This window comes from Sphingomonas sp. DMC6, from assembly GCF_056314225.1.
Genome location: NZ_JBQUYT010000004.1, coordinates 1 through 55,139, shown reverse-complemented (window position 1 = coordinate 55,139; position 55,139 = coordinate 1). Strand labels below are relative to the sequence as shown.

General features: G+C 66.4%; 61 protein-coding genes (1 of these 61 running past the window's edge). 13 read left to right on the top strand and 48 right to left on the bottom strand.

Translation table 11 applies throughout. The annotated features are described in order from the left end of the window. The 10 genes in view from ACT53M_RS10890 to ccoN are tightly spaced (at most 12 nt apart) and all read right to left on the bottom strand, a layout consistent with a single transcriptional unit that may run on beyond the window. Positions 1-138, bottom strand: the 5' portion of a protein-coding gene (locus tag ACT53M_RS10890) for a hypothetical protein (RefSeq protein WP_476233330.1). The gene continues 96 nt to the left of window position 1, outside the view; the window shows 138 of its 234 coding nt (coding positions 1-138); it begins with the start codon at positions 136-138; the stop codon falls past the left edge of the window. After that, positions 128-1,450: an oxygen-independent coproporphyrinogen III oxidase gene (hemN, locus tag ACT53M_RS10885; protein WP_476233835.1), complete on the bottom strand. Its 1,323-nt coding sequence runs from the start codon at positions 1,448-1,450 to the stop codon at positions 128-130. The genes ACT53M_RS10890 and hemN overlap by 11 nt, the downstream gene beginning before the upstream one ends. Before the next feature lie 5 nt (positions 1,451-1,455). Further along, on the bottom strand, positions 1,456-1,620 hold the full coding sequence (gene ccoS, locus ACT53M_RS10880; RefSeq protein WP_476233329.1) for a cbb3-type cytochrome oxidase assembly protein CcoS: 165 nt from the start codon (positions 1,618-1,620) through the stop codon (positions 1,456-1,458). After that, complete coding sequence (locus ACT53M_RS10875; protein ID WP_476233328.1) at positions 1,617-3,761, bottom strand: heavy metal translocating P-type ATPase; 2,145 nt, start codon at positions 3,759-3,761, stop codon at positions 1,617-1,619. Before ACT53M_RS10875 ends, ccoS begins: the two co-directional genes overlap by 4 nt. Further along, the gene (locus ACT53M_RS10870; protein WP_476233327.1) at positions 3,758-4,216 is read right to left on the bottom strand and encodes a FixH family protein; all 459 of its coding nucleotides are present in this window, start codon (positions 4,214-4,216) and stop codon (positions 3,758-3,760) included. Before ACT53M_RS10870 ends, ACT53M_RS10875 begins: the two co-directional genes overlap by 4 nt. Beyond that, complete coding sequence (gene ccoG / locus ACT53M_RS10865; protein WP_476233325.1) at positions 4,213-5,724, bottom strand: cytochrome c oxidase accessory protein CcoG; 1,512 nt, start codon at positions 5,722-5,724, stop codon at positions 4,213-4,215. The genes ACT53M_RS10870 and ccoG overlap by 4 nt, the downstream gene beginning before the upstream one ends. Continuing rightward, on the bottom strand, positions 5,711-6,643 hold the full coding sequence (gene ccoP, locus ACT53M_RS10860; RefSeq protein ID WP_476233324.1) for a cytochrome-c oxidase, cbb3-type subunit III: 933 nt from the start codon (positions 6,641-6,643) through the stop codon (positions 5,711-5,713). The genes ccoG and ccoP overlap by 14 nt, the downstream gene beginning before the upstream one ends. Continuing rightward, entirely contained in the window at positions 6,636-6,800 is a 165-nt protein-coding gene (locus tag ACT53M_RS10855) for a cbb3-type cytochrome oxidase subunit 3 (RefSeq protein ID WP_476228819.1), read from the bottom strand. The genes ccoP and ACT53M_RS10855 overlap by 8 nt, the downstream gene beginning before the upstream one ends. Then, on the bottom strand, positions 6,797-7,531 hold the full coding sequence (gene ccoO / locus ACT53M_RS10850; RefSeq protein WP_476233323.1) for a cytochrome-c oxidase, cbb3-type subunit II: 735 nt from the start codon (positions 7,529-7,531) through the stop codon (positions 6,797-6,799). Before ccoO ends, ACT53M_RS10855 begins: the two co-directional genes overlap by 4 nt. A 12-nt stretch (positions 7,532-7,543) precedes the next feature. After that, entirely contained in the window at positions 7,544-9,205 is a 1,662-nt protein-coding gene (ccoN, locus tag ACT53M_RS10845) for a cytochrome-c oxidase, cbb3-type subunit I (RefSeq protein ID WP_476233322.1), read from the bottom strand. A 273-nt stretch (positions 9,206-9,478) separates the two neighbouring features. Here ccoN and ACT53M_RS10840 point away from each other — a divergent pair, with 273 nt between their 5' ends. From ACT53M_RS10840 to ACT53M_RS10825, 4 genes are read left to right on the top strand one after another with little or no spacing between them, the layout of a single operon-like run. Continuing rightward, positions 9,479-10,975, top strand: coding sequence for a DUF4153 domain-containing protein (locus ACT53M_RS10840; RefSeq protein WP_476233320.1), 1,497 nt, complete (start codon positions 9,479-9,481; stop codon positions 10,973-10,975). A gap of 11 nt (positions 10,976-10,986) precedes the next feature. After that, positions 10,987-11,679: a response regulator transcription factor gene (locus tag ACT53M_RS10835; RefSeq protein ID WP_476233318.1), complete on the top strand. Its 693-nt coding sequence runs from the start codon at positions 10,987-10,989 to the stop codon at positions 11,677-11,679. Further along, complete coding sequence (locus ACT53M_RS10830) at positions 11,676-13,226, top strand: sensor histidine kinase (protein WP_476233317.1); 1,551 nt, start codon at positions 11,676-11,678, stop codon at positions 13,224-13,226. Before ACT53M_RS10835 ends, ACT53M_RS10830 begins: the two co-directional genes overlap by 4 nt. A gap of 27 nt (positions 13,227-13,253) precedes the next feature. Then, entirely contained in the window at positions 13,254-13,505 is a 252-nt protein-coding gene (locus ACT53M_RS10825; protein WP_476228813.1) for a hypothetical protein, read from the top strand. 69 nt (positions 13,506-13,574) lie between these two features. Here ACT53M_RS10825 and ACT53M_RS10820 read toward each other — a convergent pair whose 3' ends face one another. Next, positions 13,575-16,547: a TonB-dependent receptor domain-containing protein gene (locus ACT53M_RS10820; RefSeq protein WP_476233316.1), complete on the bottom strand. Its 2,973-nt coding sequence runs from the start codon at positions 16,545-16,547 to the stop codon at positions 13,575-13,577. A 297-nt stretch (positions 16,548-16,844) separates the two neighbouring features. Between ACT53M_RS10820 and paoA the strand changes: the two genes are divergently transcribed. The 3 genes from paoA to paoC are packed head-to-tail and all read left to right on the top strand — an operon-like array spanning position 16,845 to position 20,647. Continuing rightward, positions 16,845-17,489 carry an aldehyde dehydrogenase iron-sulfur subunit PaoA gene (gene paoA, locus ACT53M_RS10815; RefSeq protein WP_476233315.1) on the top strand — a complete coding sequence of 215 codons (645 nt, stop codon included), beginning with the start codon at positions 16,845-16,847 and terminating at the stop codon, positions 17,487-17,489. Beyond that, entirely contained in the window at positions 17,486-18,436 is a 951-nt protein-coding gene (locus tag ACT53M_RS10810; protein WP_476233314.1) for an FAD binding domain-containing protein, read from the top strand. Before paoA ends, ACT53M_RS10810 begins: the two co-directional genes overlap by 4 nt. 3 nt (positions 18,437-18,439) lie before the next feature. Continuing rightward, positions 18,440-20,647: an aldehyde oxidoreductase molybdenum-binding subunit PaoC gene (gene paoC, locus ACT53M_RS10805; protein ID WP_476233312.1), complete on the top strand. Its 2,208-nt coding sequence runs from the start codon at positions 18,440-18,442 to the stop codon at positions 20,645-20,647. A 144-nt stretch (positions 20,648-20,791) separates the two neighbouring features. Here the strand turns inward: paoC and ACT53M_RS10800 are convergent, their stop codons facing one another. The 29 genes from ACT53M_RS10800 to ACT53M_RS10660 all read right to left on the bottom strand — a co-directional run bounded on the left by ACT53M_RS10800 (position 20,792) and on the right by ACT53M_RS10660 (position 37,958). Continuing rightward, positions 20,792-21,172: a VOC family protein gene (locus ACT53M_RS10800; protein ID WP_476233311.1), complete on the bottom strand. Its 381-nt coding sequence runs from the start codon at positions 21,170-21,172 to the stop codon at positions 20,792-20,794. 256 nt (positions 21,173-21,428) lie between these two features. Further along, entirely contained in the window at positions 21,429-21,806 is a 378-nt protein-coding gene (locus tag ACT53M_RS10795) for a hypothetical protein (protein ID WP_476233310.1), read from the bottom strand. Between the two features lie 441 nt (positions 21,807-22,247). Next, positions 22,248-23,804, bottom strand: a complete 1,557-nt coding sequence (locus ACT53M_RS10790) for a DUF935 domain-containing protein (protein ID WP_476233308.1) — start codon at positions 23,802-23,804, stop codon at positions 22,248-22,250. A 151-nt stretch (positions 23,805-23,955) separates the two neighbouring features. Continuing rightward, entirely contained in the window at positions 23,956-25,743 is a 1,788-nt protein-coding gene (locus ACT53M_RS10785; RefSeq protein WP_476233307.1) for a hypothetical protein, read from the bottom strand. Continuing rightward, a complete protein-coding gene (locus ACT53M_RS10780) occupies positions 25,740-26,333 on the bottom strand; it encodes a phage protein Gp27 family protein (protein WP_476233306.1) in 594 nt (197 codons plus the stop codon). Before ACT53M_RS10780 ends, ACT53M_RS10785 begins: the two co-directional genes overlap by 4 nt. 3 nt (positions 26,334-26,336) lie before the next feature. Continuing rightward, the gene (locus tag ACT53M_RS10775) at positions 26,337-26,633 is read right to left on the bottom strand and encodes a VpaChn25_0724 family phage protein (protein WP_476233305.1); all 297 of its coding nucleotides are present in this window, start codon (positions 26,631-26,633) and stop codon (positions 26,337-26,339) included. Next, on the bottom strand, positions 26,630-26,956 hold the full coding sequence (locus ACT53M_RS10770) for a DUF2730 family protein (protein WP_476233304.1): 327 nt from the start codon (positions 26,954-26,956) through the stop codon (positions 26,630-26,632). The genes ACT53M_RS10775 and ACT53M_RS10770 overlap by 4 nt, the downstream gene beginning before the upstream one ends. Next, the gene (locus tag ACT53M_RS10765; protein ID WP_476233303.1) at positions 26,953-27,171 is read right to left on the bottom strand and encodes a TraR/DksA C4-type zinc finger protein; all 219 of its coding nucleotides are present in this window, start codon (positions 27,169-27,171) and stop codon (positions 26,953-26,955) included. The genes ACT53M_RS10770 and ACT53M_RS10765 overlap by 4 nt, the downstream gene beginning before the upstream one ends. A 9-nt stretch (positions 27,172-27,180) precedes the next feature. Further along, entirely contained in the window at positions 27,181-27,360 is a 180-nt protein-coding gene (locus ACT53M_RS10760) for a hypothetical protein (RefSeq protein ID WP_476233302.1), read from the bottom strand. Positions 27,361-27,451: 91 nt separating this feature from the next. After that, the gene (locus tag ACT53M_RS10755; protein ID WP_476233301.1) at positions 27,452-27,796 is read right to left on the bottom strand and encodes a hypothetical protein; all 345 of its coding nucleotides are present in this window, start codon (positions 27,794-27,796) and stop codon (positions 27,452-27,454) included. Further along, positions 27,793-28,059: a hypothetical protein gene (locus tag ACT53M_RS10750; protein ID WP_476233300.1), complete on the bottom strand. Its 267-nt coding sequence runs from the start codon at positions 28,057-28,059 to the stop codon at positions 27,793-27,795. Before ACT53M_RS10750 ends, ACT53M_RS10755 begins: the two co-directional genes overlap by 4 nt. Beyond that, positions 28,056-28,673, bottom strand: coding sequence for a glycoside hydrolase family 19 protein (locus ACT53M_RS10745; RefSeq protein WP_476233299.1), 618 nt, complete (start codon positions 28,671-28,673; stop codon positions 28,056-28,058). Before ACT53M_RS10745 ends, ACT53M_RS10750 begins: the two co-directional genes overlap by 4 nt. A 121-nt stretch (positions 28,674-28,794) precedes the next feature. Beyond that, positions 28,795-29,151, bottom strand: coding sequence for a hypothetical protein (locus ACT53M_RS10740; RefSeq protein ID WP_476233298.1), 357 nt, complete (start codon positions 29,149-29,151; stop codon positions 28,795-28,797). Next, the gene (locus ACT53M_RS10735) at positions 29,148-29,417 is read right to left on the bottom strand and encodes a hypothetical protein (RefSeq protein WP_476233297.1); all 270 of its coding nucleotides are present in this window, start codon (positions 29,415-29,417) and stop codon (positions 29,148-29,150) included. Before ACT53M_RS10735 ends, ACT53M_RS10740 begins: the two co-directional genes overlap by 4 nt. Continuing rightward, positions 29,414-30,082, bottom strand: a complete 669-nt coding sequence (locus tag ACT53M_RS10730) for a DUF2786 domain-containing protein (RefSeq protein ID WP_476233296.1) — start codon at positions 30,080-30,082, stop codon at positions 29,414-29,416. Before ACT53M_RS10730 ends, ACT53M_RS10735 begins: the two co-directional genes overlap by 4 nt. Continuing rightward, positions 30,079-30,282, bottom strand: coding sequence for a hypothetical protein (locus ACT53M_RS10725; protein ID WP_476233295.1), 204 nt, complete (start codon positions 30,280-30,282; stop codon positions 30,079-30,081). Before ACT53M_RS10725 ends, ACT53M_RS10730 begins: the two co-directional genes overlap by 4 nt. Then, positions 30,282-31,034: a gp16 family protein gene (locus tag ACT53M_RS10720; protein ID WP_476233294.1), complete on the bottom strand. Its 753-nt coding sequence runs from the start codon at positions 31,032-31,034 to the stop codon at positions 30,282-30,284. Before ACT53M_RS10720 ends, ACT53M_RS10725 begins: the two co-directional genes overlap by 1 nt. Continuing rightward, positions 31,031-31,429 carry a hypothetical protein gene (locus tag ACT53M_RS10715; protein WP_476233293.1) on the bottom strand — a complete coding sequence of 133 codons (399 nt, stop codon included), beginning with the start codon at positions 31,427-31,429 and terminating at the stop codon, positions 31,031-31,033. The genes ACT53M_RS10720 and ACT53M_RS10715 overlap by 4 nt, the downstream gene beginning before the upstream one ends. Continuing rightward, entirely contained in the window at positions 31,426-32,397 is a 972-nt protein-coding gene (locus ACT53M_RS10710) for an AAA family ATPase (protein ID WP_476233292.1), read from the bottom strand. The genes ACT53M_RS10715 and ACT53M_RS10710 overlap by 4 nt, the downstream gene beginning before the upstream one ends. An 86-nt stretch (positions 32,398-32,483) precedes the next feature. Next, positions 32,484-34,460: a transposase domain-containing protein gene (locus tag ACT53M_RS10705; RefSeq protein ID WP_476233290.1), complete on the bottom strand. Its 1,977-nt coding sequence runs from the start codon at positions 34,458-34,460 to the stop codon at positions 32,484-32,486. Positions 34,461-34,462: 2 nt separating this feature from the next. Continuing rightward, positions 34,463-34,924, bottom strand: coding sequence for a hypothetical protein (locus ACT53M_RS10700; protein WP_476233288.1), 462 nt, complete (start codon positions 34,922-34,924; stop codon positions 34,463-34,465). Further along, positions 34,924-35,121, bottom strand: a complete 198-nt coding sequence (locus tag ACT53M_RS10695) for a hypothetical protein (protein ID WP_476233287.1) — start codon at positions 35,119-35,121, stop codon at positions 34,924-34,926. Before ACT53M_RS10695 ends, ACT53M_RS10700 begins: the two co-directional genes overlap by 1 nt. Beyond that, complete coding sequence (locus ACT53M_RS10690; protein WP_476233285.1) at positions 35,118-35,396, bottom strand: hypothetical protein; 279 nt, start codon at positions 35,394-35,396, stop codon at positions 35,118-35,120. Before ACT53M_RS10690 ends, ACT53M_RS10695 begins: the two co-directional genes overlap by 4 nt. Further along, positions 35,393-35,728, bottom strand: coding sequence for a hypothetical protein (locus ACT53M_RS10685; protein ID WP_476233284.1), 336 nt, complete (start codon positions 35,726-35,728; stop codon positions 35,393-35,395). The genes ACT53M_RS10690 and ACT53M_RS10685 overlap by 4 nt, the downstream gene beginning before the upstream one ends. Next, entirely contained in the window at positions 35,692-36,138 is a 447-nt protein-coding gene (locus ACT53M_RS10680; RefSeq protein WP_476233283.1) for a hypothetical protein, read from the bottom strand. Before ACT53M_RS10680 ends, ACT53M_RS10685 begins: the two co-directional genes overlap by 37 nt. Next, positions 36,135-36,653 carry a LexA family protein gene (locus ACT53M_RS10675; RefSeq protein ID WP_476233282.1) on the bottom strand — a complete coding sequence of 173 codons (519 nt, stop codon included), beginning with the start codon at positions 36,651-36,653 and terminating at the stop codon, positions 36,135-36,137. The genes ACT53M_RS10680 and ACT53M_RS10675 overlap by 4 nt, the downstream gene beginning before the upstream one ends. Further along, entirely contained in the window at positions 36,650-36,772 is a 123-nt protein-coding gene (locus ACT53M_RS10670; protein ID WP_476233280.1) for a hypothetical protein, read from the bottom strand. The genes ACT53M_RS10675 and ACT53M_RS10670 overlap by 4 nt, the downstream gene beginning before the upstream one ends. Beyond that, on the bottom strand, positions 36,769-37,707 hold the full coding sequence (locus ACT53M_RS10665) for a ParB/RepB/Spo0J family partition protein (RefSeq protein ID WP_476233279.1): 939 nt from the start codon (positions 37,705-37,707) through the stop codon (positions 36,769-36,771). The genes ACT53M_RS10670 and ACT53M_RS10665 overlap by 4 nt, the downstream gene beginning before the upstream one ends. A gap of 5 nt (positions 37,708-37,712) precedes the next feature. Next, positions 37,713-37,958, bottom strand: coding sequence for a helix-turn-helix domain-containing protein (locus ACT53M_RS10660; protein WP_476233278.1), 246 nt, complete (start codon positions 37,956-37,958; stop codon positions 37,713-37,715). Positions 37,959-38,032: 74 nt separating this feature from the next. On the opposite strand from ACT53M_RS10660, the gene ACT53M_RS10655 reads away from it, so the two are divergent. Together ACT53M_RS10655 and ACT53M_RS10650 are read left to right on the top strand one after the other, a co-directional pair. Then, the gene (locus tag ACT53M_RS10655; protein ID WP_476233276.1) at positions 38,033-38,746 is read left to right on the top strand and encodes an XRE family transcriptional regulator; all 714 of its coding nucleotides are present in this window, start codon (positions 38,033-38,035) and stop codon (positions 38,744-38,746) included. An 11-nt stretch (positions 38,747-38,757) separates the two neighbouring features. Next, positions 38,758-39,249: a hypothetical protein gene (locus ACT53M_RS10650; RefSeq protein ID WP_476233274.1), complete on the top strand. Its 492-nt coding sequence runs from the start codon at positions 38,758-38,760 to the stop codon at positions 39,247-39,249. 811 nt (positions 39,250-40,060) lie between these two features. On the opposite strand, the gene argF is transcribed toward ACT53M_RS10650, so the two are convergent. The 4 genes from argF to ACT53M_RS10630 all read right to left on the bottom strand — a co-directional run bounded on the left by argF (position 40,061) and on the right by ACT53M_RS10630 (position 44,877). Further along, complete coding sequence (gene argF, locus ACT53M_RS10645; RefSeq protein ID WP_476233834.1) at positions 40,061-40,978, bottom strand: ornithine carbamoyltransferase; 918 nt, start codon at positions 40,976-40,978, stop codon at positions 40,061-40,063. A 204-nt stretch (positions 40,979-41,182) separates the two neighbouring features. Then, entirely contained in the window at positions 41,183-42,379 is a 1,197-nt protein-coding gene (locus tag ACT53M_RS10640) for an acetylornithine transaminase (protein ID WP_476233272.1), read from the bottom strand. A 112-nt stretch (positions 42,380-42,491) separates the two neighbouring features. Then, positions 42,492-43,898: a patatin-like phospholipase family protein gene (locus ACT53M_RS10635; protein WP_476233270.1), complete on the bottom strand. Its 1,407-nt coding sequence runs from the start codon at positions 43,896-43,898 to the stop codon at positions 42,492-42,494. A gap of 139 nt (positions 43,899-44,037) precedes the next feature. After that, complete coding sequence (locus ACT53M_RS10630; RefSeq protein WP_476228803.1) at positions 44,038-44,877, bottom strand: ABC transporter permease; 840 nt, start codon at positions 44,875-44,877, stop codon at positions 44,038-44,040. 52 nt (positions 44,878-44,929) lie between these two features. Between ACT53M_RS10630 and ACT53M_RS10625 the strand changes: the two genes are divergently transcribed. Beyond that, the gene (locus ACT53M_RS10625) at positions 44,930-45,616 is read left to right on the top strand and encodes a GcrA family cell cycle regulator (protein WP_476233269.1); all 687 of its coding nucleotides are present in this window, start codon (positions 44,930-44,932) and stop codon (positions 45,614-45,616) included. Between the two features lie 42 nt (positions 45,617-45,658). Here the strand turns inward: ACT53M_RS10625 and ACT53M_RS10620 are convergent, their stop codons facing one another. Beyond that, positions 45,659-47,347, bottom strand: a complete 1,689-nt coding sequence (locus ACT53M_RS10620) for an SPASM domain-containing protein (protein ID WP_476233267.1) — start codon at positions 47,345-47,347, stop codon at positions 45,659-45,661. Positions 47,348-47,481: 134 nt separating this feature from the next. On the opposite strand from ACT53M_RS10620, the gene parE reads away from it, so the two are divergent. Then, positions 47,482-49,461: a DNA topoisomerase IV subunit B gene (parE, locus tag ACT53M_RS10615; RefSeq protein ID WP_476233266.1), complete on the top strand. Its 1,980-nt coding sequence runs from the start codon at positions 47,482-47,484 to the stop codon at positions 49,459-49,461. Positions 49,462-49,506: 45 nt separating this feature from the next. On the opposite strand, the gene ACT53M_RS10610 is transcribed toward parE, so the two are convergent. Next, positions 49,507-49,887 (bottom strand): hypothetical protein, encoded by a 381-nt coding sequence (locus tag ACT53M_RS10610; protein ID WP_476233265.1) that lies wholly within the window; start codon positions 49,885-49,887, stop codon positions 49,507-49,509. Between the two features lie 121 nt (positions 49,888-50,008). Here ACT53M_RS10610 and ACT53M_RS10605 point away from each other — a divergent pair, with 121 nt between their 5' ends. Both ACT53M_RS10605 and ACT53M_RS10600 read left to right on the top strand, forming a co-directional pair. Further along, positions 50,009-50,263, top strand: coding sequence for a hypothetical protein (locus ACT53M_RS10605; protein WP_476233262.1), 255 nt, complete (start codon positions 50,009-50,011; stop codon positions 50,261-50,263). Further along, positions 50,263-52,059 (top strand): hypothetical protein, encoded by a 1,797-nt coding sequence (locus tag ACT53M_RS10600; RefSeq protein ID WP_476233260.1) that lies wholly within the window; start codon positions 50,263-50,265, stop codon positions 52,057-52,059. The genes ACT53M_RS10605 and ACT53M_RS10600 overlap by 1 nt, the downstream gene beginning before the upstream one ends. On the opposite strand, the gene ACT53M_RS10595 is transcribed toward ACT53M_RS10600, so the two are convergent. Together ACT53M_RS10595 and ACT53M_RS10590 are read right to left on the bottom strand one after the other, a co-directional pair. Beyond that, positions 52,049-54,190 carry a TonB-dependent receptor gene (locus tag ACT53M_RS10595; protein WP_476233258.1) on the bottom strand — a complete coding sequence of 714 codons (2,142 nt, stop codon included), beginning with the start codon at positions 54,188-54,190 and terminating at the stop codon, positions 52,049-52,051. The genes ACT53M_RS10600 and ACT53M_RS10595 overlap by 11 nt on opposite strands. Positions 54,191-54,377: 187 nt before the next feature. Beyond that, positions 54,378-55,010: a PEPxxWA-CTERM sorting domain-containing protein gene (locus tag ACT53M_RS10590; RefSeq protein ID WP_476233257.1), complete on the bottom strand. Its 633-nt coding sequence runs from the start codon at positions 55,008-55,010 to the stop codon at positions 54,378-54,380. Positions 55,011-55,139: the final 129 nt, after the last annotated feature.

Here is a 55,139-nt window from a genome sequence, read left to right as displayed (position 1 = left end):
GGGGATCGGCACCTCCCCCGGGGCGCCGCCCAAGCCGCAATAGCCGAGGCGCAGCCCAGGCTCTGTCGGCGCCGCCAGCACCGGCGCGGCCGCGAGCATCAGCACCGCAGCGGCGGCAAAGGCGGCGTCAAACCGCATTGCTGAACCGCGCGGCTTCCGGACCGCGATAGGCATCAAGCGCACTGGCGATCACCCGCGCATACGGTAGCGCGCCCTCTCCCAGCACCAGCGCGGTGCCCTCCCAGCGGATCAACCCCAGCGCCTGGAACCGCGCAAGCCGCGCGATGATCGCGGGTCGGCCCGAAATCGCCGACAGATCGGCGCGCCCCTGGCAGAGCAATGCCTCGATCGCAGCAGCGCGGCGCTGATCTTCTGCGCTGCGGTGCAGGCCGCGCGCAGCGGAGAAGCGCCCCGCCCCCACCGCCAGATGCCAGCGGCCGCTATTCTTCTCGTTCTGGATGAGCCGGTCGGGAAAGGCGCTGATCGCCGTCGCGCCGAGCCCGATCAGAATATCGGCCGGATCTTCGGTGAAGCCCTGAAAATTGCGCCGCAGCCTGCCCTCGCGGGTGGCAATGGCAATAGCATCACCGGGCCGCGCGAAATGGTCGAAGCCCACCGGCGTATAGCCCGCCGCAATCAGCGTAGAATGCGCCAGCGCCGCCTGGGCGAAGCGTGCGGCGGCATCGGGCAAGGCGCTGGCGTCGATCCGGCGCTGGCGGGGGATCAGGTGCGGCACATGCGCATAGCCGAACACCGCAAGGCGATCGGCTCCCATCGCCACGCTTTCGTCCAGCGACGCCAGCAGGCTTTCGGTTGTCTGACCCGGAAGGCCATACATCAGGTCGAAATTGATAGAATCCACGCCAGCGCCACGCAACAACGCCACCGTCTCGGCGATGCTCTCGCGCGGCTGCACCCGGCCGATCGCCGCCTGGATCGCGGGATCGAAGGTCTGGACGCCCAGGCTCACGCGGGAAACGCCCGTACGCCCCAGCGCGTCGGCCCAGGCGCTATCGAACCCGCGCGGATCGACTTCGACCGACAATACTGGCGCTCCTGCCCCGAAGGCGGTGCGGCAATGCGCGGCAAGTCCCTCAAACGCTTCGGGAGTGATCGCGTTGGGACTACCGCCACCAAACGCAATCCGTCCGACCCGTCCGCGCCCGCCCAACCGCCGCGCAACCAGTGCGATCTCCTCGTGCAGCCGGTCGAGATAGGCGTTGAGCCGCGTTACCTTGTTCGCCGCGCCGGTGTTGCAGCCGCAATACCAGCAAATCTCGTGGCAGAAGGGGATGTGCAGATAGAGCGACAGCGGCGCATCTTCGTCCACCGCATCCAGCGCCTCGGCCATGTCGTCATGGCCGATCGCGTCGCCGAACTCTGCCGCAGTCGGATAGCTGGTGTAGCGCGGCACCGGCGTCGCCAGCAGATCGGGATGGTAGGTCCACATCGCCATCACCCCTGCTTCGGCCCCGGCGCATCTTCATCGTCGATGAGGATGCGCAGCGCGGCGCCGTCGAGATCGTCGAACTGGCCCGACCGGATCGACCAGAAAAAGGCTCCGAGCCCGGCAAGGCCGAGCGAAAGGGCGGCGGGGATCAGGAAGGCAAGTCCGTTCATCGTGCCGCACGTCTTAGCCGCAGCGCATTGGCCACCACCATGAGGGAAGACCCGGACATGGCAAGCGCGGCCACCAGCGGCGTCACCAGCCCGGCAATCGCCAGCGGCACCGCGAGAAGGTTGTAGCCGATCGCCATCGCGAAATTCTGCCGCACCACGCGCATCGTCCGGCGTGCCGCCACCACGACCGTCGGCACCGGCGTCAGCGAGTCGCCCAGAAACACCAGATCGGCGGCCGTCTGGCCGACATCGCTGGCCGAGGCCGGGGCAATCGACACATAGGCCGCCTTGAGCGCGGGCCCGTCGTTCAGCCCGTCGCCGACCATCAGCACGCGGTGCCCCTGACGCTGCAGCGCCTCGATCCGCTCGAGCTTGTCACCCGGGCGCATATTGCCGATCCCCGGCACGCCCAAGGCCAGCGACACAGCACGCACCGCCGGCATCCGGTCCCCCGACACGATCATCGGATCGATGCCGAGCGCCTTGATCCGCGCCAATACCCGCCCGGCATCGGCGCGCAGCGCGTCGCGGAAGTGGAGGAGGTGCGCCGGGCGATCCCCCACCGCCAGCGCCACCGCCAGCCCGTCGGCCGCGGCAACCTCCACCCCCAGCCAGGCGGGGCGCCCCAGTCGCACCGTCTGCCCCAGCCATTCGCCCACAACACCGTCGCCGGGCCGCTCCGCAATCGCTGTCACTTCGGCAGGCGCGATACCCGCGCCCTCCAGCGCACCCGCCAGCGCACGCGACAGCGGGTGGCGGCTGGCACGCGCCAGGGCCAGCGCGACGCCCTGCTCGTCTTCGCTTAGTATCTCGACGCCGCCTTCGAGCTGCGGGCGACCGAGCGTGAGCGTGCCGGTCTTGTCGAACAGCGCGACATCTGCCTCGGCCAGCCGCTCGAGCGCCGCACCGTCCTTGATCAGTACGCCTGCGCGCATCAGCGCCCCTGCCGCGACGACCTGCGCCACCGGCACCGCCAGCCCCAGCGCGCACGGACAGGTGATGATCAGCACCGCCACCGCGATCAGGATCGACTGGTGCAGCCCTGCCCCGGCCAGCATCCAGCCGGCAAAGCTGAGCGCCGCAAGCGTATGAACCGACGGCGCATAGAGCCGCGCCGCGCGATCGGCGATGCGAACATAGCGCGACTTGCTGCCGCCCGCCGCCTCCATCATCCGGGCGATGTCGGCAATCACTGTCCGGTCGCCCGCCGCCGTCACCTTGACTGTCAGCGACGCTCCAAGGTTGATCGTACCGGCGAGCACGGCCCCGCCCGGCGACACCGGTTCGGGGGCGCTTTCACCGGTGACGAGCGCGCGATCGATCGTGCTGGTGCCTGTCTCGACCACACCGTCCGCGGCGAAGCGCTCGCCAGCCGCGACCAACATGCGCATGTTCGGCGCCAGTTCCCCCGCCGCCCGCCACTGCGTCGTGCCGTCGGGCCGCAGCACCAGCGCGCCGGGCGCAGTCTGGCGCAGCAGCGCGGCGACGCCGTCCTCGGCCCGCGCGCGCATCACGCTGTCGAGAAAGCGTCCCGCGAGCAGGAAGAACAACAGCATGATCGCGCCGTCGAAATAGGCATGCGGGCCGCCAATGGCGGTTTCATACAGGCTGGTTGCGCAGGCGAGGACTACGCCGATCGAAATCGGCACGTCCATGTTGGTGCGGCCATGGCGCAGTGCCGCCCAGGCGCTTTTGAAGAAGGGCCGGCCGGCATAGGCGACTGCCGGCAGTGCAATCAGCGCCGACAGCCAGTGGAATAGCGCCCGCGTCGCGCCCTCGGCCCCGGACCAGACCGAGACCGACAACAGCATCACGTTCATCGCCGCGAAGCCGGCCACCGCCAGCGCCTTTACCAGCATGCGGCTTTCAGCATGGACGCGGGCGTCGGTCTCGCCAACAAAGGGATAGGATTCGAAACCAATCGCCGCGATCGCCGCCTGCAGATCGGCATCTCCCAATGCGGCCACATGCGCGATCCGCACCCGCTTCTGGCCAAAATTCACGCGCGCCTGCACCACGCCCGGCACCGCCGCCAGCCCATTCTCCAGCTTGGCAATGCACCCCGCGCAATGCAGCGCAGGCACGTTGAACAGGCTTTCGGCGCAAACTTCGCCTTCGCTCGGGTGCAGGCTTGCGTTCACCGACTGATCTCGTCCTCGAACCGCGCTTCATGGCTGCCGCGCCGGACACGAATGTGGAGCAGCCAGCGGCCGGCCGGCAGGTCGTCGCGGGACAGGAACTTGCCGTGGCCCATGGGCGCGAAGCGGACCAGATGGTCAGGCGCGCGACCCAGCGGATGGCTGGCAATGGCCGTCACCTCTGCCCCGTCCAGCGGCCCCTCGGGCGCATCGGCCTGGATGGCGATGGCGCGTTCGGCCGTCAGCGTCGCGTCCGCTTTCCAGCCGAGTGCTTTCTGTTCCCGCGCCGCTTCCAGCCAGCCATTGTAGCGCTGGCTGGCAACATAGCTGTTTTCGACGACCACGCCGCCGAAGGTGCGCACGGCATAATTTGCCATAGCCACGTTGACGGCGATGATCACTCCGAACATCGCGACGAAGATGCCGGCCATGTGCCAACCAGTGAAACGACGGATCATTGGCCCTCTCCCGGACGTTCGAAGAAGCTGCGGTCGGTGGCGCTGCCCCCTTCGGCATCGAGTGCGCGCACGGTGAACACGAGGTCGCTGCGCTGGGCCCCCTGTGCCGGGGCGGCGACGAACATCTGCACCTTGGCCACCTGATCGGGAGCTACCGGCACAATCACGCTGCGCGCGGCACCGGCCCGCTCGCCGCTATCGCCGTTCCACAGCACGGCCCCCGGCACGCCGTCGATCGACACTTCGAACCGGCGCGACCGGCCCTCCATGTTGCGCAGCTTGACGATGTAATTGTTGCGCACCGCGCCGTCGGACAGGCGGACATAAAGCGGATTGCGGTTCTGCAGCACGCTAAGGCCAAGATGTGTGCGCGTCCCCAGTGCGAACAACATGCCGCAGCCTACGCCGGCCCAGAGCAGGAAATAGATGAGGGTGCGCGGCCGGAACAACCGCTTCATCACCGGCACCTCGGGTTCGCCGCGCTTGGCGCGGGCCTCGTCGGCAAGCGTCGAATAGCCGATCAGCCGGATCGGCCGGTCGATCTTCGTCATGATTTCGTCGCAGGCGTCGATACACAGGCCGCAGGTGATGCAGCCGATCTGCGGCCCTTCGCGAATGTCCACCCCGGTCGGGCACACCGCTACACAGGCCGAACAGTCGATACAATCACCGAAACTGGGTGCCTCCTCGCCATTCGCCAGCGCGACCAGCGACGGCGTGCCGGCATCGGCATGATGGGCGGCGCTGCGCTTCAGGCCGCGGCTGCGGGGTTCGCCACGCCAATATTTGTAGGTGACGACCAGCGAAGTCTCGTCCTGCATCGCCGCCTGGATGCGTGGCCAGGGGCACATATAGATGCAGACCTGCTCGCGCATCAGTCCGCCCAGCGAATAGGTGGTGAAGGTGAGAATGCCGATCGTTGCATAGGCGGCCATCGGTGCCTGGCCCGTCACGACCTGACGGAACAGGGTGGGCGCATCGGCGAAATAGAAGATCCAGGCCCCGCCGGTCACCACACCGATGGCCAGCCAAATCGTGTGCTTGGCGACGCGCTTGGCGATCTTCTTCGGCCCCCAGGGCGCGCGGAGCAGCCGCATCTGGGCATTGCGGTCGCCGTCGATCCAGCGCTCGACATGGACGAACAGGTCGGTCCACACCGTCTGCGGGCAGGCATAGCCGCACCAAGCGCGACCGACTGCCGAGGTGACGAGGAACAGGCCGATCCCCGCCATCACCAGCAGCCCGGTGACGTAATAGAATTCGTGCGGCCAGATCTCGATGCCGAACATATAGAAGCGGCGATGGGCGAGATCGACCAGCACGGCCTGGTCGGGGGCATAGGACCCGCGATGCCAGCGCAACCAGGGCGTGACGTAGTAGATCGCCAGCGTCACGGCCATGATGGCCCATTTCAGGCGGCGGAAGCTGCCGTCCACCGCCTTTGGGAAGATCTTGCGGCGCGCTTCGAAGAAGCGTCCGCCATTGATCAGATCTTCAGGGCTGACCATCGGTCTTCACCGGAGCCGCGGCTGCCTGGGCAACCGGTGCCGGGTCGGCTTCGCCGCCGCCCAGCGAGTGGACATAGGCCGCGAGCATCTTGATGGTCACCGGATCGAGCCGCCCGCCCCAGGCCGGCATCACGCCGGCACGGGCATTGGTCACCGTCTCGGTCAGCGTCGCCCGGTCGCCGCCGTAAAGCCAGATCGCGTCGGTCAGGTTCGGTGCGCCGAACTGGCGACCGCCCTTGCCGTCCGGCCCGTGACAGGCCGCGCAATTGTTGGCGAACAGCACGGCGCCGCGCCTGGCCGATGCGCTGGCCGGCTCCTGGTGCGAGATGAAGCGCACATAGGAGACGGCGTCGTCCACCTCGGCCGGAGTCAGGATTCCGTCGCGGCCGAATGCCGGCATCTGCGACATGCGGGTGGCATCGTCGCCGGGATAGCGGATGCCATGTTCCAGCGTCTGGTGGATCGTCTTGATGTCACCGCCCCACAGCCAGTCGTCGTCGTTGAGGTTCGGATAGCCCTTGCCCCCGGTCGCGCCCGAGCCGTGGCACTGGACGCAATTGACCTTGAACGCAGCGCGGCCACCCTCCACTGCCGCTTTCAGCAGCTGCGGATTGCGGGCAAGCTGATCGACGGGCGTGGCGGCGATGGCGTTGCGGATCGGCGCCTGACGCGCTTCTTCCGCCTTCATTTCCCTGGTCAGCGACGAGCGGCTCGACCAGCCCAGCGTACCGGTGGTTGCCCGGTGCAACATCGGCCAGGCCGGGTAGAGCACCGTATAGACGATCGCGAACAGGATCGTGGCGTAGAAGATATAGAGCCACCAGCGGGGCATCGGGGTATCGAGTTCCTCGATCCCGTCCCATTCATGGCCGACCGTCTGGGTGCCGGTCTTTTCGTCGATGCGCTTGTTCTCAGCCATCGTTCCGGTCCTCGTCTTCGAAGATGCTGTGGGCGGCGCGCGCATTGTGGACATGCGATCCGCGCCGGAAGGTCCAGCCGGTGAAGGTGACGAACAACACCCCCATGGCGATCAGGCCGTAGCTGTCGGCGATTTCGCGCAGGACATCGTAGCTCATCGCGCCTGCTCCTGCGGGGCAGCCGACTTGAAATCGACCTGCGTGCCAAGGCCCTGGAGATAGGCGACCAGCGCATCCATCTCGGTCAGGCGACCGGGATTGCCGTCGAAGTCGCGGGCCTGCGCCTTCGGGTAACGCTTCTGCAGATCGCTGTGATCGGCGTTGGGATCCGCCTGATTCTTCAGATCCGCATCGGCCTGGGCGATGTCGGCGTCGGTATAGGGTACGCCTACGCGACGCAGCGCCCGCAGCTTGGCCGTGGTCAGGCTGGTGTCGAGATCACGATCGGCCAGGAAGCCGTAATGCGGCATGATCGATTCCGGCACCACCGCCTGCGGGTTCTTCAGGTGCTGGACGTGCCATTCGTCCGAATAGCGGCCGCCGACGCGGGCGAGGTCAGGCCCGGTCCGCTCCGACCCCCACTGGAACGGGTGGTCGTACATGCTCTCGGCCGCCAGGCTGTAATGGCCATAGCGTTCCACTTCGTCGCGGAACGGCCGGATCATCTGGCTGTGGCAGCCATAGCAGCCTTCGCGGATATAGATGTCGCGGCCCGCCTGTTCGAGCGGGGTGTAGGGTCGCACGCCCTCCACCTTCTCGATGGTCGAGTCGATCCAGAACAACGGCGCGATCTCGACGATGCCGCCGATGGCGACGGTGACGAGCGCAAGCGCGCCGAGCAGGGTGACGTTGCGTTCGATCTTCTTGTGATCGAGGATGCGGAAAGCCATGATGTCAGCTCCTCACTCGGCAGCGATGGCGTTGGTTTGCGCGGGTGCGGCGACGATCGGTCGATCCTTCGCGGCGTCGTACGGTGCGCTCGACATCGGGGCTTCGGTGCGGACGCGGCCGGCAATCGTCATCCAGACGTTCCAGACCATCAGCAGCGAGCCGGCGAAGTAGAGCAGGCCACCCAGCACGCGGATAAAGTAGTAAGGCTTCATCGCGGCCACGACCTCGGCGAAGGAATAGACCAGATACCCGTCCTGCCCATATTCGCGCCACATGAGGCCCTGGGTGATGCCCGCCACCCACATCGAGGACGCGTAGAGCACGATGCCCAAAGTCGCGCACCAGAAGTGCCAGTTGACCATCCGCAGCGAATAGAGCCGCTCACGACCCCACAGGCGCGGCACCATATAGTAGATGGCACCGAAGGTGATCATGCCGTTCCAGCCCAGCGCACCGGAATGGACGTGGCCGATCGTCCAGTTGGTATAGTGGCTCAGCGAATTGACGGTTTTCACCGACATCATCGGCCCTTCGAAGGTGCTCATGCCGTAGAAGGCGAGTGCGAACACCATCATGCGGATGATCGGATCGGTGCGGACCTTGTCCCAGGCGCCGTTGAGCGTCATCAGGCCGTTGATCATGCCGCCCCAGCTCGGCATCCACAGCATGACCGAGAACACCATACCCAGCGTCTGCGCCCAGTCGGGCAGCGCGGTATAGTGGAGGTGGTGCGGACCGGCCCAGATATAGAGGAAGATTAGCGACCAGAAGTGGATGATCGACAGGCGATAGCTGTAGATCGGGCGTTCGGCCTGCTTCGGCACGAAGTAATACATCATGCCCAGGAAGCCGGCGGTCAGGAAGAAGCCGACAGCGTTATGGCCATACCACCACTGGGTCAGCGCGTCCTGCACACCCGAAAAGGCCGAATAGGATTTCGAGCCCAGCAACGAAACCGGCATCGACAGGTTGTTGACGATGTGCAGCATCGCAATCGTCAGCATGAAGGCGAGGTAGAACCAGTTGGCGACGTAGATATGCGGTTCCGACCGCTTCAGGATCGTGCCGACAAAGACGGCGATATAGGCGACCCAGACGATCGTCAGCCACAGGTCGACATACCATTCGGGCTCGGCATATTCGCGCCCCTCAGTGATGCCGAGGACGTAACCGGTCGCGGCGAGCACGATGAACAGCTGGTATCCCCAGAACACGAACCGCGCGAGCGCCGGTAGCGCCAGCCGCGCGCGGCAGGTGCGCTGGACGATGTAGAAGCTGGTCGCGATCAGCGCGTTACCGCCAAATGCGAAGATCACCGCCGAGGTGTGTAACGGGCGGATACGGCCGAAATTGACATACTCGCCCAGGTTGAGCCCCGGAAAGGTCAGCTCGCTGGCGATGACGATGCCGACCAGGAAGCCCACCACGCCCCAGAAGACCGTGGCGATCACCCCCCATCGGATGACGTCGTCATAATAGCGCGACTGCGCCTTGGCCGCGGGGACAGGCTCCTGCGTCACCTTCTTCATCGCGAAGAAGGCGGCAGTCAGCGCAGCCAGTGCGGCGATGCCCATGTGAATGGCGAAGCCGTGATCCACGGCCAGCACGGCGGCGAAGATTGCCGCGACTGCGAGGAGAAACCAGCCTCCTGCTGCGGTTACTGCATTGTCCATTGTGCCCCTGTCCGTCCAAGCGATCGCCGGGCTGTCCCGGAACTCGCCTCACGCTGCCTTGCGCGGGGTCAAGAATCCGGGCCGCACCGCGGCATGGGCCGTGTGCCAGTCGGGGCGCGCGCGCTGTATTGGGCAACCTCCCTACGGAGCATTGCGTAGAGACAGTCTGCACCGGAACTGCATCGCACCTGCGCAACGATCGCATGGGCGCGCCGGCATGGCCTGCGCGGCGGCGGTGCATCTGCCTTCCCCGAACCACGCAAGGGGAACCCCATGTCCGCGATACGCCGAGCGCCGCCCAGCCTGCTCGCCAAGGCATTGACTGCCGCCACATTGATCGGCTTCGCCGACTGGCTGTTCCTGTTCCACCGTCCCGGCGCCAGCTTCGGCTTGTTCGCACTCGCCTGGACGCTGGCGTTGTGTGCTGGTCAACCCTCACTTCGGCGGGGCTTGTCGGCGCTGACGATGGGCGCCGCAACGTTGCTCGCGCTCCTCCTCATCGAACGGCCGACCATGACCGGTTGGATATTGTTCTGGTCCGCCCTGTCGAGCGCGGTGCTGCTGCCTCGCTACGGCTTCGACCAGGCGCTGATCTGGAGCGGCCGATTGTTCAGCTACGGCGTTATCGGGTTGGCAGCGCCAGTCCGCGATCTGCGGCGGATGACACGTATCGGCGGCGGTGGTGGCGCGAAGATCGGGCGCCTTCTCGGGCTTCTGGCCCTGCCGTTAATCGGGACCGCATTGTTCGGGTTGCTGTTCGCCAGCGCTAATCCGGTGATCGGCGGATGGATCGATGCGATCCGGATGCCCAATTTCGACGAGATCATCGCACACGCACTGTTCTGCGGTTTCATGCTGGTGATCGTCTGGCCCAGCCTTCGCCCCCGCGCGATGGCGATGGGCGCGATCACCGCCCTTCCCCGCAGGCATGGGCTGGAACTGCCGGTCGCGACGCTGCTGCTGTCGCTCGCTGCCTTCAATGCCATTTTCGCGGTGCAGAACGCGCTCGACATCGCCTTTTTGTGGAGCGGCGCACCGCTGCCGGGCAAGGTCACGCTGGCGGAGTATGCCCATCAGGGCGCCTATGTACTGATCGTCACCGCACTGCTCGCCGGTCTGTTCGTGCTGGTCGCGCTTCGCCCGGGAAGCATGGCCGCAAAGACTCCGCTCGTCCGTTGGCTGGTGGTGCTGTGGGTCGCGCAGAACCTGATCCTGGTTGCCTCCAGCATGGTGCGGACGCTCGATTATGTCGAAGCCTTCTCGCTCACCGCCTTCCGCATCGAGGCACTGGCCTGGATGGCGCTGGTCGGCGGCGGGCTGGTGCTAATCTGCTGGCGCATGCTGACCAGCCGGTCGGCGGCGTGGCTGATCAATGCCAATGCCGCCACGGCGCTGGCGGTGTTGATCAGCTTCTGCGTATTCGATGCCGGAGCAATCGCAGCCGAGCATAATGTCCGCCGTGCCCGCACCTCGGCCGATCTCGACCTATGCTATCTCAACTGGCTGGGACCGTCGGCACTGATCCCGCTGATCGAACTGGAGCGCCGCGCGGTCGGCCCCAAGTTTCAGGACCAGGTCGCCTCGCTGCGCGCCGGGGCGCAGGAACAGCTGGAGCGCGAACAGGCCGACTGGCATAGCTGGACCTGGCGCGGCGCCCGGCGGCTGGCACAGGCCGAAGCGATGCTGAAGGAACGCCCCGGATACGCTGCGGTACCCAATGTCACGCGCGACTGCGACGGTTCGCCATTGACGGCGGAGGGTAGGCAATGATCCTGTGCCCCATGCCCCGCACGATCCTGATCGTCGACGACGATCCGCATATCCGCCAGTTGCTTGTCTTCGCGCTCGGCAAGGCCGGGCTCGACGCGATCGAGGCGGGCGACGGCCAAGCTGCGCTGGCGCTTGCCGCCTCCCATGCCCCCGATCTGGTGGTGCTCGACATCAACATGCCCCGCATGGACGGGCTGGAAGTTTGCCGACGGCTTCGCGCCGCAAGCGAGACCCCGGTCCTGTTCCTCTCGAGCCGCGACGACGAGATCGACCGGGTGATCGGCATCGAGCTGGGCGCCGACGATTATGTGGTCAAACCCTTCTCGCCGCGCGAAGTGGTGGCACGGGTGATGGCGATCCTGCGCCGCACCGCCAGCCGCCCCCCGGTCGCCGAGCCCGCCGGCGCGATCGTGCAGGGCCGGCTGCGGCTCGATCTGGAAGGGTGGCGCGCCGAATGGGCGGGTGCCGAGGTGCCGCTGACCGTCACCGAATTCTCGATCCTGCGCACGCTGGCGGCAATGCCGTCCAAGGTGTTCAGCCGCGATGCCATCATCGACCGGCTGCATGGTCCCGGCTTTGCCATCACCGACCGGACGATCGACAGCCATATCCGCAATCTGCGCGGCAAGTTCGCCAAGGCAGGTTGCGGCGACCTGATCGAGACCCGCGCCGGCATCGGCTATCGGCTCGGCAGCTGCGCGTGATCCGCGCGGCGAAGGAATGGGTAAAGCGCCGCTGGCCGCGGATGCGGCTGCGCACCATTTTGTTCGCCACATTATTTGCGGTGGCGGCGATGCCCGGCATCGGCGCGGTGTTCCTGCGCGTCTATGAAAACACGCTGGTCCGGCAAACGGAAAGCGAACTGGTTGCGCAGGGAGCCGCCCTTGCAGCCACCGCGCAGGCCCTGTGGCCGGGCGCGTCGCCAACCCCGCTCCCGCCCTTCCAAGCCGAAGCGCCGACCATCGACCTCAGCGCCTCGCCGATTCTGCCCGAGCGCCCCGCTGCCCTGCCCGCCGGCCCGCCCGATCCGGGCGCTTTGGCCGCCGCGCGCCGGCTGTCGCCCATCCTGATGCAAACCCAGCGTAGTACGCTTGCTGGCATGGTGCTGCTTGACCATGCCGGGGTAGTCGTCGCCGGGCCGGAGGCGAATTCCAGCCTCGCGATGCTGCCGGAAGTGCGCGCCGCACTTGCTGGTCAACCAACAACGGTGCTGCGCGCGCAGGGCGGCTATCGCGCGGTATATTATTTCGAGTGGCTCTCGCGCGCCGCCGCGATCCGGGTGCACCATGCGCGGCCCATCGTCGTGAACGGCAAGGTGGTCGGCGTACTGCTCCTCTCCCGCTCGGCGCGCGCACTGTTCAAGGGCTTGTATCAGGACCGCGGCAAGATCGCGCTGGGCGTGCTGGTCATATTCGGGCTGCTGATCGTGCTGAGCGGCATGATTTCGCGCGGCATCACGCGCCCGATCGAACAGCTCGGCGCGGCAACGCGGGCGGTGGCAGCCGGACACGGCACGATTCCCGAAACCCCGACCACCGCCGCAATTGAGATCCAGGGCCTCTATGCCGATTTCGCCGTCATGGCCGCGGAGATCGAGCGTCGCTCGCGCTATCTGCGCGACGTTGCCTATGCCGTGAGCCACGAATTCAAGACACCGCTGGCGGGGATACGCGGCGCAATCGAACTGCTGCAGGATCATGACGCGGACATGCGGCCCGACGAGCGCCACCGCTTCCTCGCCAATGCCGATGCCGATGCGGGACGGCTGACCCAGCTCGTCACCCGATTGCTGGACCTTGCCCGTGCCGACATGACCGCAGCCGCCCCCGATGCCGCGACACTGCTCGCACCGGCGCTCGCGCGCGTGGCGGACGCCCATCGCCACGACGATTTCGTCGTTGCGATAGAGCCGCTGCCCACGCAGCCAGTGGCGGTGCCGGCATCGACGATCGAGGCGGTACTGGCGACCCTGTGCGAGAACAGCATCCAGGCCGGGGCGCGGCGGCTGACCGTTTCGGCCACGCTGGAAACAGACACGATGACGCTTATCGTCGCGGACGACGGCCCCGGCATGGCCCCCGCCGACCGCGCCCGGCTGTTCGAGCCCTTCTTCACCACCCGCCGCGCCGAAGGCGGTACGGGGCTGGGGCTGGCGATCGCCCGGTCGCTGCTGGATGCCGCGCGGGCAACGATCGAGCCGCTGGAGACAGACACCGGACTGGCCTTCGCGATCCGGATGCCGCTCGCCTGAACTGGATTTCCGGCGTAGGAAGCGCCGATGCAACTCGACGATCAGCTGCTCCGCTATTTCGGCACCACCGACCTCGGCTCCCTGACCCCGCCCGCGCTGGCGACGGGGATCGACCGGATGAAAGTCGATCTGGGGCTGGAGACCGATCGCGGCCGCCGCTTTGCGCTATGGGCGCTGCTGTTCATGCTGGGCAGCGCGCCGGACCTCGACGCGACCTTCGAGGACGAAGCCGATCGCGAGGCCGCCCGCAACTTCATGGATCTTTCCGACGCTGGCTGACGCCCGTCATACGAAAAGGGGCGGCGCACCATCGGTACGCCGCCCCAGTTTCGGAGACACGCGTTTTAGTTAGAACTTCAGCCGTGCACCCAGCGTGTAGGAGCGGCCGATCGGGTCATAGATCGTCGGGAAGGTGTTACCGCTGTTGTAAGCGGTGCCACCCACGCCCGAGCCGACCAGCGGCGGCTGGCGGTCGAACAGGTTGTTCACCGTGAGCGTCAGGTCGAAGACCTTGGTCGGGCTCACCCGCGCCGACAGGTCGAAATAATCATAGGCCTTGATGCGCTGGAACTGGGTGAGGATGGTCGACGGATTGGGGCCGCCCGGCTGGGCGACATTGCCCGGCAGGCGCGTCGCAAGGTACGGCTCCAGCTTCACGCTGCTATAGTGCGTCCACAGCAGCGAGATGTCGAACAGCTCGCGGCCATAGGTCAGGCGACCGTTCCAGCGCCACTTGGCGCGCGGATTGGTGCAGCCGCTGGCACTGTAATAGCCGGTGCAATCGCGGTTGATCGCGTTCGGCGTTGCCTGGAAGTGGTAATAGCTCAGGCGCGTGCCTTCGAAGCCGATCGAGACCGTGCCCGAATCCTTGATGCCCAGGTCGTCGAGCCGGGTCGACTGGTTGATGCCGAAGTCGACGCCCGCCGTTTCGATGACACCCAGGTTCGAATAGGACAGGATCACGCCCGGCGTTTCACCCGCACCATTCAGGCTGCCGGTCAGCGGATTGCGGCCGATCAGCTGGCAGAAGGCGTTGTAGCTGAAGCTGGGGTTCAGCGCCGCCGAATAGCAGCCATTCAGAATGTCTGCCTGCGCCGGCTGGGTGATCGCATTGCGCACCCGGATGTTGAAATAGTCGATCTTGGCCGAGAAACCCTTCAGCGCGCGCGGCGTGAAAACACCGCCCAGCGTGAAGGTCTTGGCGCGTTCCACACCCAGATTGCGGTTGCCCGACGTGGTGTTGTTGATCTGGCCCGAGGTCGGCGCCGGGATCGAGCCGATCGTATTTGCAGGCGCACCCGTCGCAATGCAGAGCTGTGCCAGCCCCCCCGACACCGCGCCCTGGCACGGATCGACGGTCAGGTTGCCCAGACCCTGCACCGGCGACTGGAACAGTTCCTGGATGTTGGGCGAGCGAACCGCGACCTGATAGGTGCCGCGCAGCTTGAAGCCCTGATAGGGCTCCCACGAGCCGCCGGCCTTCCAGGTCGTGCTGCCGCCGGTGGTGGTATAGTCCGAATAGCGGATGCCCGCTTCCGCGGTCAGGCGATAGAAGAACGGACGATCCTCGACCAGCGGCGCGATGACTTCGCCGAACACTTCCTTGACGCTGTAGCGGCCGGTATCCGGCGGCGTACGGGCACCGGTGCCCAGCACCTCGCCCTGGATCTGCGAGGGGCCGTCCGGCTGGCTGGCGGCAGTGATCTTGCGATATTCGCCGCCGACCGCGAACGCGACCTTGTGCGTGGCGAACGGCAGCGTGAACAGGTCGCCCGAAAGGCTGCCCGTCACCACCGTCTGGCGCACCTTGCGATCGATGATCGCGTCGAGGTCGATGAACGCCAGCTGGTCCTGCGTGATCGATCCGTTCGGGCCGAACAAGTTGAGCGGCACGCAGTTGTTGCTGGTGTCGGCACAACGCACGGTGCCGGTGGGGGTACGATAGGCGCGCAGGGCCTGCTGCACCTTGCTGAACGATCCCCAGTTCATGCGGGTCTGGTGCTGGTTGGTCTCGCCATATTGCGCCGAGACGTCATATTTCAGGCCGCTGACGATGTCGCCGCGGAACCCGGCCTGCACCTGGAACATCTGCGATTCGAAGGTGTTGCCGCGCGGGCCATATTCGGTGAAGCGGCGCTGCGCGATCACCGGCACTTCGATATAGCCGGGCGTGCCGGGGCCGCCCTGCACCGCTGCTGCCGCCGTGCAATTGGGCGCCGAGATGCTGCGCGCGTTGCAAAGCTGGTTGCGGATGCCGTCGGGCAGATACGGGTTGTTCAGCGCCAGCTGATAGGTGTTGCCGAACGTGCCCGACGAAGCGAGCTGGGTCGCCACTTCGTTGCGGCTGTACATGCCGGTCGCATAGAATTCGATGCCGTCGGCAATCTTGTAGCGCGCCGCCGAATAGGCGTTGATGCGGTCGAGCGGCGTCTGGAAATAGGTGCCGATATTGGTGTTGAACGTGTCCGCCGCAGTCGCCGCCTGGAGCAGGCCGGTCGTGGGGTTCACCACTGCGCCGAAGCTGCTCGCCGGCAGGCCCAGGGCTGCATTGGTGGGCGACGCAAAGATCGTTACCTGGGCCGTGGCGGCGCCGCTGAACAGCCCGGTCGTCGAGCTGATCGGCACCTGGCTGATGCTGCGATCGAGGTGCAGCAGCGGATCGGCCTTGGTGTAGCCGACGCTGAAAACCACGTTGCCGCGATCTTCCGCGAAGTTGCCGCCGACGACGAGATCGGCCTTGAAACGCGCCGTATCGCCGCGTTCAGAAATGCGGTAGCTGGCCGAAACATCAAAGCCCGAGAAGTCGCGCTTGGTGATAAAGTTCACGACGCCCGCAACCGCGTCTGCGCCGTAGGTCGAAGACGCGCCGCCGGTCAGCAGTTCGACACGCTGGAGCAGCGCGACCGGAATATTGTTGGTGTCGGTCAGGCCGTCGAGACCATAAGGCACCAGGCGGCGGCCGTCGAGCAGCACCAGCGTGCGCTGTTCCCCGATGCCGCGGACGTTCAGCGTCGAAGAGCCGTCCGAGCCGTTATTGACCCCCGCACCGATAGAGGGGCGGATCGCCGGCAGGTTGCGCAGCAGATCGTCGGCCGTGCCGGGCTGGCGAAACTGGATTTCCTGCTGGCCGATCACGCTGACCGGGCTGGCGAGCGCCAGATCGGGGCGCACGATGCGCGAACCGGTAACGACGACCTCGGTCGCTTCCTCGGCCGGCTTGGCGGCCGACTCGGCCGGAACCTCTTGCGCATAAGCGGGCACTGCGAAGGCGCCGACCAGCACGGTCGAGGCGAGCAATATGTGTCGCATGGAGAAAGACATGGTTGTCCCCTTTGATGTTCTGGACGCAGCTGACGCGCCCGCCCGCTTGCCGGGCTTGTGGTGCGGTCAAGGTGCACTGGCTGCTATTGAATGCAACCTTTTGGACATGTCCAGAAACAAAACGTCACACAACTGAAGCCAAGCGACACAAAATCGTAACCTGTTGCATTGCGGCATCAGCGCCGGCTCCCACAGACAGGTTTGCCGACGCCGCAATCGGCCGCTACCATCAGGCCGTGGGGAACCACTTCAGGAACTCAGTGCTTTAGGCGCGCGCACGTCCAGGGAAGGAAGCCGATGGCAACACCACGCGATTTCGCGCTGTCGCGTCGCGACATGCTGGTTGGCGGCGCCGCTGCTGCTGCCACGACCTTCCCCGCCGCGTCTGCCGCAAAGGAGCACCCCCGCATCATGGCGTCCGATCCCGACCCCGTGGCTGTATCCCTGACGGTCAACGGCACGGCGCATAGCCTGAAGCTCGACGGCCGCACGACGTTGCTCGATGCGCTGCGCGAGCATCTGCACCTGACCGGCACCAAAAAGGGCTGCGACCATGGCCAGTGCGGCGCCTGCACGGTGATCGCAAACGGGCGCCGGATCAATGCGTGCCTCAGCCTGGCGGTGATGCATGACGGCGACAGCATCACCACCATCGAGGGGCTGGGTTCGCCCGAAGACCTGCACCCGATGCAGGCAGCCTTTGTGAAGCATGACGGATACCAGTGCGGCTATTGCACGCCCGGCCAGATATGCTCGGCGGTTGCCGTGCTCGACGAGATCAAGGCCGGCGTGCCCAGCCACGTCACCGGCGACCTGACCGACGCCCCAACGCTCAGCGATATGGAAATTCGCGAGCGGATGAGCGGCAATATCTGCCGCTGCGGCGCCTATTCGAACATCGTCGAGGCGATCCGCGAAGTCGCCGGGCGGAGGCAGGCATGAAGCCCTTCACCTATAGCCGCGCGACCAGCCCGGCTGATGCCGCAGCCCAGGCCGCCAGCAAGCCCGGGGCGAAGTTCATCGCGGGCGGCACCAACCTGCTCGACCTGATGAAGCTGGAGATCGAGGCGCCGGCGCACCTGATCGACGTCAATCGGCTGGCGCTCGACAAGATCGAGGAGACGCCGGAGGGCGGCCTGCGCATCGGCGCGCTGGTCCGCAACACCGATCTCGCCGCCGACAGCAGGGTGCGGCGCGACTATGCGGTGCTGTCCCGGGCGATCGTCGCCGGCGCCTCGGGCCAGTTGCGCAACAAGGCGACGACCGCCGGCAACCTGCTCCAGCGCACCCGCTGCCCCTATTTTTACGACACCAACCAGCCGTGTAACAAGCGCAAGCCCGGCAGTGGCTGTGCCGCGGTCGGCGGGTTCAGCCGCCAGCTCGCCGTGATCGGCACCAGCGAGGCGTGCATCGCCACCTATCCCGGCGATATGGCCATCGCGATGCGGCTGCTCGACGCGACGGTGGAAACGGTGAAGCCCGATGGCAGCACCCGCGCCATTCCCATCGCCGACTTTCACCGCCTGCCCGGTGATACGCCGCAGATCGACAACACGCTGCAGCCCGGCGAGCTGATTACGGCGGTCACCCTGCCCAAGCCGCTGGGCGGCAAGCATTTCTACCACAAGGTCCGCGACCGCGCCTCCTATGCCTTTGCGCTCGTGTCGGTAGCGGCGGTGGTCCAGAAGGACGGCACCGGCCGCGTCGCCTTTGGCGGCATGGCGCACAAGCCGTGGCGCGTGGAAGCCGCCGAGGCCGCGCTGCCCAAGGGCGCCGCCGCCACCGCCAAGATCGCGTTCGCCGGTGCCACGCCGACGCACGACAATGCCTTCAAGCTGCCGCTGGCCGAGCGCACGCTCGCGGCGGTACTGCACGACGCAAGGGGCTGAGCCATGAAGTTCGACACCCCCGCCACGACCAATCCGATCGACCGGCTGAAAGTGGTCGGCAAGGCCACCGACCGGATCGACGGCCCGCTCAAGACCACCGGCCGCGCGCCCTATGCCTATGAGCGGCATGATGTCGCGCCGGGGGCCGCCTATGGCTATGTGCTGGGCGCGGCGATCGCCAAGGGCCGGATCACGGGCATGGACCTCAGCGCCGCCAAGACTGCGCCGGGCGTCCTCGCGATCGTCACCGCAGAAAATGCCGGCAAGCTGACCAAGGGCAATTTCAACACGGCAAAGCTGCTCGGCGGACCGGAGATCGAGCATTACCACCAGGCCATCGCGCTGGTAGTGGCCGAGAGCTTCGAGCAGGCGCGCGCAGCCGCTGCGCTGATCCGCGTCGACTATGCCCGCACCAAGGGCCGCTTCGACCTTGCAGCGGAAATGGCCGATGCCGTCCTGCCCAACCCGGACTTTGGCGGCCCGGCCGAGAGCAAAGTCGGCAATTTCGACGGCGCCTTTGCCAGCGCGCCGGTCACGCTCGACACCCGCTATTCCACGCCGGACCATTCGCACGCGATGATGGAGCCGCACGCCTCCACCGCGAAATGGGAAGGCGACCAGTTGCTGCTCTGGACCTCCAACCAGATGATCAACTGGAGCAAGGGCGATGTCGCCAGGACGCTCGGCATCGCCAAGGACAAGGTGCGGCTGATGTCGCCCTTCGTCGGCGGGGGATTCGGCGGCAAGCTGTTCGTCCGCGCCGATGCCATTCTGGCCGCGCTGGGCGCCCGCGCCTGCGGCCGGGCCGTCAAGGTGGCGCTGCAGCGGCCGCTGATCGCCAACAACACCACCCACCGCCCGGCGACGATCCAGCGCATCCGCATCGGCGCGACGAAGCAAGGCAAGATCACCGCGATCGGCCATGAAAGCTGGTCGGGCGACCTGCCGGGCGGCGGGCCGGAAACGGCGGTCAGCCAGACCCGGCTGCTCTATGCCGGCGAAAACCGGCTGACCGCGATGCGGCTGGCCGTGCTCGACCTGCCCGAGGGCAATGCCATGCGCGCCCCGGGCGAGGCGCCGGGCATGATGGCGCTGGAAATCGCCATGGACGAAATGGCGGAAAAGCTGGGTCTGGACCCCATCGAGTTCCGCGCGATCAACGATAGCCAGGTCGATCCCGAAGCGCCGAACCGCCCCTTTTCGCAGCGGCAACTCGTGCAATGCATGCGCATCGGCGCCGAAAAATTCGGCTGGGCAAAGCGCAGCCCCGTGCCCGGACGGCACCGCGAAGGCCGCTGGCTGATCGGCCATGGCATGGCGGCGGCGTTCCGCAACAACCTCAACGGCAAGTCCGCCGCGCGGGTGCGGCTGAACGGCCAGGGCGTGGTGACGGTCGAAACCGACATGACCGACATCGGCACCGGCACCTACACCATCCTGGCCCAGACCGCGGCGGAGATGATGGGCGTGTCGCTCGACAAGGTGGTGGTGCATCTCGGCGATTCCAGCTTCCCCGTCTCGGCCGGATCAGGCGGCCAATGGGGCGCGAACAGTTCGGCGGCCGGCGTCTATGCTGCCTGCACTGCCCTGCGCGCCAAGGTGGCGACGGCGCTGGGCTTCAATTCGGCCGATGCCGTGTTCGAGGACGGAACGGTCCGCGCCGGCAACCGCACCGTGCCGCTTGCCGAGGCCGCCCGGGGCGGCGAACTCGTCGCCGAAGACAGCATGGACTATGGCAACCTTGCCGAGAAGTTCCAGCAATCGACCTTCGGCGCGCATTTCGTCGAGGTTGCCGTCGATGCCGCCACCGCCGAGGTGCGCGTGCGGCGGATGCTGGCGGTGTGCGCCGCCGGACGCATCCTCAACCCCAAATCGGCGCGCAGCCAGGTGATCGGCGCGATGACCATGGGCGTTGGCGCCGCACTAATGGAAGAGCTCGCGGTCGACAAGCGCTTCGGCTTCTTCGTCAACCACGATCTCGCCGGCTATGAAGTGCCGGTCCATGCCGACATCCCGCACCAGGACGTGATCTTCCTCGACGAGACGGACCCGACCACCTCGCCGATGAAGGCCAAGGGCGTGGGCGAACTGGGCCTGTGCGGCGTCGGCGCGGCAGTGGCGAACGCAATCTACAATGCCTGCGGGGTGCGGGTGCGCGATTATCCCATTACGCTGGACAAGCTGTTGCCGGAAATGCCTGCATTTGCTTGATTTCTTGAATTTTCGACGCCCCCGGGCGATCGCGGTGGCAGCACGCCCGGCGGCGGCGAAGTTTAGGAAGTTTAGGCCCGAACATCGTTTTTCACGATCGAAGTTGCGGCTCCGGGCCTATCCGCAACGGGCGATGGGCACCGCCTAAGCCTGCATCAGCTGCGACGGCCAGCCGATCCGGACCAGCATGCCATCGGGTCCGGCAATGCCGACTTCATACATCCCCCATTCGCGATGCCGCAGCACGCCGCCGGGGCGGATAACCAGATCGTCCACCCGCGCGGCGATGACGTCCACCTCCGGCGTTCGGATGAACACCCCGAACGGGTTGTGATCGGCGGGCACCTGCCACGGGCCGGCGCCGGCCTGGGTCAGATGCACTTCGCAGCCCCAGCCGGTCATGATCGCATATTGCGCATCGCCGCCCGTCCGCTCGAACCCGAGCCGCTCCCAGAAGGGGATGGCCGCAGGAAGGTCATTGTGCGGGACAATCGCGAAGGCACCAATGGGTTCAGGAATCGACACAGGCGTCTCCAATCGGAGGGTGTTCTAGCCGATCGCGTCGCGGGCGACCATCCGACCTGGCGACAGGCAACAGAACTGAGCCGACGATGACAAAGAGCGTGGTTGCTGATTTTACTCGGTACATATGGGGAACATTCGCCCAATCGCAAGGGTCATCCCCCCTGAAGCGTGACACGGCTTTCCGGAGTCTTTGACACAACTATCCGGAGCATTCCAACGTAGCTGAAGCCCGCCTAAGCGGTTCCGCAGAGGCTTCTTAGGAGACCGCCTCGCCGCCCCAATCCTCGATCCGCAGTTCCCATCTCGTGCGGCCGGGGCTCTGTCGGTCGAACGCTTTCAACTGCCGGAACAGTCCGTAGTGCAGACGCCGGCGCAACCCGGCGGTTCGGTCAGGTTGCTCGACCACCAGCAACGGGCGCGTTTCGCCCCGATCCAGTGCGATCTCGTAGAGCCGATCCAGTTCCGCATCGCTGAGATCGCCCAACGTCCAGGACCATGCCGTCTTTCTGGTGCCTTCCACGACGGCGAACCCTCCGTCGGGAAGTGCTGTAGCAGTCCCCGTATCGATAGGCTGCCGACCGGCGCCCCACTCCTGGGGAAATTGCGGGGCAAGCGCCTGGCCTACAAGGATCACGCCAGCGGAGAGCGGGGCGGCGCCACTGGGTTGGGCCAGCGTCAGCCTGAGATATCGCACCGACTGCGCCGCCCCATACCAGAATGCATGGCTGAGAACCGGCGCATAGCCCGCAACATCCGGAACGCGCAGCGTAGTCTGAGACTGCAGCGTCCCATCTGCGTAACCAGAAAGGCCGCCGGTGATTGTCCAGGTCGCGGCCGGGTCCGGAATGCGTCCAGGCTCTTGCCCTCCGCGATCGCGCGGTCGACCGCCGCAGCGAGATCGCTAAGCAGGTCCGCCTTCATCGCACCGGCGACCATGAATGCGTGATCGTGCTCGCTGGTTTTCAGGTCATCCCAGCGCCGCGTTGGCACCAGTCGGCCGAGCTTGCGGCGAAAGAATGCGATCTGTTCGCTAAAGGGCTTCCGAAAGGCGCCTGAGAGGGCGCTGGGGTGCCCCTCAGGCACTCTCACTCTCCAGATCGGATCGACCGGCCGCATGCGCTGCCATCATCCCTTGCGCGATCGCGGCGGCGATCTTGGACATGTCCAGGTCCGGGAACGCAGACAGCAGCATCGCCTTCAACTCGTCCAGGGTGGCCGCCTTTTCCATCATCGTCTCGATCGTGCCGAGCAGCTCGCTCATGTCGGCCGAGGTATCGTCTACAAGGCGGTCACCGATCGCGTCGCCTGGAAACGCGGGCGGAGTCTGCGCCGACTGCAACGCCGTGGTAGCAGCGCCGATCGCGGGCTGTTGCGGCGCAGAGGCGGGCGCCTGGAGCAATTCCGCGCCGGCATCCGGATCGGCGAGCCCCAATTTGTCGCGGACCTCGCTGGCCTGCACCTTCAGGCCCATCGGCACCAGCACCTCCAAGGCACTGACCAGCGGCTCCACATTCTCCTGCTTGGGCCGCGCGATCTTGATACGGGGATACCGCTTCTGCGGCCCGCGCTCCAGGATGATCCAGGGGCGGATCAGATCGCGATTGAGCACCGCCGCTATCGCCTTGCAGTCGGCGGTCTCGATATCCTCCTGGACCAGCCTGTGTTCCTGGGCGACGGCGTGACCACCGGAGACTGCGTCCGTCGTTGTCGTCTGGCCCAGAACAGCTTTCGAGGTCTGCCGGTCCAACCAGTCGGCGCGACGCTCGTACAGGTCCGACCCCTGGCCGACATTCCCGGACTCGATGAACTCGATCATCATGCCTTCGGGAATGATAGCAGCGCAGTCGCCTGCGATATTGGCGACCGCGCGGAACAAGGTCGCCTGATCCTCCTTAGTCGCGCCGGGATGAAATTTGCCCACGCGGACAGGCTGTCCGTAGGTCTGTGCGAAGATCGCCCAGTCACGCTGCGTGAACGCCTTGAACATCCAGTTCCAGGCCTGCAGCCGGGCAATGCCCGACCGCATCGGAAGGCCCGACTTGGCCTTGATCTGGGCGGTAATGAACTTGAACGGCTCCAGCGGCTCGTCGGTGCCGTTACCGCTCAGGCCGCCGCGCAGCAGCGGTGTCTTCAGGTCTTTTCGATCGAACGTGAAAAAGCGCTGGTCCACGCGCTCCAACCGCTCGGGACGCCATTGCCCCTCGCTGCTGTCCCAGATGATCTCGGTGAAGGAGATACCCTTGCCGACCGCGTCGAGGATATCGAACATCTCATCCGCCAGCTCGTCCCGATCGATCCATTCGCGCACCATGTCGGCCATTGCGATATCTTCCGGCGCGTCGCTCGCGGCGATCACCGTCACGTCAATCTGACTGACCGAACGCTTTCGCGTCCCCAGCACGCCGGTGTAATGGAGATCGCGTTCCTCGATCTGCTCGGCCAGCTCGAAATAGCGGAGCGGGTCGCCATGATCTGCCATCCGCATCAGTTGCGCCAGCCGCAGCGGCTCCAGGCCGTCGCCTGGATAGGCAGATACGGGCGACCGCACCGATGCCAGCGAGGCACCGGCGATCTCCTGGGTCAGCAGGTCTTTGCGGATCGGATTGCCCCGATGATCCAGCAGCCTGGTCATTGATGGAGTCCCTTCGGATTGAAATGGCCGATTAAGAGGGCTGAGAGGCCCCTGAGAGGCCAATCGCATGCAGATTGGCTAGTCGGGTTCGGCGGCGGCCTCTGCTGGCGTTCTGCGGCCCAAATTCCGGGGAAGCCCGTTCGGCCGGCCATCACCATGTCCCGCCGCCTCGCAATCGGGCTCCCAGCGGCGATCGCCACCAACTGCCACCGGCCGTCGGCGCGTTCGGATCGGCGAAAGGGGAATCGCTCGTTTCGCCGTTCGGCGGCACGGCCTGGTAGCCATAAGCGACAGCCGCCTGGCGCGATGCATACCAAGCCAACATCCCGCCAATCGCCGTGTCGCCATGGCGGGGGAAGCCGTCGCTGCCCTTGAAGCGGAAATCGTCCGGCACCTTGATGATGCCGCCGACATATTGCAGCGCCTGGTGATCGAGCACGATGTCCGCATCGGCCGCGATCAGCACGGTCTTTTCGCCGAACGCATTCACATAGGGCACGGCATTCTGCCGGTACCATTCCTGGCTCAGCTTCACCTGGCTCACGCGGGCGCCGAAACCGGGTACGAAGCCGGTGGAGGAAGCGTAGCCGATCGCGCAGACCTCCGCGAGATAGGCGCCATTGCCGGTGGCATCGAACGCAGCGTGGCCCAGCCTCGGCAAACGCTGCAGGATATAAAACGCCACGTCGCGTTGCGTCTCGAACGGCACGTTGCGCAGCTCGACGACCAGCTTCTGCCGGCGGACCAGGTCTTGCCCCAGTTCGGTGATGATCGGCCCGGACGTGTCGCCCGATCGCGCGAAGTCCCAGCCCAGGTCGTGACGCCGGTCCTTGTCCAGGCGATCCAGTACCGGCTTGATCCGCTCGATCAGGAACCGGTCGGTCACCGCCTTGCGGGCCTCGGGCGACAGCTCGGCAAAATCGCTGCCCAGCGTCCAGCGGACAACGGGCACGTCGCGGCTGGCGACGGACTCGATCACCACCTGGCTGAGCGCCGATCCTTCGGCATCGGCCGGGATCGCATCCAGCTCTTGCGCCATCTGCGCCTTGCGCAGGCCGTAGGCGCCACGGATTTTCGCTTCCCACTCGGCCTCTGCCTCGGCCGAATAGGTCAGCCCGCGTAGAAGGCAGACGCGGCGATACAGCCCGTTCTTCACTGCCGCGTCGAACGGGATGAAGTGCAGGCTGAAGGGGACCTTGCCCGCCTTCGCCTCGTTGATCAGCTCGTTGAACGGATTGAGCTTGCCGTTGTGCGTGGAGATCACGCGGATACGGCCGCCCCAGATCAGCAGCGCGTTGACCGCGTCCAGTACCGCCCGGACGTTCGCATGGAAGGCCGCTTCGTCGATGACGACGACGCCCTGCAGGCCGCGTATATTCTCCGGCCGCGACGACAGCGCCTCGACCCGGAAGCCGGACGCGAAGCGCACGCGGTAGGCGGAAATCTGGCGCGAGCTGCCGTCTTCGAGCTGATCCTCGAACAGGAACTCTTCGATCTGACCGAGCTGGCCCGCGACCACCTTCGCGAAGTGGGCGACATAGCCGATGAACTCGCGGCCCTTGTCCTTCGTGTCGCCGATGTAAAAGACATTGTCGCCGCCGGCAGAGCGCGCTGCCGCCGCGATCAGCGTATCGTCCAGCGCCTCGGCATAGGTGATGCCGGTCCGCCGCCCTTTCTCCCCCAGTTTCAGCGGCGACTGGTCTTCCAGCCACGCCTTCTGGTGATCCATGAGGATGCCGTCGGCAAGCGGATCATGGTCGGCAGGAATCTCCGCACCGCGCGGCAGCTCGACCGGCAGCTCGGCCGGATTGCGGGCGAGGACGGGCGGTCCCTGGACGACTCCGGCCGCCAGCGCGACGCCGGCGGCAGCCGTGGAGACGACATTGGCGACGCGCTTCAGCAGCGACGGCGATTCCGGGGTGGCCCGGTCCGTGCTCATGTCCGCAGCCCCAACACGTCGCGCCGAATCTGCGCGATCGAATCTGCACTAAGGCCGGCCTCGCGCATCTGCTTCTCGGCCTTGCCGACTTCCTCCGCTGCGGCCTCCAGTTGGCTGTTGACCCGTTCCTCCAGCTCGCGCCGATGCACGGCCGAAGTCTTCTGCGCCGCCACGATCGAATTGAGCGACCGCGACAGTTCCAGGATTTCCTTCGACTTCAGTTCGCCCCCTTCGACCCGCTCATAGATGCTGGCCTTCAGGATTTCGGCGATCGCCACCGTCACGTCGTCCGCGTCGCCGGTCCCCAGGCTCGCGACCAGATCGTTGGTGACGGTGCGCAGCTCGTCTAGCCGGCGGAACTGGATCGACTTGCGGATCGACCAGCGGTTGAACGCCGACCGACTGACCGGATCGATTCCGCGCGATGCCAGGCGCGCGTTGAACTGGTCGAGGATCAGGTTCTGCGGCAGGCTACGCTGCCGCAGCGCCTCCAGTGCCCAGACGATGTCTTCCTCTGCCGCGTCCGGCAGCATGTCGAGTGTGGAGAGCCGCCCGCGACCCTCGCGCCGATCGGCGCCGGCGCTGGCCACGGCTCAATCCTCGTCCGAGGGGCGGGTAACCCCCTCAATGACGGCGCGGCGCTCGACATGGTCTCGGCCGAACTTGGTGAGCGCTGCCACCATCACGGTCCCGGCCTCGGTGATCCGCACCGCGCCCAGCTGTTCGAGCTGGCGCAGCTGGGTACGCACCCAGTCGCGGGTGCGGCGGATGCCGAACGTGTCGAGCACCCGCATCAGGCCCACTTCGTTCAGGCGGCCGTCGACCTGCGCCGACAGCTCCTTCAGCATGCACAGCCGCGCATCGGCGGCGAGTTCGTCGGCGTAACTCACGACTTCGCTCCCAACAGATGATCCTCGATTCGGCGCATGGTGCGGGTCACGCTGCTCAGCTCCGATTCGAGCGTCTTCAGTTTGCCGTTCACGTCGCTCAGCTGCAGGCGCAGACCGTTCACGTCTTCCTTGCTAGGCAGGTGCTTCAGCTCCGCCTCGATCGAGAGGATGCGACGGTCATGATCGTCCAGCGCCTGATCCTGCGCCTTCTGCTTCTCTGCCAGCTCTGCGCCGCCTTTGGTCATCCAGGCCCAGATCGTGTTGGCGATACCCAACAGTAGCGAGAGCGCGGTCAGCACCATGATCAACCATTCAAACTTCACCGCTTCCCCCCGCGCTCGACATCTCTCTGGCACCGAATGCACCGCGTCGCGGACGGCATTGCCGCACGCCGCGCAGGCTCGATCTCGTTGCCGCAATCCTGGCATTCCACCTCGCCCGGCCGGTCCAGCGCGGCGCGAATGCGGGCGATGCTGGCATCGGTCTGGCGCGCCAGACTGGCCTCGGCCGCCGCAACGATAACGTCGTCATCTTCCACGATCGGCGCTCAGGGCATCGCAACGCCACGGACGCGCGCCGACCAGTCACCGACGTAATCGACGGCCGACCGGCAGGCGTGCCACACGCCGCGTGCCTTGATGATGTAGTGGGCAGTCACCGTGTCCCGCGCGATCACCGTGTCCAGCAGCACGACCTGGCGCCCGTCGGGCAGCACGATCGGCGTCAACGGCGGCAGCGCAGGCGGGGCCGGAAACTGGTTCGGACAAGCCTCCAGCGGAGCGGGATCGGGGGTGACCGCTACCGCGCGGAGCGCCCGGTTACCGCAGCTCGTTAAACAGAGCGTCGAGAGGGCTAGCGCCATTATCGGCAGCCGCATCGGCTTTCTCCTGCAGGTTGGATTGGTCGGCGGCGAAATCGCGGTCGCGCCGGTCCTTGGCGGCGCCGGCAGCCCGATCGGCGGCAAGGACGTTGCCGAGGACGGCGACTGTCCCCGCCGCGCGATCGGTGGCGACCACCGCCTGATCATGCCGCGACAGCCAATGGACCCACGTCTGCCAGACAATGAGCGTAGCGATCGCCACGACCAGCGCCCATGCGATCGGCCGCGACCAGGCGTCGGGCACTTTCAGCCGCACCAGCAAGGCGGCAAGCGAACCGATCATGCCGCACCATCCCCCGGCGCTGCCGGATCGGGCGCCGCGCGGTGCTGCACGTCGCTGCGGTTGCGGGCATAAATCGAGGCGGTCGTCGCGCCCAGCATCGATGCCCAGGCACCGGCGAAGGCCATTTCCCGGAACGCGCCGGTCCGGACAAAGTCGGCGATGGACAGCCCGAGAAAGGTGATACCGCCCAGCAACGCCAGCACCCGGACGATGTCCAGATACTCGTTGCGGCCGCCATACAGCAGGTCTTTGAGCGCTTTCACAGCACCAGCCTCCGCATCGCGGCATAGCGGGCCTGCCGGTCATCCCAGCCGTTCGGAGCCTTGTCCGAACGGGGATTGCCACGGTTCACGCCGTTTGAGACCGCCAGCAGATCGTCATTGTCCGCCCATGCGTTCAGGCCGCACTCGTCCCAATAAGAACAGAATGCCAGCAGGCCGAGCGACCAAAATTCGAGCAGCTCGGGATGGCTCTCCAGGTCGATGCCCAGCCTGCGGCCGAAGTGGCGGTAATTGCCCCGGCCGGTCACGCCGCCGGGGCCGCGCCCCAGATAGCGATAGCCGTCCCCCTTCTGGTCGTTGCCGAGGTCGACGCGGCCCTCGTAACCGATCTGGGCCGGGGTCGGCCCCCAGATTTCGCGCTTGTAGCGGAAGCCGCCGCATTCGTGCGCGCACTGGGCCATGAAGTGCGCCAGACGCAGCCCCGAACCCAGGATGCCATAGGTTTTGAAGTGAACATTGGCGGCCAGCCCCAGTTCGGCGGCGGCATCCGGCGCGGCCCCGGCGCGCGCGAACAGCGCGGTCAGCGTGACACGCCCGATTGCCCCGTCCTGAGCCGTTCCCAGGCGTGCCTGTAGTTGCTGGACATTTAGCGTCACCGCTGCCTCCCGGATCGAAGATCGAAGGAGGTCAACGACCACTGCCGCGCCCCCGAACTGATGGCCGGACAGTGCGAAAATGGTGACGTTTGATACATGCCCGCCGAAGCGGGCAAGAGGATCAGAAGAGGGAGAGTTGGGCCGATCCCTTGACCGGCGGATCGTCCATCCGGGCGAACAATTTGTCGACGCCGGTTTCGGCCATGCCGAGTTTGCGCGCAATCTGGGCGTTCGTCAGCCCGTGCGCGCGATAATGCCGGGCGCGCTCGTTTCGCGCAAGCGGCACGCGGATCGTGTCCGGAGAATAGCGGCGCGACAGCAGCCTCGCGGCATCGAGACCTATCGCCTGCGCGATTTCATGGTCGGCGGAAATAGCACCGGGCACATACAAACGGGTGCCCCCGAACGCCTGCGCGAGCGCGACGAAGCCATCTTCGCCGAGCAACGCCTTCAGGCTGTACGAGAGCGCCTCGCTCATCCGCCGTTCCGCTCCAGCGGCGCGAGCGCATGAAATCGCGCACCGGGCGACATGCGGGCATCCGACAGAACAGTCGTGACGGTACCCCGCCGCACGATGAACATGCTGCCGTCCGAGTGAATGGCGTAGTCCGAAACGCCCAGCGCCTGGGCGGCGCGATGGGATCGCTCGAACGCCGCTTCAAGGTCGCTGCGTAGCCCCTCGATGTCGACGCCGACATCCCGCTCCAGATACCGGAGCAGCGCGTGATCGGATACCCGGATCATTTCCCCTCCAGCTCCAGCGGTCGCGCGCCGGCACCAACGCCGCTGTGCAGTTCGGCCTGGCGGCCGTTGGACACGCCGTTCCAATAGTCATTGGCGGTGCGCGACGCGGCGGTGGCGCGCGGTGTGAAGTCGACCAGGCCGGGATGGTGCTGCGCCAGATACTGCCCGACCAGCGGGTCGGGCTCGGGCTTGGGCGCCAGCGCCGCGATCTTGCTATATACGGCCGTCGCCCAACCTTCGCAGAAACGGTCGGCGCGAGCCCGTTTGCGGCCGGGCTTGCAGCGACGCAGCGCGGTGGTGATGTATTCGGCCCGTGCCTTGCGGAGCTGGCGGAACAGCACCGCAAACGCATAGCTGGCCACTTCGGGCGCTGGCCCCCGCCCAACATACCGTCGGTCGAGGTTCGCATCGATGAACACCTCAACCGCGAAGGCACGGCGCACCGCCGCACAGAGATAGGTTTCCCAGCGACTGGGGCGCAGGTTTCGCGAACCGCGTGCGGCAGCTTCCTCGATCTCGGCCAGCGCCACGTCGGCCGTCGTGATGCCATGTTCCTCCATGATCTTGCGCGCCATGTTCAGCGCCGCTGCCGCCTCGTGCTCATTGGCGCTCGCGCTGAGTGCCAGGCACTTGCGCAGCCGGTCCATCACGTTCTTCGGGATCATGGCCGCACCGCCCATGCGGGAAGCGCCGGTACCGGAGCGGGAACGCGCTCGATCGGCGCCAGCGGCAATGCAGTGGCGCACGTCGCGCATTCGGCCGATCGCCGCCCGACCAGCCAATGGCTGCCGCCGCAACCGGGGCAATGGTCTCCCGACCGGTACAGCGGCTGATAGCCGCGCAACTGGGGCAGGTGATGATACATTAGCGACCTCCCTTGGTCTGGCGCAGCACGCGGCCGAACTCGCGCGCGACGATGTCCAGCTCGCTCGCGGTGGCGAACAGCAGCTCGATTTTCATGCCGGCAAATTCGCGGGCCGCGCGGTTCGCATCCCACACCCTCGGACACGCGCCGCAGTCCCAGAGCTTGTCCATGAGGGTGGCGACCAGGCGTCGCTTCAGCACGATCACGCGCGCCTCGGGCTTCACGCCATCGAGCGCCTGGTCCCAGCCGTGGCGCTCGGCCATCGCCTTCAGCGCCTCGATCAGGCGATAGGCCAGCGCCTGGTTCGCCCATTGCAGGCGAGCGCAGCCGAGCTGGCGCCGTGCGAAGGCCTCCAGCGCACGTTCGGACGGATCGTCGATCGCGCCCAGTGCGTGGAGTGACAGCCATAGCGCCCGTGCCTTTCCGGCCGTCTTGTGGTCGGCCGGTTTCGGCTTGGTGCGGCCGGCCGGCTGCGCCGGTTTCCACCCGCGCGCCTTGAACCGCTCGATCAGCTTGATCAGGTCGCCCTCGCTACACCTGGACGAACTGGCGACACCGGCGACATCGAGCAGGATCGCGCGATAGTCATCGTCGCTCAGCGCCAGGTCTTTCTTCGCGATATGCACCATCGCGATCATGCGGCGCTTCGCCGGGCTGGCGGGATCGGCAGCGGTGGCGGTCGCCTTGCGGCCGGGCATGGGGCCTGTGCTGGCGGCGCGGCCGGCGCCGAACAGGCGTGCAGCCGCCTTCACAACCGGCTTCCCATGAAATGCGCCAGCACCTTGTCGGTCAACGCCAGGAAAGCCGGATCGCGCTCGCGCATCTGTTCCGCGCGGCCGACGCCGTGCAGGATCGACGAATGATCGCGCCCGCCGAATGCAGCCTGAAGCTGCCCGACCGACTTGCCGGCCCAGCGAACGGCGACCCACAGTGCGGCATGGCGCGCCCGAAGGGCACCGAAGGCCTTGCTGGGGCCGACGATCACCTGGGCATAGACACCCGTCTGGTCGACGATCGCCGCGATCGTCGGCATCGGATAGACGACGACTGCTTCCGGCTCGGAAATGGCAGCGCGAATCTGCGCTGCCGTCGCTTCGTCCAGTTCGCCTTCGAGCACGACGAAGCGGATTTTCGCGGGCGCCGTCATGCGGCCCTCCGGCGTGCGTCGATGGTCCGGTTGGCAATGGCGTTGCGGATATGCTCGACACCCAGAACCGTCTCGGTTGAGATCGCCGCCATATTGGCGGACTCCAGCACCTGGCGCACTTCGCGCAGCCCGCCATGAGCTGGCGACAGGCCGATATCGAGCAGCGGGCGGATCATCGCCGGATCGTCGATGCCGTTGGCGTCGAGGAAGGCCTGAATATCCTCTTCCAGTGGCAAGTCCTGGATATGGAAGTGCGCGATGCGGCTGTTGAGCCGGGCATAAGCATGGCGCCGGAAGCCGCCGCGGATTCGCTCCACCAGTTCCTCGTTGCCGGCGAAGAAAACGCCCAGCCCGGTGCTGTCGTGCCAGCCGCGCACCGTTTCCATGGCGTCCAGATCGAGATGATTGGCTTCGTCCAGAATCAGCAGGGTGCGGCGCTGGCGTACGAATGCCTCCACCTGTGCAGATCGCTGCGCGACCCAGCCGGTCGGGCTGGCGAGCCCCATCGCACGCATCACCCGCGCGATCATGGCGCTGGGGGTACGGTCCGTCTTGTTCAGCTCCACGTAGAACACCGTGTCGCCCATGGACGCCTTGTAGTGGAGCGCCGTCATGCTCTTGCCGGTGCCCGGCCCCATCGCAGCGGCGGTGATCCGGCCGCCATGCGCCCACTCCATCAGGAACTGCAGGCGCTCGGCCGTCTTCGTCTCGATGAAGGGCACGCGGTCGAGCGCGATCGCGGCGCGCGACTGCTGGCTCTCCACCATCTGCTTGAAGGCATAGATCGTCTTGGCGACGTTATCGCGGTTGCCCTGGAAACTGGGCGACTGCCACGACGATACCGAACCGGTGGGGCGGTTCATCCGCTTCGCGAGCGTGGGCCAGCTGAGCCCGTTGTCTTCGCGATAGCACTTCAACCAGCTCAGCATTTCGTCAAAGTCGAGCTTGATATTGGCAGGGTCGTTCATGGTAGTTCCGTCCTCGGTGTAAGTGGGGCATCCGCCCCCGGTACCGGCCGCTTGCGAGGGTCCAGCTCGCGCGCGGCCAAACTCGGCTACTGCACGGCGCGCAGGCGGCGGTGCCCCGCGACCAGCTGGTCCAGCGCGGCGCCCCGAGCGGCCTCTGAGACGCCGCTGGGAACCGCCTGAGCGGTTGTTTTGAGGGCTGCGGCGGTCTGGCCACGCGAACGCACGGGACGGATCGCACCCGGCGCCGGCAGCGTCTCCGCGACGGATTGCGATGCCAGCAGCGCTTCGACCCGATTGGCGTCGAGCAGTTGCAGCGCTTCGGCCTGGTCCTTGACCGCACGGCGGTAATTTTTCTCCAGCCGCGCGCGCTCCTTCGCCGCTGCAACGTCCAGGAAGCCGGTCGCCTCGATCACCGGTGCCGAACACAGATAGCGGCCGGCGCGATCATAGACGTGCAGCGGCGCATGCAGATCGTCCGGGTCAAACCGAACGGTCACCTTATCGCCGGCGATCGCGCCCAGCGCTTCGGTCCAATAGCGGTTCCCGAACAGGTTGATCGCACCCGACTTGCGATCGGTCGGCCGATCGTCGGCGGTCAGCAGCGCAAGGCGCTTCTGTTCCTCGGTGGCCTTGCGGACCGGGGAAACGGCATAACTGTCCGCGAACACGTCATCGAAACTGCGTCCCGCGTCCCGCGCCATTTCGGTGCGACGACCAGGCCGCGCGTTATGCGCCGCGAACCCGGCCTCCACGACCTCCACGAACCGCTCGAACGGGATTGCGCGGGAGCCGTAATTCTCCGGCTTCGCATCGGGCCGGTTGCCCGTGTACGCCCCCTCGAACGCCGGATGCTTGGCGATCGCGTCGCAGAAGTCGCGGAACATGCGCTCGATCGGCTTGGACTGGCCCCGGTACGGCGTCGCCCAATGGATCTGGACGCCCAGCTGGGTCAGGATGCCCAGCGGCTCCTCGTCCCTGATCTTGAACCGGAAGCGCGAGGTCGCGCCGCCCGTGATCCACTTGCTGGCAAAGGCGCGGCCATTGTCGAGCAGGATGCCATCGGGAATGCCATAGCGATCGAACAGGTGCGCCAGCGAAAGCCGCGTCTCGATGGCGCTTTCGGTCCGCCCGATCGACCATGCGAGGAACTTGCGGCTGAACACGTCCTGGATCGCGACCATCATCGGCCGGGCGATCGTGCCGTCGGGGAACTGCACGAACACGTCCCAGCGATGGCCGTCGATATTCACCAGCTCCATGGCACGCAGGCCCGCGACGCTGCGCTTCTGCGCAGGAAGCGTACGGCGCAGTGCCTCGTCACCTTCACGGCGGGCGATCACCACGCGCGGGTCGATCTCACGGTCGAATTTGCGGCGCAGGGTGCGCTCGATCGGCAGGTCGATACCGCGCGGGCGGCAATAGTCGGTCAACACCCGCTGATAGCAGCTCGAAAAGCTGGGCTTGGACGGGCGCAGATAGTCGGAAATCAGCAGCTGCCAGGCGTCCTCGTCGACGTCGGTTTCCTTGCCGCCGCCGCCACGGCGCCGCGCCAGGTGCGGCAGTCGATCCGCCGCCGGCACACCGGCGACCAGCGCACGCCACTGCCACAGCGTCGATGGCGCCTTGCCTTCGCGCTTGCCGATCGCGGCGATCGCGGCGGTTTCAGTCAGCCCAGCCTGTTCCAGCAGCGCGACCGCGTCCAGGATGCGCAGCCGCTCGGCCGCTTCGGTGCGGATCGAATCGGTCTGGCCCTCGAACCAGCGCCACAGCGCTGCCGATGCCGTCTCCGGCTCCGGGCTGGTCCGCGCGACCGCCGCGACGCCCATGCTGGCAAGCGCAGTCCGGGCCGACACCGGCAGCACCGACACATGATATTCCAGCCCGCCGCCGCGTGCCCCGACGCGCGGCCGTGCCAGCGGCTTGCCGTTCTCGTCCTCGCGCAGCGCCCAGCATTCATCGGCGGCGCGCTCGTTGACCTTGCGCTTGGCGCGCGGCAACCCGGGCAGCGCCAGCTCTGCCAACTCGGCTGCGGTGAACCACTCTTTCCCCCCGTGCAATTTCACGTTCATTTCCTCCCGGTGGGAATGACAGGCGCCGCCTCCGCGATCGCGCGGCGCCGACGTTTCAGTGCTTCCATCTGTCGATCGATCTGACCGAGTTCGGCGGTCAGGATTTCTTCCCCGACCAGCAGGGCCGCGCCGATCCGGCGCGTCAGCCGATCGAGCAGATCGTGCCGCTCGGTCACGGCGGTCAGCGCCAGCAGGCGCGCGAAAGAGATCGCATGCTCCTGCTTCGCTTCCGACGCATAGGCGTCGAGCATCGCCTTGGAGATTTCATCATCCAGCAGTTCGGACACCGCGCCGGCGATGAGGAAACGCGAGCGCGAATCCTCCTTCAGCATCGTCGCGACGGTCGCCGCGATCTCGCGATCGATGCCGGCCAGCGCTGCCGGTGCGGCGGCCGGCTTCGGCACGTCGAACGTGAAGGCGAACTGGCCCGGCGGCACCGAGGGACGACGCTTGCCCATCAGTTGCGCACCTCCGCCGCAACAGCGAGGGTTTCGCGTACGATGGCTGCGACCCAGAGCTTGCCGTCGTCATTAAGCTCGGCGAACTCGCACGACGCGAACACACTGATGACGGCAGGGCTATCGGTCACCGTCTCAGCCAAGCCGAGCATTTCGCTCAGTGGCGTTGCACGGATGTTGGACGCTGATCTCATCATCGTTCAGAGACCTTCCACCCCGACGGCGTGTCGCGGCCGGCCTCCTCGGCCGCGACTTGGGGGAGCTGGACGTCGCCGGCGGTGCGACCCGAGGCGGCGACAGAGGCGTCCTGGGGGAACGGTTGCGCGGCGCCGATCTGCGCCACGGTGCGATGATCAATGAACGGATAGGTGCCATCCCGCGCGCGAGCCGGCCGATCGCCATTGAGGAATGCGATCAGACGCTCGACGCGCGCTGGCGTCAGCTCGGCCGGCGCCGGGCGCAAATTGCTCATTCGGCGCTGCCCTCGTCATGCTCGCCCAGCAGCGCACAGGTGCGCGCATAGGCTGCGGTGGCGGACCGTTCGGCGCGCCGGCTTGCCGCCAGGCGATCCAGAAATTCAGCGTCGGGAGGCGTGCTGGCAGTGGGCACGCGGCCGCGCAGCGCATCGATGCGCCGCTGGCGCTCGCGGATACGCTCCAGCGACAGCCGCGTCCGCGCGTCATCCATCGACACGCGGTCCCGGACCGCCCGCTCGAACACGAGCCGGCAGTGCCGCAGCCGATCGGCCTCGGATACCGGGCGGGCCATCACCACGCCGCCGCCATCGGCAACTGGTGGCGGCACCCGACATCGCCGCGCACGCCGCACCGCGCGCATGGCTCCCGCGACAGAGCGGCGCGCCGCGCGCCAAGGTCGACGACCAGCCCGCTAGGCTCGCCATCTTCGAACCGGCGCCCGCCCAGCGCCCGGACATACGCATCGGACGCGGCTGCAGCGGCCTTTTCCCAGTCATCGGGATAGTAATCGTGGCAGCCGACGCGCTCGGCCGGGGCGGGCCTGTCGATCGGCCCGCGTCCGTTCTGCCAGGCGTGGATCGCGCGCCGCAGCCGCTCCAGCGTCGACTGCTTCGGCGAAGCAGCATAGCGCATGCTGGTGATCGTGGTCGCCGGGAAGCCGGTGACACGGCAGAACTCGTTCAGCGTCGCCTTTTCGCGGGCGAGCATCGTGTCGAGGTGCGAGACGAGCGCGCTCACCGCCGCGTCTCCGCTTCGTCCTTCGCCTGGCCGAAGGCTTCCTGGTACCGGAGCGCATGCGCCGGGTCTTGGGTCGCGCAGGCGACGCGGTGCGCCGCCAGCAGCCGCTCCTGGGTCGCCGGGCTGATCGCTACCCAATGGTCATAGCAGAATGCATGCCCCATCCGGACGGGCGTATCGCAGCCGACGGCCGCGCACGGGGTAACCCCGCGCCTGCGCGAGCTTTGCGCAGGCCGGGTGAACGCGCCGGGGACGACGCCCCGCCGCGCCAGCTCCGCGCGCAGCAGCTCGGTATCGACCGTGCGCAGATCGACCCCGTCGACCAGCTCGATACCGCGATTGCGGTTGCGCGACCGGCGCACCTTGCCGGCGCTCTCCAGTCGCGCGACCAGCCCATGGGCGACCGCTTTGGTCGTGCCCAGGCGGTCGGCGATCTCCTGATAGGTCGGTGCAAAGCCGGCCCGCGTGATGCGCTCGCGCACGAAGTCGAGCACGTTGACCTGCATCGGTGTCATAGCGTCAGCCCCCAGATGAAAAGTCCCCACGGGATCACGTTCGCGGCGACCAGCGCGGTCGCGAACAGCCAGTCGGCGGCGCTCAGCTGGCGCCACGGAATGCGCGGCAGCCGGGTCATGCGCGGCCCTCCACGTCGCGCCGCATCGGCGCCAGCAGCTGCTGGGCTTCGGCCGGTAGCAGCGAATGAAAATCGGGCGACTGCAGCAGTCCCAGCCGCTCGCGCGCATCCATCCGCGACAGCGTCCCGATGATCGTCGCAAACCGCTTTGCACGCGGATCGCCAACCGGACGGTTGGTGCCACGCACCAACTGGATCGCATCGGCAACGGACTTGGCGGCGTTGCCGTAGCCCTGATCGATCATCCGGCTGGCGACGCGGCCCTGTTCATCGCGATCCAGCTTGGCGAGCAGGCGCAGCTGAGCGGCGTTGCGGAGGATCGGGTGCCGGTGCTCGCGGAACAGGTCTATCACGGACGGTGCCAGGCCTCGGAACAGCGCCAGATCGTTGCGGATCGTACGGTCCGTGAAGCCGAGTTCAGCGCCGATCTCCCGGGACCAGCCATAGACGTTGGAAATCGTTTCCAACGTCCGTGCGGCTTCCGCCTTCACCGCGCGCGGCACCGACTGCTCGCGATGCTCGACGTCCTTTATCCCGGCTTGGCTGCGCTTGAGCAGCACCAGTTCGGCGATGAAGGCTGCGCGATCGATGGGATCGAGGTCGCGACGCCACAGATTTTCGGTGACCTCGCGCATGCGCCGATGGGCGATTGAGCCCGAAACCTCGCGGGCTTCGATGAACTCCATCCCAGCATGCTCGGCGCCGGCCAGACGGTGACCGCCAGCCACCAGCAGCCAACCGGCCTGACCGCGCTCGCGGCAGATTTCGATGGGGGTCTGCTGGCCTTCGCGGACCATGATCTGCCCGAGCGCCTTTGCCCAGACCGGATCGATCGGACGCAGACGCTCGCCACGGCGAACGTCGGCAACCGGGACAAGGATAATTTCGCCGGCAACGACCGGCAGCGCGATGTCATTCGCTGGTGCAGTGGCCATGTCTATCAGGCCCCCGCATTTAGACGGTGCGAGCGGGGACGCTTTTCGCTACCGTCCAACTTCATGGACTCGGCTTCATCCTGGAGAACCTCTTCGATCGCTTCGCGCACGCGGCGGCTCGTCCGCCCGCGAAACAGGTCGCTTACGCCCGTCTTCGGCAGGCCCTTGGCTTCAATGAAGGCGGCGACGGTTCGATACCGCTTCCTCAACACCGCCTTCACGTCCTCCGGATGGGTCCGGTCCAACATCATGGGTCAGCCTTCCAACTTTTTGTCCCTATTTTTTGGACCATGCCCAATTTATTTGGATCATTCAACCCATTTTGTTGGACTTTCTGATGATTGAGGGAGCGCCGCAGCGGTTACGCGAGGAGCGGGAGCGGCTGGGCTTGTCGCAGCGGGATGCTGCGGCCCTCGGTTCGGTCAGCAAAAACACGCAGTTGGCATACGAAAGCGGGGCTTCGCCTATCACGCTCAACTACCTGGCCTTGATCGAGGCAAAGGGGTTCGACGTCAGCTACATCGCGATCGGAGTGCCGACGATTGATGGCGCTAGTCGCCAGCTCCAAGACGAAATGAGGGCGTCGTTAGCTCGCTCTATCGCTCCCTCGGCGCCGGAGAGCGCGGCGGACCTTGACCTGGTGAAGGTCCACGAGATTGACCTCGCTTATGGTCTGGGCGGCACCTTCTCGGACGGACCTGTAGAAACGCAGGTGCTTCATTTCCCACGCACTTGGCTGGAGACGATAACCCGCACACCGCCTTCCCAACTCACCTTTGCTCGCGGTCGCGGAGACTCGATGATGCCGACGCTCATGGACGGCGACATCGTGCTGATTGATCGGTCGCAGCGCACCGTTCGCGAGCAGGATGCGATCTGGGCTTTCACCGTAGGTGACATCGCCATGATCAAGCGGTTGCGGGTCCGTAGCGAAACGGTGCATATTCTGTCAGATAATGAACGTGTCCCGCCCGATGAAGCGCATCCCGACGAAGTCAATGTTGTCGGCCGCGTAGTGTTCATCGGCCGGCGTTTATAAGGGCGAGAAGGATGCGAGCCAATTTCGCTATAGCGATCGTTGCGTTGCTTTCCCCTTCCACGGGCAATGCTCAGGCGGGAGGGGCGACGATTTGGAAGAATATAACCGCCGGCATGACTTATGCCGAGGTCCAAGCGCTCTACCCAGCCAATGGCGGCAAGGTCCGCTATAAGGGTGGCTGGATTTCGATCGACGGCGTTGCCGAACTGGGAAAGTGCCAGCCTAGGGTCACGGTTTACTTTACCAAGGAAGGGCGTGCCCGATCGGTTTGGCTGTCCTCTCGGCCCAGCGGCGGTTTCCCTGCTACGACATGTGTGGAGGAAGCGCAGGCGGCTCTGATCGCGAAATATGGTGATCCGACCTTGGCTGACCGCACCCCGCTTACGGCCTTAACGGGTCCGTCTTATACTTGGCGCCTCAGCTCCATTACCATTCGGTTCGATCGAGAGGGCGGAGATCGATGGACGATCATCTACGAGCCGACCGCCAAGGCGGACATATAACTGGTTACTTCCTGGCTCCCCAGAGGTTAACCCCATGATCAACGCGGCTGGGCGGCGCCAATCGGCAGATTAAGGTGCGGCGACGGCTTCGACCGCCGACGGTCGGCGATGTAGAGGCGTTTGTGGTGGCGCTCCTAGTTGCAGCGTCGACGGCATCAACGCTGATTGCTGTCGCCCGGATGATCTGGAGGCTCTGAAAGGGTCCCACTTTCAAATCCGCGCAGACTTCGGCCGCTCCCCTGTCAGCGGCGGAAATCCGGGATTTTCGATCGAATTGGGCGCCTGCCAGGAAGTGGGACCGCCTCGGGTCCCACTTCCTCCATCGAGCAACGTGTTGGCTGAACGGCATGAGCGTCCCAGATGCGCCTGAGATGACGCTTTTCCGCGCCTTAGAGCCTTCTGAGAGCCTTCCGCCTAATCTGCATCCGACTCCGGGCTGTCTTGTCATAGCCCTGCCAATTTGCCGCGTTCGTTTTGACAGAGCCCATGTCGAGCAAAACCGGTCGTGCGACGTCGAAATCCGCGTTTTTCCGTCGTTTGTTCGTCTAGTCTCGTTTGATCCCGGTTATTCCCGCCGACTCCGAGACCAAGTGTCAACTCTCACCCCCCCCCTGGCCCCTCCCGCAAGCGGGAGGGGGATATGGCGCGCGAGCGGCGCCGGTCGGAATGTCATCCTCCCCCGCCAGGAGGAGGTGTCAGGCGCAGCCTGACGGAGGGGGCGGCAGCACGACGGCTGGAGCGTTTCTGGCATCCTCCCCCTCCGTCGCCTTCGGCGCCACCTCCCCCTCGCGGGGGAGGATTATTTCCGCATTCAAATCTGGCCGAAGCACCAGCGCAGGACGGATTTCTGGGCGTGGAGGCGGTTTTCCGCTTCCGGCCAGATCAGCGATTGCGGGCCGTCGATCACCGCGTCGGTCACTTCCTCGCCGCGATGCGCAGGCAGGCAGTGGAGGAACTTCGCGTCGGGCTTGGCCGCCGCCATCAGCGCCTCGTCGACCTGGAACGGCATCATCGCCTTGAGCTTGGTTTCGGCATGGGCCTGGCCCATCGAAATCCAGGTGTCGGTGACGACGATGTCGGCGCCTTCCACCGCTTCGCGCGCAGTGCCGACCACGCGGGCGCGGCCCTTGCCCCGTGCCAGATCGGCGTCGCTCGGCTGATAGCCCTGCGGGCAGGCGGCCACGACATCGAACTGCATCAGCCCGCCGGCTTCCATTATCGAGGCCAGCACATTGTTGCCGTCGCCCAGCCACGCCACCTTCAGGCCCGGCAGCGCCTTGCCATTCTCCAGGATGGTCAGCAGGTCGGCCATGATCTGGCAGGGGTGCGAGGCGTCGGTGAGGCCGTTGATGACCGGCACTGATGCGTATTTCGCCATGTCGATCACCTTCTGATGATCGTCGGTGCGGATCATGATCGCGTCGACATAGCCCGAGAGCACGCGCGCAGTATCCGCAATGCTCTCGCCGCGGCCGAGCTGCATCGAGCCGGCGTCCATCACGATGCTGGTGCCGCCCAATTGGCGGATCGCCATGTCGAAGGAAACACGGGTGCGGGTGGAGTTCTTCTCGAAGATCATCGCCAGCACGTGCCCGGCGAGCGGGGCGTCGGCGTCCGCCTTGCCCTTGGGCCAGCCGGCGCGGGCAGCCTTGCGGGCCATCGCGTCGTTCAGCATCGCCGCGATGGCATCAGGTCCGGCATCGGTGAGATCGATAAAGTGGCGGGTCATACGGTCCTCGTCGGGCAGCATGCTGAAAGAAAGCGAGACCTTCGCATGTCCCCCTCACCCTTCCCACCGCCTTTGGCGGCGGGCCCCTTCCCTCTCCCACAAGGGGAGAGGGAGTTTCGATCCCCGCTCCCTCTCCCCTTGTGGGAGAGGGAGGGAGCCGCGAAGCGGCGGAAGGGTGAGGGGGACTGGAAGGCCCCCGATGCGTCAGTTCTGGCCTTGCACCGCAAAGCTGCGCGCGCCGGCGCTCAGCTTTTCGACGGCTTCGGCGATGTGGCTTTCGTCGATCACCAGCGGCGGCAGGACGCGGAAGACGTTTTCGCCCGCCGCGACCGTCAGCAACCCGTGATTGTCGCGCAGATGGGCGACGAAGTCGCGGCTGACCGCCGGCTCTTTCATCTTGATGCCGAGCATCAGCCCCTTGCCGCGGATTTCCTCGAACAGATGGTCGTGGTTGGGGATCATCTGCTCGAACGCCTGGCGCAGCCGCTCGCCCATCGCGGTGACATGGTCGAGGAAGCCGGGCTCCTCCATCACGTCGAGCACCGCCATGCCGGCCGCCATCGCCAGCGGGTTGCCGCCATAGGTGGAGCCGTGGGTGCCGGCGACCATGCCCTTGGCCGCTTCCTCGGTCGCCAGGCAGGCGCCGAGCGGGAAGCCGCCGCCGATGCCCTTGGCCGAGGTCATGATGTCGGGCGTGATGCCGTAATGCTCATAGGCCCACATCTTGCCGGTGCGGCCGTACCCGCACTGGATTTCGTCGAGGATCAGCAGCAGGCCGTGCTCGTCGCACGCCTTGCGCAGGCCCTGGATGAATTCCGGCGTACCGGCGGTCATGCCGCCCTCGCCCTGCACGGTTTCGACCAGGAAGCCGGCGGTCTCGTCGTCGATCAGCGCCAGCGCCGCGTCGAGATCGTTGAACTTCGCATAGGCGAAGCCGGGCAGCAGCGGCTCGAACCCGTCGCGCATCTTCGGCTGGTCGGTCGCCGAAATGGCACCGAGCGAACGGCCGTGAAAGGCGTTCTTGAAGGTGATCAGCTTGTGCCGCTGCGGGTTGCCGTTGGCGAAGTGATAGCGGCGCGCGGTCTTGATCGCGCACTCGATCGCCTCGACGCCCGAATTGGTGAAGAACACCGTATCGGCAAAGCTGTGCTCCACGATGCGCTTCGCCAGCGCCTCGCCCTGGGGCGAGCCGTAGAGGTTCGACACATGCATCAGCGTGGCGGCCTGATCGGCGATCGCCTTCACCAGATGCGGATGGCCATGGCCGAGCGCGTTCACCGCAATGCCGGCGGCGAAATCGAGATAGCGTTCCCCTCGTTCCCCGATCAGGTAACAGCCCTCGCCTCGCACCGGCCGCACACCGCACCGCGGGTAAACGGGCATGAGCGAAGTGATGGCCATGGGAACTGTACCTCCTGAAAAAAGCAGAAACGCTGGGTGGAACTCCAGAAACGCAAAAGGGCGGCCTACCGGACCGCCCGCCTTGCGTTTTAGTGCTGCTTCGGCCGGGAGGTCAACCGCCCTTTATGGGCACCTCCGGGATGACATGGTTCCATTGCTGCACCGCCCCGCGCGAGCGGCCATAATCGGCGGTGCAGGCCATGTACCAGGGATAGAACTGGATCGGCTTCTGCTTCGCGTCCATCTGCTGCCATTCGGCGCAGGTCTTGTTGTAGAAGACATGCGCTTCGGGCGGCTGTCCGCCGGGAATGCCGGCGGTGCCCAGCAGCGCCATGTGCAGCCAGCCCTTCTCCACGCCCAGATCCTCGACCGTCGCCGCCGAGAAGATATAGACCTGCGTCTCCAGCAGATCGACGGCGCGCAACGCCCCGCTGATCGCCGTCCATCGCTGCACCGGCTTGCCGTCCCCGCTCCAGCTTCCCGCGTCCATCGAAGTGTTGACCATCAGCGTGATCTGCGCATCCGGTTGCGGCCCGCCGCCCTCCCGCGCGCCATTGATCGCGCGCAGCACCGGTTCCAGGAACATGCCGAACCGGGCGCCGCCATCCATGTACATCTCCGCGCCGCGCTCGGTCTGCAACGTGACCGGCGGCACCCCGGGCGGTACCGAGGAGGAAGCGAGCAGCGCATCGACATAGCAGCCCTGGATGCGCTTCAGCTCGGCATCGGGCTGCGGCTTCAGCGTCCGCTCGGCGAGTTCGGTCATGTCGATGCCATAGCCGGTGCCGTCGTCGAGATTGCTGACCCCCACCCAAAGCTGGCGCTTGAAGTCGCGGTGCTGGCGCCCGACTTCCTGCAGCGTACCGATCGTCATGATCTTCAGCAGCCGATCGCGCAGCGGCGCAAAGCTGGCGCTCGATCCCTTGAGCAGCGCCCCCACCACCGCACCGCCGAAGCGCACGCGCATCAGATCGGCTTCGCGCGCGATCGAATAGGCCAGCACCAGATCGCCGACGTTCGACGTGCCGGGCTTCACCACGAAGCCGGTATCGCCGTCCTTGCCCGACATGGGGCCATCGACCCAGTCATAGGTCCGGTCGGCCGGCACCTTCTGGTTCGCCAGGAACAGCAAGGTGCTCTGGAGCGAACCGGTGCTCACGCCGGTCACGATATCCCAGGTGGGCAGGCTGCCCATGCCATAGAAAAAGCCCGCACCGAAGGCACCATGCTGGCCGCCGCCGCTCAGCGCGAGAAACTGGTCGGGCGCCGGTCCCGTCATCGCATGTTCGGCCTGCAGCTTCAGCGCACGCCGGGCGCGCAGCGTGCTGCCAAGGTCGCTGCTGGCACGGTCGCCGGCCTGTTCGAGCGCGGCGGATACGCCGTCCCGGGCTAGCTGGGGCGATTTGAACTGCGGCCCCACCGTAAGCGGCAGGACATGATAATCGCAGCCGGCGATCGGCTTTGGTCGGGGCTGGCTGCAGCCGGCAAGCGCCAGCGCCGCGCACGCCACGAGTACCATTTTGCCCGCAAAGCCCATCGTGCCGCTCCCCCGTGGAAACGGGGGCGAAATCAGCCGATCCGGCGGATGCCTGCAACCTTTACTGGATCGGGAATGAACGTTTCTTGGCCGTATCGACCGGGCGCGGCCGCAGCCGGGGTCAGCTCTTGATCTTCCACCCGCGCCGGAGCAGCGTATAGCAGGCCAGCCCCAGCACTACGTCCAGCGCCAGGATCACGCCGCTGCCCAGCAGGATCGGCGAATCGGCGACACCGAGAAAGCCGTAGCGGAAGCCCGAGATGATGTAGAAGAACGGGTTGGCATGGCTGATCGCACGGAACAGCGGCGACAGATTCTCGACCGAATAGAAAGTGCCCGACAAGAGCGACAGCGGCGCGACGACGAAATTGGTGATCGCGGCGGCATGGTCGAACTTTTCCGCCCAGATCGACGTCATCACCCCCATCAGCGCGAGGAACAGCGAGCCGAGGAACCCGAACCACAGCACCGCCCAGAGATGCGCCGGGAAGACATGCACGCCCCACAGCGCCATCGCCAGCCACACCGTGCCGCCGACGCAGAAGGCGCGCGTCACCGATCCGCCCGCCAGCGCCGCCAGCATCTCGCCGGTCGACAGCGGCGGCATCAGATAATCGACGATGGTGCCCTGAATCTTGCCGACCAGCAGCGAGAAGCTGGCATTGGCGAAGGCGTTCTGGAGCATGCCCATCACGATCAGGCCGGGGGCGATGAAATCGGCATAGTGAATCGGCCGGCCATCCAGCACCAGCATTCGCCCGCCGCCGCCCAGCGCGACCGTGAAAATCACGAGGTAGAGCAGCGTGGTGACCGCCGGTGCCCACACCGTCTGGAGCTGCACCTTGAAGAAACGGCGCACCTCCTTGATATAGAGGGTGCGCAAGCCTCCCCAGTTGACGTTGCGAATCACCGGAACGCCCGGCTCGGGAAGCTGTGAACCGATTTCGGGGTGGCTGCTCATGGCGCGATCGCGTACCCGCTGACGCAGCCGCCCGCAAGACGAAGGAAACGAAGTGAGCTGGACCGACGAGCGTATCGAGACGCTGAAGAAGATGTGGGACAGCGGCCTGACCGCCACGCAGATCGCCGAGGAACTGGGCGGCGTGTCGCGCAATGCCGTGATCGGCAAGGCTCACCGCCTTGGCCTGCCCTCGCGCCCGTCGCCGGTGAAGCCGAACGAAGCCAAGGCCGCCGCCCCCGCCGCACCGGCCGAACCCAAACCGGCACCCGCGCCCAAGCCGGCGCCCGCGCCGCGCGTTCAGGCCGAAGCGCCTGCGCCGCGTCCGGCCGCACCCGCCCCCGCAGCACCCGCTGCCCCGGCCGAACCGGCAGCCGCCGCCGATGCGGAGCCGCGCGCGCCGCAGCCGGTGCTCCGCTCGGTCGGCCCGGGCGGCTTCATCCGCCAGAATCCGGGCGAGCAAGCACCGCCGATCGCCCCGGCCCCGCCGCGCCGGCTGGTCCCCGCCAAGCCCAGCGACGCGATTGCGGGCAAGACCACGCTGCTCGATCTGAACGACAAGATCTGCAAATGGCCGCTGGGTCATCCGGGCGAGCCGGACTTCCATTTCTGCGGCGAGAAGGTGAACCCGGGCTTCCCCTATTGCGTCGAGCATTGCGGCCACGCCTATCAGGCGCAGCTGCCCCGCCGCGACCGTCGCCCGGCCCCGCCGATGCCGTTCGGCACGCCGCGGGTACGGTAAGCCCTCAAAATCCTCCCCCAGCCGCCTGGGGGAGGATTCACATCAGGCGGCCAGCACCGCCTCGCCGCCGAGTGCGGCGGCTTCGGACAGGCGATAGCCCGCCTGTTCCTCAAACCCGAGTTCGCGCAGACTCATGGCTTCGATGCGCAGCAGTTCCACATCCTGCGGAAAGCGGATGCGCCCGGAAGCACATAGCGCGACGCGGCGCGCAGGGTCGGCCGCGGCATCGCGGATCGCCTCCGCCCACTCCTCGCGGCTATATTCGGTGCCCAGTCCGTCCGAAGGCAGCTCGGTTTCGAACGCCAGCTTGCGCCAGCTTGCCACGTCGTAGAGATGCGCCAGCGGGTCACCCAGAATCGGGTGGCGCAGCGTTTCGAGGAACGCGCGGTACAGCGGGTGACTGGGATCGCCGACATTCTTGCGCGGGAAATCAGCCGCCAGATGCCCGCCGGTCTTCTGCATCATGTAGAGCCGCATGGAGTCGGCGCCGAGCGTCTGCGCCAGCTGCACCAGCGCCGGCATTTCATGATAATTGTCGAGCTGGATCGTCGCGTTCAGGTGGAACTCGCAGAAATCGTCCTTGGCGCGCTTGGCGGCGATGAACTGCAGGTTCGGGTAGAGCTTGTCCCACTTCCCCGGCCGGCGGACGACATCGTAAACCCAAGGGGTGCAGGAATCGATCGAGACATTGACCATCGGCCGGTAGCGGTCGAGCCCGGCATAATCCTTCCACCGTCCCTCCCCCATCAGCAGCGCGTTGGTGTGGATTTCAAGCTCGAGGTCTAGTGGGTGATCGGCCATGTAGCGCAAAATCGAGCGGTAATGCGGGCTAGACCACGGATCTCCCTGTCCGGACACGGAAATCCGCGCCTTGCCGCCCGCATTGAGCAGCGGACGAAAGACTTGCTCCTCGATCCTGTCGAACCGACGTTCCTGCGCCTCGTCCGCTGCCAGAATGCCGCCACGGCAAGAAGGGCAGGCGAGATTGCAGGTTACGTCGTGGGCGAGGAACAGCCAGCGCGGCCCCGCATCCATTTCCGTCAACCCGTGCTCAATAACGGTACGCAGCGCCGGATCAGTGACCTCGTCGCGCAGCGGCAGTGTGTCCTCGTTGATGAAGGTGCAGCGCTGCTTGTTGCAGTAGCGGTACGAACCATCGAGAATACTCGCCCGCATCGCCTGCGCGGAAGCGCTGTTCCATATTTGCTCGAACGTCTGGCCGTCCATGTTGCCAAGCCGCTGCTGGGTCCAGATCGAGCAACAAGGCGCGACGGTACCGTCCATCAGCGTCTCGAACTTGACGAACGGCGCGTCGCAGAAGCGTGTGGAGAGGTCAGGGGACTTTTCTGTACCATGCCGCTCGACAAAGAAGATCGCCCCGGCTGTCTGCGCGCAATGGGGATGATGTGCGAGCAACTCGCGCAAGAAAGTCGCGCCCCGCGTACGATCCACGGACAGCGCGTGTAGCATACCCCCCAGAAGATTCAGTGCCTTGCGCACCTGGGGCGCCTGTCCCGGTTCCAGCAGTTCGATCAGGTCGCGCAATTCGGCGACGTCGTCGTGCTGTGCAGCGTCGGCCAGCAACGGCCAGACTTCCGGATGATCCAGTCCATCCGCCAACCGGTCGACCAGATTGCTGAGGATCGGGAAGAACGGGCTCTGCGCCGGATCGACGGGAGCGGACGCTTCCCGCCTGTGGTGCTGTTCGCTGGTTCCGGGAAGATAGGGCATCGGGTACTCCGCTGGGCTCCTTCCCATTTTAGGGGCGCTGCGGCAGCACGCGCCCGTCTAGGCAATTTTTTCCCACCACCCTCCGCATCCGCCCCGCCTTGCGCGCCCTGCCCGGCGCCCCCTATACGTTCCGCATGTCCGACGACCTTTTCGATGCCGCCGCCGCGCCCGGCAGCAACAGCTATGATGCGTCCTCGATCGAAGTGCTGGAGGGGCTGGAGCCCGTCCGCCGTCGGCCGGGCATGTATATCGGCGGCACCGACGAGCGGGCGCTGCATCATCTGGCGGCCGAAATCCTCGACAACGCGATGGACGAGGCGGTCGCCGGCCATGCCAACCGCATCGAAGTGACGCTGGCCGCGCCCAACCGCATCACCATCACCGACAATGGCCGCGGCATGCCGGTCGATCCGCATCCGCGCTTTCCGGACAAGTCGGCGCTGGAAGTGATCCTGTCGATGCTCCACTCGGGCGGCAAATTTTCCGGCAAGGCCTATGCCACCTCGGGCGGCCTGCACGGCGTGGGCGTGTCGGTGGTCAATGCGCTGTCGGTCGATACGGTGGTGGAGGTGGCGCGCGACCGCCAGCTCTATCGCCAGCGGTTCAGCCAGGGAAAGACGCTGGGGCCGCTGGAGCATCTGGGCGGCACACCCAACCGGCGCGGCACCAGCGTGGCCTTTACGCCCGATCCAGAGATTTTCGGCGAGATGCTGTTCAAGCCGGCGCGGCTGTACAAGCTCGCACGGTCCAAGGCCTATCTGTTCGCGGGCGTGGAAATCCGCTGGAAGTGCGACCCCGCGCTGATCACCGACGATACCCCGGCCGAGGCTGTGTTCCAGTTCCCCGGCGGCCTCGCCGACCATCTGAAGGAACAGGTGGCGGGCCGCGAATGCGCGACGGCCGATTTCTTCGCGGGCGCGCAGGAGTTTCCGGACAGCCAGGGTCGCGTGGAATGGGCGGTCGCCTGGCCGCTGTGGAGCGACGGCAGCTATAGCTGGTATTGCAACACCATCCCCACCCCCGATGGCGGCACCCATGAACAGGGGCTGCGCCAGGCGCTGGTGCGCGGCCTGCGCAGCTTCGGCGATCTGGTCGGCAATAAAAAGGCCAAGGATCTCAACCCCGACGACGTGATGACCGGCTCCGAGCTGATGCTGTCGGTGTTCATTCGCGAGCCGCAGTTCCAGAGCCAGACCAAGGACCGCCTCACCAGCCCCGAGGCGACCGCGCTGATCGAAAAGGCAGTGCGCGACCATTTCGACCATTTCCTCACCGACAATATGGAACGCGGCAAGGCGCTGCTCGGCTATGTGCTGGAGCGGATGGACGACCGCCTGCGCCGCAAGCAGGAGCGCGAGGTCAAGCGCAAGTCCGCCACGTCGGGCCGCAAGCTGCGCCTGCCGGGCAAGCTGACCGACTGTTCGGCCGACAGCCCCGAGGGCACCGAGCTGTTCATCGTGGAGGGTGACTCGGCCGGCGGGTCGGCCAAGCAGGCGCGCGACCGCAAGACGCAGGCGATCCTGCCGATCCGCGGCAAGATATTGAACGTCGCCAGCGCGACGTCGGCGAAAATCCTGGCCAATCAGGAAATCGCCGACCTGATCCAGGCGCTCGGCTGCGGCACCCGCAAGGACTGCGACGCGGCCCAACTGCGCTACGAACGCATCATCATCATGACCGACGCGGACGTCGATGGCGCGCATATCGCAACGCTGCTGATGACCTTCTTCTTCCAGGAAATGCCCGATCTGGTGCGCAAGGGGCATTTGTATCTGGCGCAACCGCCGCTCTACCGCCTGACGGTGGGGTCGAAGAGCCTCTACGCCCGCGACGACGCGCACCGCGCCGAGATCGAGGCAACCGCGTTCAAGGGCAAGAAGGTGGAAGTCAGCCGGTTCAAGGGGCTGGGCGAGATGAACCCCAACCAGCTCAAGGAAACCACCATGGACCCCGCCACCCGCGGCCTGCTGCGCGTGACGCTGCCCCAGGAATATGAGGAGCGGGCAGGCGTGAAGGATCTGGTCGACCGGCTGATGGGCAACAACCCGGCGCACCGCTTCGCCTTCATCCAGGAAAATGCGGCACGGCTGGACGAGGAAGTTATCGACGCCTGAGGGGGTGTTCCCCTCCTTGCGAAGCAGGAAGGGGCGATTTGCACCTCACTGCTGCGAGGCGCTGACCTCGACGATCAATACGCGGGCGATGCCGGGCTCGACGGCTTTCGCTGCCTCGGTCAGGTCGTGATCGAGTTGCGCGACGTCCACCGCGCGCAGGCCGGACGCATCGAGCCGGGCAAATTCCAGCCCTGCGGCCACGATCGCGGCGCGCACTTCCGGCATGGTCTGGCCCAGCTTCTGCTGTGTTTCGGCATTGCCGGCGTCGAGCACGATCTTGAAATTGAGGCTGCCGCTGACACGCGCGGCATCGACGATCGGCACGGTCATCTTGTCCATCGGCACCAGATGCAGGTCGCCCCCGCCCTCGCCGCCGCCCGAGGCCCGTGCCGTTCCCGCAGGCAGGGGCGCAAGCGCCAGTGCCATGCCGAACATCGCAAGGGTTCGCGTGTGCCGCACCGATTATTCCTCCGCAAGTTGCTGGGGCCACGCCGATTCCGGGCCGCACTCATCCTATAATAGGGGTGAACCGCTTAACGGATTACCAATGAGTCACGATCAACGCCCCGGTAAGATTCGTGTCGTCCAGGACGATCGCCGCCCGGGCGGAACCGGCGCCGCCACCGCGAACGGTGGCGCTTCGTCGGACGCCGGCGCCTCCGGTGCAGCCAATGCCGTTATCGAAGGCAATGCTGCGCCGGCCAAGCCGGCAGGCCTGCCGATCGTCCCTGCCCTGCTGTTCCTGATCGCCTGCGCGATCGGCGGCGGGCTGGGTGCGTTCCTGCTGACGCGGGGCCTGTGATGCGCGCCCTGCTGGTTGCGCTGCTCGCGAGCGGCGCGGCGATTGCCGCCGATCCCAAGCCGCCCGAACCTGCGCCCTCGCCTGCCGCCACGGCACCGGCTGCCGAACCAGCGCCTGTAAAGAGCCCCGCCGCGCTGCCGCCCTTCGCCGCCGAGCTGGCACAGATGGACATGATCGAGGGCGAAGGCGACTGGCCCGAGCTGACCGACGATGCGGCCTGGGCCGCGCTCATCTCCGCCACGCCGGAAACGCGGCAGCTCGCCCGCTGGCGCTATGCCGGGTCGCTGATCCGCCAGGGGCGCGGCGCCGATGCCTTTGGCGTGCTGGAGACGATGCGCGGCGAAGACGAGGATCTGGCACTGGTCGCCCAGTTCCAGCTCGCCACCGGCGCGGCGCTGACGCTGATGGCGCGCGACAAGGAAGCGGTGCAGGCGCTGGCGCTGGACGAACTTTCGGGCAATGCAGAAGGCTGTGCGTGGCGGATGCGCGCGCTGGCGCATAGCGGCAACGAAGCTGCCGCCGCGCGCGAGATCAATTGCGCGATCCCGGCGATCAATGGCCGGCCCGGCTATGAACGTCGCCCGTTCACGCTGGCGGCGGCACAGGCCGCTATTGCCGTGGGTCAGGCGCGCCCGGCGCTGGCCTGGCTGAAGCTGTTTCCCGATACCGACCCCAATGCCAATCTGCTGCGCGGCCGCGCGCTGATGGCGCTGGGCGATCCCGAAGGCGGGCAGTTGCGCTTTGCCCGGGCCGAGCGCAGCGGCACCCCCGAAGTGATTGCCGGCGCACAACTGGCGCGCATCCAGGCCGATCTGGCGCTGCACCGTGTCGGTCCGGACGAGGCGATCAAGCGGCTCGACGATCTGCGCTTCGGCTGGCGCGGCGGCACGATCGAGGAAACCGCGCTGCGCATCGAATATGGGCTGGCGCGCGAGCAGCATAATATGCGCGCGGCGCTGCGCTGTGCGGCGACGCTGTTCCGCTATTTCCGGCCTGGCCCCGAGGCGGCGCAGATGCTGGCGGAAATCCAGGCCTGGCTCTCGGCGATCCTCGCGCCCGACAGCGGCGTGCCATTGCCCGAGGCGGCGGGCCTCTATTGGGATTATAAGGAACTCGCGCCATCGGGCGCGGAGGGCGACGCGCTGGCGATGCGGCTGGCCGGGCGGCTGGAGGCCGTGGGGCTCTATGCCCGCTCCGCCGAGTTGCTCGAATATCAGCTGATGCAGCGGCGGCAGGACGTGGCGCAGGGGCCGCTTTCGGTGAAGGTGGCGACGCTGCATGTGCTCGCCGGGCGGCCGGACCGTGCACTCGACACGCTGCGCAATACCGAGCAGCCCAGCTATACCGACGCGATGCGCTGGGACCGCAAGCGGATCGAGGCGGTGGCGCTGCACCGGCTGGGCCGCGACGATGCCGCCGTCGCTGCGCTGGACGGCGTGCCCGATGCCGCGAGCGTCCGCGCCGAAATCCACTGGCGCAACCGCAACTGGGGCGCATTCGTCACCGAAAGCGAGCCCGCCCTGCCTTCGCCCAAGGGGCTAACCGCCCCCGGCCAGGCCGCCGTGCTGCGCCAGGCAGTGGCGCTGGCGATGCTGGGGCGCGAGGACAAGCTGACAGCTCTGCGCGCCCGCTACGGCGCGGCATTCAAGCTGCTGCCCAGCGCGCAGGCATTCGACATGCTGACCCAGCCCGCCACCAAGATCGATCCCGCCCGGATCAGCGCGGCGATGGGCGCCATCCCGGAAGCCAGCCCGGCCGGGTCGATCGGCGACCTGCTCGACGCGCCTACAGGCTGAAGCGCAAGGTCACGCGAATGTCGCGGCCGGCAAGCGGCGCATAATCCTTCAGATAGCTGCTTGCCCGCCGCGCATTCACGTCGAGCAGGTTGTTCGCCGAGACCATGATGCTCGTCCCCGGCATGGCGGAGAAGGGCTTCAGGTTCACCGACGCGTTGACCATCGTATAGCCGCTGGTGCGCGTCTCGAACGCGGCGATGCGGTTCTGGGTGAAGACATGCTCGACCTCGAACCGGCCGCTCAGCCGGTCCGACTGCGCCTCGATACCGCCCAGCACCCGCGCCGGCGGAATGCGCGGCGCCGGCCCCTGATCGACGATATTGGCATGGACATAGTCGCCGAGCAGATCGGCGTTGAGCGTATAGCCGCCCCATTGCGCCAGCCGCAGCGATCCTTCGGCCTCGAACCCGTAATAATGCGCATCGGCTTGCGTGAACTGGAAGCACGGCAGGTCCACCGTGCGTCCGCTGGGCGCCGCCGCCGCCGCGCACACCGACTGCGCCGTCTGGGCGTCGGAGATATAGTTGGAGAACCAGTTGTAATAGGCCGAGCTGTCGAGGCTGTAGCCATCGCCATGCGCGTGCAGCGTCGCTTCGATCCCCCAGCTCTTTTCCAGCCGGAAGGCGGGGCTGCCCAGCTCATAGGCTTCGGTGCCGCCATGCGGGCCGTTGGCGAACAGTTCCTCGGCCGAGGGGGCGCGTTCGGTGTGCGACAGGTTGAGGCCGATCCGCACCGCGCTGGAAAGGCCATAGGACGCGCCGACCGAACCCGACACTGCATCGAACTGCCGTTTACCGGCGAAGAAGCGCGCATCGCCGGTCGGTGTGTCGGCGGACAGGTCGGTGCGCTCATAGCGGACGCCCGCCTCCGCCTTCACCCGGCCCAGATCGAGCTGCTGGAGCGTGAACAGGCCGATCTGGCTGGTCTGGCTCTTGGGCAGAAACGCCTCGTCGCCCTTCACATCGAAGTTGCGGCTGAAATATTGCACGCCCGACGCGCCCTTCCACGCGCCATGATCGGCCTGGACCAGTTCCAGCCGGCCCTCCAGCCCCTTGTTGTAAAAGGCCGTGCCGATCGCGCCATCGGGTTCCAGCTCGAAATGGCGATATTGGGCAAAGCCCGCGCGCAACCGCACCTTCTGGAGCAGGGCACCGTCGGCATCGACTTCGGCGCGCAGATCGAGCCGGTTCTGCACCACGTCGAGCCGCGGCGATTCCTGGCCGTCGCCGGGCCGGGTCGCGAAGCGGATCGGCACGCCGTACAGGCTGTCATAATGGCTGTAGGACAGGCCGAGATTGCCGCGATCGGTAATGATCGCCGCACCGACACCGGCAGTCCAGGTCTTGGAAGCGGTATTCGGCAGCGTGCCGCGCACCGCCGCATTGGCGGCGAAGTCGATCGGGTCGGCCGGCGCGGCCTTGGCACTGGCCAGCGCTTCGGCGCGCTTCTCGGCGGTCAGCGCATAACCGCCGATCTTCAGATCGTCGGTCTTGGTGTAGGAGCCGTCGGCGTGCAGCACCAGCAGATTGCCGACCGCAACATCGCCGGCACCTCCCACCGAACGCTCATTCGCGGCCGAGCCATAGGTGGCGATGCTGTTGAGCCGATAGCCCTTTTCCGGCACCGAACGGGGAATGCGGTTGTCGATCACATTGACCACCCCGCCCATTGCCGATGACCCGAACAGCAGCGCCGAGGGGCCGCGCAGCACCTCCACGCGCTCGGCGAGCAGCGGGTCGATGATAACGGCATGGTCGGCCGAAGTGTTCGACACGTCGATCGAGCCGATCCCGTCGGTCAGGATGCGCACGCGCTCGCCCTGAAAGCCGCGCAGGATGGGCCGCGACGCGCTGGGGCCGAAGGAGCTGGCGGAAACGCCCGGCTGCCGCGCCAGCGTCTCACCGATGGTGGGCCGCAAATCCCGCGTCAGCTCCTCGCCGCGGACAACCGAGGTGCCCGAAAGCACATCGGCTTCGCTCTGCCGATAGGGCGCCGTGATGATGATCGCCGCGTCCTGCTCCTTGCTCTGCTGCGGGGCCTGGGGAGCGGCTGCATTGTCCGGGTCTGCGAGGGCGGCATGGGCCGGAGAAGCGAGGAGAGCGGCGGAAGCAAGCAAAGCGGTACGGAACATGAAGGGCAACCCCGGCTGCGTTTCTGGTGCGTTGCCGTCAGCGCCTAACAGCTATGATATAATACAACAATACACATCGCGAAAATTTTCCGCGCCGCAACAAAATGAAATGCGCGGCCGGGCAAAGGGGAAGCCCGGCCGCGCACCGTGCCGCCCTCCGGCAGGACAGCAGCATGGCTCCGCCAGATCAGGCGATGGCTGCGCGCACCGAACGCCGGCGCCGAACCGCTGCGCCGACAATGGCGAACCCGCCGATCATCAGTGCCCAGTTCGCCGGCTCCGGCACGCCCGATGCGCCGAGCACCACGTTCACCGTGGCATTGCCGATCGTGGTTCCGGTCAGGTCCGGCGCACCGAATACGCTGGTGAACGCGCCCGCCGCCTGGCTGGTCAGCGCCAGCGAGAGGTTGGAGCCCAGCGTGAACAGCGGCACCACGCCCAGCACCGCGCCATTGGCGGTCGCCGTGCCGCGCACCAGCCCGGCAGCGGTATCGATCTCGAAATTGCCGATCTGCAGCAGGTTGCTACCGGAGGTGAAGTTCAGGCCAGAACCGGCATGTTCCACCAGTAGCGCATTGGTCGCGTCATTGCGGCTGCCGCCGGTGACAAGGAAGGTAGCGACCGGATTGCTGGTATTGCTGGTTCGGGTGATGCTGGCCGTGCCCCAGGAAGACAGCGACAATCCAAGGCTGGCAAAGGTCTGCGCGGCCGTCAGGTCAACGGCGGTGCCCCCGCCCAGGATCGGAGCGGCAGAAGCCGCGGCGGGTGCAAGCAGGGACGCTGCCAACGCCGTCAAACAGGTTGCAGTGAGTGTACGCATGACTTCCCTCTCAACTGTTGGTTCCGCCATCGCGACTGCACGGGAGTGAGCCTGAAGCGCCCCGGGTTTTCCGGAGGCTCCTATCTGTGAGAAGGAGCCACGATGAGCAATATGAGGAACAAGTTCTCA

Excerpts from the sequence above, each read along its gene's own strand:
- ccoS (WP_476233329.1), bottom strand. The coding sequence starts at position 1,620 with ATGAACGGACTTGCCTTCCTGATCCCCGCCGCCCTTTCGCTCGGCCTT.
- ACT53M_RS10755 (WP_476233301.1), bottom strand. The coding sequence starts at position 27,796 with ATGATCGGTTCGCTTGCCGCCTTGCTGGTGCGGCTGAAAGTGCCCGAC.
- ACT53M_RS10835 (WP_476233318.1), top strand. The coding sequence starts at position 10,987 with ATGCCCCGCACGATCCTGATCGTCGACGACGATCCGCATATCCGCCAG.
- ACT53M_RS10595 (WP_476233258.1), bottom strand. The coding sequence starts at position 54,190 with ATGTTCCGTACCGCTTTGCTTGCTTCCGCCGCTCTCCTCGCTTCTCCG.
- ACT53M_RS10700 (WP_476233288.1), bottom strand. The coding sequence starts at position 34,924 with ATGGGCAAGCGTCGTCCCTCGGTGCCGCCGGGCCAGTTCGCCTTCACG.
- ACT53M_RS10735 (WP_476233297.1), bottom strand. The coding sequence starts at position 29,417 with ATGATCCGGGTATCCGATCACGCGCTGCTCCGGTATCTGGAGCGGGAT.
- ACT53M_RS10670 (WP_476233280.1), bottom strand. The coding sequence starts at position 36,772 with ATGACCCGGCTGCCGCGCATTCCGTGGCGCCAGCTGAGCGCCGCCGAC.
- ACT53M_RS10725 (WP_476233295.1), bottom strand. The coding sequence starts at position 30,282 with ATGTATCATCACCTGCCCCAGTTGCGCGGCTATCAGCCGCTGTACCGG.
- paoC (WP_476233312.1), top strand. The coding sequence starts at position 18,440 with ATGAAGTTCGACACCCCCGCCACGACCAATCCGATCGACCGGCTGAAA.
- ACT53M_RS10660 (WP_476233278.1), bottom strand. The coding sequence starts at position 37,958 with ATGATGTTGGACCGGACCCATCCGGAGGACGTGAAGGCGGTGTTGAGG.
- ACT53M_RS10610 (WP_476233265.1), bottom strand. The coding sequence starts at position 49,887 with ATGGCACTGGCGCTTGCGCCCCTGCCTGCGGGAACGGCACGGGCCTCG.
- ACT53M_RS10590 (WP_476233257.1), bottom strand. The coding sequence starts at position 55,010 with ATGCGTACACTCACTGCAACCTGTTTGACGGCGTTGGCAGCGTCCCTG.
- ACT53M_RS10600 (WP_476233260.1), top strand. The coding sequence starts at position 50,263 with ATGCGCGCCCTGCTGGTTGCGCTGCTCGCGAGCGGCGCGGCGATTGCC.
- ACT53M_RS10790 (WP_476233308.1), bottom strand. The coding sequence starts at position 23,804 with ATGACCAGGCTGCTGGATCATCGGGGCAATCCGATCCGCAAAGACCTG.
- ACT53M_RS10620 (WP_476233267.1), bottom strand. The coding sequence starts at position 47,347 with ATGCCCTATCTTCCCGGAACCAGCGAACAGCACCACAGGCGGGAAGCG.
- parE (WP_476233266.1), top strand. The coding sequence starts at position 47,482 with ATGTCCGACGACCTTTTCGATGCCGCCGCCGCGCCCGGCAGCAACAGC.
- ACT53M_RS10675 (WP_476233282.1), bottom strand. The coding sequence starts at position 36,653 with ATGACACCGATGCAGGTCAACGTGCTCGACTTCGTGCGCGAGCGCATC.
- ACT53M_RS10740 (WP_476233298.1), bottom strand. The coding sequence starts at position 29,151 with ATGAGCGAGGCGCTCTCGTACAGCCTGAAGGCGTTGCTCGGCGAAGAT.
- ACT53M_RS10665 (WP_476233279.1), bottom strand. The coding sequence starts at position 37,707 with ATGGCCACTGCACCAGCGAATGACATCGCGCTGCCGGTCGTTGCCGGC.
- ACT53M_RS10630 (WP_476228803.1), bottom strand. The coding sequence starts at position 44,877 with ATGAGCAGCCACCCCGAAATCGGTTCACAGCTTCCCGAGCCGGGCGTT.
- ACT53M_RS10635 (WP_476233270.1), bottom strand. The coding sequence starts at position 43,898 with ATGGTACTCGTGGCGTGCGCGGCGCTGGCGCTTGCCGGCTGCAGCCAG.
- ACT53M_RS10730 (WP_476233296.1), bottom strand. The coding sequence starts at position 30,082 with ATGATCCCGAAGAACGTGATGGACCGGCTGCGCAAGTGCCTGGCACTC.
- ACT53M_RS10825 (WP_476228813.1), top strand. The coding sequence starts at position 13,254 with ATGCAACTCGACGATCAGCTGCTCCGCTATTTCGGCACCACCGACCTC.
- ACT53M_RS10785 (WP_476233307.1), bottom strand. The coding sequence starts at position 25,743 with ATGAGCACGGACCGGGCCACCCCGGAATCGCCGTCGCTGCTGAAGCGC.
- ccoG (WP_476233325.1), bottom strand. The coding sequence starts at position 5,724 with ATGGTCAGCCCTGAAGATCTGATCAATGGCGGACGCTTCTTCGAAGCG.
- ACT53M_RS10855 (WP_476228819.1), bottom strand. The coding sequence starts at position 6,800 with ATGAGCTACGATGTCCTGCGCGAAATCGCCGACAGCTACGGCCTGATC.
- hemN (WP_476233835.1), bottom strand. The coding sequence starts at position 1,450 with ATGTGGACCTACCATCCCGATCTGCTGGCGACGCCGGTGCCGCGCTAC.
- ACT53M_RS10710 (WP_476233292.1), bottom strand. The coding sequence starts at position 32,397 with ATGAACGACCCTGCCAATATCAAGCTCGACTTTGACGAAATGCTGAGC.
- ACT53M_RS10690 (WP_476233285.1), bottom strand. The coding sequence starts at position 35,396 with ATGAGCAATTTGCGCCCGGCGCCGGCCGAGCTGACGCCAGCGCGCGTC.
- argF (WP_476233834.1), bottom strand. The coding sequence starts at position 40,978 with ATGACCCGCCACTTTATCGATCTCACCGATGCCGGACCTGATGCCATC.
- ACT53M_RS10605 (WP_476233262.1), top strand. The coding sequence starts at position 50,009 with ATGAGTCACGATCAACGCCCCGGTAAGATTCGTGTCGTCCAGGACGAT.
- ACT53M_RS10640 (WP_476233272.1), bottom strand. The coding sequence starts at position 42,379 with ATGGCCATCACTTCGCTCATGCCCGTTTACCCGCGGTGCGGTGTGCGG.
- ccoO (WP_476233323.1), bottom strand. The coding sequence starts at position 7,531 with ATGGCTTTCCGCATCCTCGATCACAAGAAGATCGAACGCAACGTCACC.
- ACT53M_RS10650 (WP_476233274.1), top strand. The coding sequence starts at position 38,758 with ATGCGAGCCAATTTCGCTATAGCGATCGTTGCGTTGCTTTCCCCTTCC.
- ACT53M_RS10810 (WP_476233314.1), top strand. The coding sequence starts at position 17,486 with ATGAAGCCCTTCACCTATAGCCGCGCGACCAGCCCGGCTGATGCCGCA.
- ccoP (WP_476233324.1), bottom strand. The coding sequence starts at position 6,643 with ATGGCTGAGAACAAGCGCATCGACGAAAAGACCGGCACCCAGACGGTC.
- ACT53M_RS10840 (WP_476233320.1), top strand. The coding sequence starts at position 9,479 with ATGTCCGCGATACGCCGAGCGCCGCCCAGCCTGCTCGCCAAGGCATTG.
- paoA (WP_476233315.1), top strand. The coding sequence starts at position 16,845 with ATGGCAACACCACGCGATTTCGCGCTGTCGCGTCGCGACATGCTGGTT.
- ACT53M_RS10820 (WP_476233316.1), bottom strand. The coding sequence starts at position 16,547 with ATGTCTTTCTCCATGCGACACATATTGCTCGCCTCGACCGTGCTGGTC.
- ACT53M_RS10870 (WP_476233327.1), bottom strand. The coding sequence starts at position 4,216 with ATGATCCGTCGTTTCACTGGTTGGCACATGGCCGGCATCTTCGTCGCG.
- ACT53M_RS10695 (WP_476233287.1), bottom strand. The coding sequence starts at position 35,121 with ATGATGAGATCAGCGTCCAACATCCGTGCAACGCCACTGAGCGAAATG.
- ACT53M_RS10715 (WP_476233293.1), bottom strand. The coding sequence starts at position 31,429 with ATGACGGCGCCCGCGAAAATCCGCTTCGTCGTGCTCGAAGGCGAACTG.
- ccoN (WP_476233322.1), bottom strand. The coding sequence starts at position 9,205 with ATGGACAATGCAGTAACCGCAGCAGGAGGCTGGTTTCTCCTCGCAGTC.